Source organism: Bacillus xiamenensis (genome assembly GCF_000300535.1).
Classification (GTDB): domain Bacteria; phylum Bacillota; class Bacilli; order Bacillales; family Bacillaceae; genus Bacillus; species Bacillus xiamenensis.
Genome location: NZ_AMSH01000013.1, coordinates 1 through 57,671 on the forward strand (window position 1 = coordinate 1; position 57,671 = coordinate 57,671).

General features: G+C 41.9%; 53 protein-coding genes and 5 pseudogenes (1 of these 58 running past the window's edge). 34 read left to right on the forward strand and 24 right to left on the reverse strand.

Annotated features, from left to right (window positions below):
* Nucleotides 1–163 precede the first annotated feature (163 nt).
* Nucleotides 164–327, forward strand: a pseudogene (locus BA1_RS19765) (IS3 family transposase); the annotation flags it as partial.
* A gap of 107 nt (nucleotides 328–434) precedes the next feature.
* Here BA1_RS19765 and BA1_RS06680 read toward each other — a convergent pair.
* The 4 genes and pseudogenes from BA1_RS06680 to BA1_RS06690 form a co-directional block, all read right to left on the reverse strand.
* Nucleotides 435–887, reverse strand: a complete 453-nt coding sequence (locus BA1_RS06680) for an SMI1/KNR4 family protein (RefSeq protein ID WP_008357011.1) — start codon at nucleotides 885–887, stop codon at nucleotides 435–437.
* 14 nt (nucleotides 888–901) lie between these two features.
* Nucleotides 902–1,153, reverse strand: a pseudogene (locus tag BA1_RS18370) (HNH/ENDO VII family nuclease); the annotation flags it as partial.
* Nucleotides 1,154–1,186: 33 nt separating this feature from the next.
* A complete protein-coding gene (locus BA1_RS18375) occupies nucleotides 1,187–2,359 on the reverse strand; it encodes a hypothetical protein (RefSeq protein ID WP_008357020.1) in 1,173 nt (390 codons plus the stop codon).
* Nucleotides 2,360–2,738: 379 nt separating this feature from the next.
* Nucleotides 2,739–3,104, reverse strand: a pseudogene (locus BA1_RS06690) (transposase); the annotation flags it as partial.
* Nucleotides 3,105–3,454: 350 nt separating this feature from the next.
* Between BA1_RS06690 and BA1_RS06695 the strand changes: the two are divergent.
* The 3 genes from BA1_RS06695 (at nucleotide 3,455) to BA1_RS06705 (ending at nucleotide 6,485) form a co-directional block, all read left to right on the forward strand.
* Nucleotides 3,455–4,003, forward strand: a complete 549-nt coding sequence (locus BA1_RS06695; protein WP_008357024.1) for a GNAT family N-acetyltransferase — start codon at nucleotides 3,455–3,457, stop codon at nucleotides 4,001–4,003.
* Nucleotides 4,004–4,372: 369 nt separating this feature from the next.
* The gene (locus tag BA1_RS06700; protein WP_008357026.1) at nucleotides 4,373–5,065 is read left to right on the forward strand and encodes a response regulator transcription factor; all 693 of its coding nucleotides are present in this window, start codon (nucleotides 4,373–4,375) and stop codon (nucleotides 5,063–5,065) included.
* Nucleotides 5,055–6,485: a sensor histidine kinase gene (locus tag BA1_RS06705; protein WP_008357028.1), complete on the forward strand. Its 1,431-nt coding sequence runs from the start codon at nucleotides 5,055–5,057 to the stop codon at nucleotides 6,483–6,485. The genes BA1_RS06700 and BA1_RS06705 overlap by 11 nt, the downstream gene beginning before the upstream one ends.
* A gap of 261 nt (nucleotides 6,486–6,746) precedes the next feature.
* On the opposite strand, the gene BA1_RS06710 is transcribed toward BA1_RS06705, so the two are convergent.
* From BA1_RS06710 to BA1_RS06725, 4 genes are all read right to left on the reverse strand, one after another.
* Nucleotides 6,747–7,592: a GAF domain-containing protein gene (locus tag BA1_RS06710; protein WP_008357029.1), complete on the reverse strand. Its 846-nt coding sequence runs from the start codon at nucleotides 7,590–7,592 to the stop codon at nucleotides 6,747–6,749.
* Between the two features lie 162 nt (nucleotides 7,593–7,754).
* Nucleotides 7,755–9,131, reverse strand: coding sequence for an aspartate kinase (locus BA1_RS06715; RefSeq protein WP_008357030.1), 1,377 nt, complete (start codon nucleotides 9,129–9,131; stop codon nucleotides 7,755–7,757).
* A gap of 174 nt (nucleotides 9,132–9,305) precedes the next feature.
* Complete coding sequence (locus BA1_RS06720) at nucleotides 9,306–10,739, reverse strand: MDR family MFS transporter (protein WP_008357031.1); 1,434 nt, start codon at nucleotides 10,737–10,739, stop codon at nucleotides 9,306–9,308.
* A gap of 16 nt (nucleotides 10,740–10,755) precedes the next feature.
* Nucleotides 10,756–11,622, reverse strand: coding sequence for a TetR/AcrR family transcriptional regulator (locus BA1_RS06725; protein ID WP_008357032.1), 867 nt, complete (start codon nucleotides 11,620–11,622; stop codon nucleotides 10,756–10,758).
* A gap of 247 nt (nucleotides 11,623–11,869) precedes the next feature.
* Between BA1_RS06725 and BA1_RS06730 the strand changes: the two genes are divergently transcribed.
* The gene (locus BA1_RS06730; protein ID WP_008357033.1) at nucleotides 11,870–12,181 is read left to right on the forward strand and encodes an ArsR/SmtB family transcription factor; all 312 of its coding nucleotides are present in this window, start codon (nucleotides 11,870–11,872) and stop codon (nucleotides 12,179–12,181) included.
* A 79-nt stretch (nucleotides 12,182–12,260) separates the two neighbouring features.
* On the opposite strand, the gene BA1_RS06735 is transcribed toward BA1_RS06730, so the two are convergent.
* Nucleotides 12,261–12,812 (reverse strand): DUF4865 family protein, encoded by a 552-nt coding sequence (locus BA1_RS06735; RefSeq protein WP_008357042.1) that lies wholly within the window; start codon nucleotides 12,810–12,812, stop codon nucleotides 12,261–12,263.
* Between the two features lie 99 nt (nucleotides 12,813–12,911).
* On the opposite strand from BA1_RS06735, the gene BA1_RS06740 reads away from it, so the two are divergent.
* The gene (locus tag BA1_RS06740) at nucleotides 12,912–13,643 is read left to right on the forward strand and encodes a LysR family transcriptional regulator (protein WP_034738606.1); all 732 of its coding nucleotides are present in this window, start codon (nucleotides 12,912–12,914) and stop codon (nucleotides 13,641–13,643) included.
* A 65-nt stretch (nucleotides 13,644–13,708) separates the two neighbouring features.
* Here BA1_RS06740 and gabR read toward each other — a convergent pair whose 3' ends face one another.
* The gene (gene gabR, locus BA1_RS06745) at nucleotides 13,709–15,133 is read right to left on the reverse strand and encodes a MocR-like transcriptional regulator GabR (protein WP_008357046.1); all 1,425 of its coding nucleotides are present in this window, start codon (nucleotides 15,131–15,133) and stop codon (nucleotides 13,709–13,711) included.
* Between the two features lie 108 nt (nucleotides 15,134–15,241).
* On the opposite strand from gabR, the gene gabT reads away from it, so the two are divergent.
* The 3 genes from gabT to BA1_RS06760 are packed head-to-tail and all read left to right on the forward strand — an operon-like array spanning nucleotide 15,242 to nucleotide 19,337.
* The gene (gene gabT, locus BA1_RS06750) at nucleotides 15,242–16,558 is read left to right on the forward strand and encodes a 4-aminobutyrate--2-oxoglutarate transaminase (protein ID WP_008357047.1); all 1,317 of its coding nucleotides are present in this window, start codon (nucleotides 15,242–15,244) and stop codon (nucleotides 16,556–16,558) included.
* Between the two features lie 21 nt (nucleotides 16,559–16,579).
* The gene (locus BA1_RS06755) at nucleotides 16,580–17,968 is read left to right on the forward strand and encodes an APC family permease (protein ID WP_008357049.1); all 1,389 of its coding nucleotides are present in this window, start codon (nucleotides 16,580–16,582) and stop codon (nucleotides 17,966–17,968) included.
* Nucleotides 17,943–19,337, forward strand: a complete 1,395-nt coding sequence (locus BA1_RS06760; RefSeq protein WP_008357051.1) for an NAD-dependent succinate-semialdehyde dehydrogenase — start codon at nucleotides 17,943–17,945, stop codon at nucleotides 19,335–19,337. Before BA1_RS06755 ends, BA1_RS06760 begins: the two co-directional genes overlap by 26 nt.
* Nucleotides 19,338–19,384: 47 nt before the next feature.
* On the opposite strand, the gene BA1_RS06765 is transcribed toward BA1_RS06760, so the two are convergent.
* The 3 genes from BA1_RS06765 to BA1_RS06775 all read right to left on the reverse strand — a co-directional run bounded on the left by BA1_RS06765 (nucleotide 19,385) and on the right by BA1_RS06775 (nucleotide 22,381).
* The gene (locus BA1_RS06765) at nucleotides 19,385–19,981 is read right to left on the reverse strand and encodes an NAD(P)H-dependent oxidoreductase (protein ID WP_008357053.1); all 597 of its coding nucleotides are present in this window, start codon (nucleotides 19,979–19,981) and stop codon (nucleotides 19,385–19,387) included.
* A 132-nt stretch (nucleotides 19,982–20,113) separates the two neighbouring features.
* Entirely contained in the window at nucleotides 20,114–20,728 is a 615-nt protein-coding gene (locus BA1_RS06770) for a YcnI family copper-binding membrane protein (protein ID WP_008357054.1), read from the reverse strand.
* Between the two features lie 18 nt (nucleotides 20,729–20,746).
* Nucleotides 20,747–22,381 (reverse strand): copper resistance CopC/CopD family protein, encoded by a 1,635-nt coding sequence (locus BA1_RS06775; protein WP_008357055.1) that lies wholly within the window; start codon nucleotides 22,379–22,381, stop codon nucleotides 20,747–20,749.
* Nucleotides 22,382–22,886: 505 nt separating this feature from the next.
* Here BA1_RS06775 and BA1_RS06780 point away from each other — a divergent pair.
* From BA1_RS06780 to BA1_RS19425, 5 genes are all read left to right on the forward strand, one after another.
* On the forward strand, nucleotides 22,887–24,329 hold the full coding sequence (locus BA1_RS06780; RefSeq protein ID WP_008357057.1) for a PTS mannitol transporter subunit IIBC: 1,443 nt from the start codon (nucleotides 22,887–22,889) through the stop codon (nucleotides 24,327–24,329).
* Between the two features lie 96 nt (nucleotides 24,330–24,425).
* Nucleotides 24,426–24,860: a PTS mannitol transporter subunit IIA gene (locus BA1_RS06785; protein ID WP_008357059.1), complete on the forward strand. Its 435-nt coding sequence runs from the start codon at nucleotides 24,426–24,428 to the stop codon at nucleotides 24,858–24,860.
* Nucleotide 24,861: 1 nt separating this feature from the next.
* The gene (locus BA1_RS06790) at nucleotides 24,862–25,983 is read left to right on the forward strand and encodes a mannitol-1-phosphate 5-dehydrogenase (RefSeq protein WP_008357062.1); all 1,122 of its coding nucleotides are present in this window, start codon (nucleotides 24,862–24,864) and stop codon (nucleotides 25,981–25,983) included.
* Between the two features lie 97 nt (nucleotides 25,984–26,080).
* Entirely contained in the window at nucleotides 26,081–26,368 is a 288-nt protein-coding gene (locus tag BA1_RS19420) for a cache domain-containing protein (RefSeq protein ID WP_034738609.1), read from the forward strand.
* Nucleotides 26,344–26,787 (forward strand): methyl-accepting chemotaxis protein, encoded by a 444-nt coding sequence (locus BA1_RS19425; RefSeq protein WP_237739194.1) that lies wholly within the window; start codon nucleotides 26,344–26,346, stop codon nucleotides 26,785–26,787. The genes BA1_RS19420 and BA1_RS19425 overlap by 25 nt, the downstream gene beginning before the upstream one ends.
* A gap of 62 nt (nucleotides 26,788–26,849) precedes the next feature.
* Here BA1_RS19425 and BA1_RS06805 read toward each other — a convergent pair whose 3' ends face one another.
* The 6 genes from BA1_RS06805 to BA1_RS06830 all read right to left on the reverse strand — a co-directional run bounded on the left by BA1_RS06805 (nucleotide 26,850) and on the right by BA1_RS06830 (nucleotide 30,344).
* Nucleotides 26,850–27,749 carry an RnfABCDGE type electron transport complex subunit D gene (locus BA1_RS06805; RefSeq protein ID WP_008357064.1) on the reverse strand — a complete coding sequence of 300 codons (900 nt, stop codon included), beginning with the start codon at nucleotides 27,747–27,749 and terminating at the stop codon, nucleotides 26,850–26,852.
* Nucleotides 27,740–28,681 carry an FAD:protein FMN transferase gene (locus BA1_RS06810; protein ID WP_008357066.1) on the reverse strand — a complete coding sequence of 314 codons (942 nt, stop codon included), beginning with the start codon at nucleotides 28,679–28,681 and terminating at the stop codon, nucleotides 27,740–27,742. Before BA1_RS06810 ends, BA1_RS06805 begins: the two co-directional genes overlap by 10 nt.
* A gap of 15 nt (nucleotides 28,682–28,696) precedes the next feature.
* Entirely contained in the window at nucleotides 28,697–29,173 is a 477-nt protein-coding gene (locus tag BA1_RS06815; protein WP_008357068.1) for an FMN-binding protein, read from the reverse strand.
* A gap of 203 nt (nucleotides 29,174–29,376) precedes the next feature.
* Nucleotides 29,377–29,619, reverse strand: coding sequence for a DUF2651 family protein (locus BA1_RS06820; RefSeq protein WP_008357072.1), 243 nt, complete (start codon nucleotides 29,617–29,619; stop codon nucleotides 29,377–29,379).
* A 31-nt stretch (nucleotides 29,620–29,650) separates the two neighbouring features.
* Complete coding sequence (locus tag BA1_RS06825; RefSeq protein WP_008357074.1) at nucleotides 29,651–29,941, reverse strand: DUF5316 domain-containing protein; 291 nt, start codon at nucleotides 29,939–29,941, stop codon at nucleotides 29,651–29,653.
* A gap of 25 nt (nucleotides 29,942–29,966) precedes the next feature.
* Nucleotides 29,967–30,344 carry a VOC family protein gene (locus tag BA1_RS06830; protein WP_034738615.1) on the reverse strand — a complete coding sequence of 126 codons (378 nt, stop codon included), beginning with the start codon at nucleotides 30,342–30,344 and terminating at the stop codon, nucleotides 29,967–29,969.
* Between the two features lie 185 nt (nucleotides 30,345–30,529).
* On the opposite strand from BA1_RS06830, the gene BA1_RS06835 reads away from it, so the two are divergent.
* The 8 genes from BA1_RS06835 to BA1_RS06870 all read left to right on the forward strand — a co-directional run bounded on the left by BA1_RS06835 (nucleotide 30,530) and on the right by BA1_RS06870 (nucleotide 37,247).
* Nucleotides 30,530–30,796: an excalibur calcium-binding domain-containing protein gene (locus BA1_RS06835; RefSeq protein WP_008357077.1), complete on the forward strand. Its 267-nt coding sequence runs from the start codon at nucleotides 30,530–30,532 to the stop codon at nucleotides 30,794–30,796.
* 103 nt (nucleotides 30,797–30,899) lie between these two features.
* Nucleotides 30,900–31,679: a Cof-type HAD-IIB family hydrolase gene (locus BA1_RS06840; RefSeq protein WP_406566825.1), complete on the forward strand. Its 780-nt coding sequence runs from the start codon at nucleotides 30,900–30,902 to the stop codon at nucleotides 31,677–31,679.
* A 216-nt stretch (nucleotides 31,680–31,895) separates the two neighbouring features.
* Nucleotides 31,896–32,654 (forward strand): LamB/YcsF family protein, encoded by a 759-nt coding sequence (locus tag BA1_RS06845; protein ID WP_008357081.1) that lies wholly within the window; start codon nucleotides 31,896–31,898, stop codon nucleotides 32,652–32,654.
* A gap of 24 nt (nucleotides 32,655–32,678) precedes the next feature.
* A complete protein-coding gene (locus BA1_RS06850; protein ID WP_008357083.1) occupies nucleotides 32,679–33,896 on the forward strand; it encodes an NRAMP family divalent metal transporter in 1,218 nt (405 codons plus the stop codon).
* Between the two features lie 4 nt (nucleotides 33,897–33,900).
* Nucleotides 33,901–34,692, forward strand: a complete 792-nt coding sequence (locus tag BA1_RS06855) for a putative hydro-lyase (RefSeq protein WP_008357085.1) — start codon at nucleotides 33,901–33,903, stop codon at nucleotides 34,690–34,692.
* Nucleotides 34,693–34,711: 19 nt separating this feature from the next.
* Nucleotides 34,712–35,458 (forward strand): 5-oxoprolinase subunit PxpB, encoded by a 747-nt coding sequence (pxpB, locus tag BA1_RS06860; protein ID WP_008357087.1) that lies wholly within the window; start codon nucleotides 34,712–34,714, stop codon nucleotides 35,456–35,458.
* Nucleotides 35,455–36,471, forward strand: coding sequence for a 5-oxoprolinase subunit C family protein (locus tag BA1_RS06865; protein WP_008357089.1), 1,017 nt, complete (start codon nucleotides 35,455–35,457; stop codon nucleotides 36,469–36,471). Before pxpB ends, BA1_RS06865 begins: the two co-directional genes overlap by 4 nt.
* A gap of 14 nt (nucleotides 36,472–36,485) precedes the next feature.
* Complete coding sequence (locus BA1_RS06870) at nucleotides 36,486–37,247, forward strand: IclR family transcriptional regulator (RefSeq protein WP_008357091.1); 762 nt, start codon at nucleotides 36,486–36,488, stop codon at nucleotides 37,245–37,247.
* Between the two features lie 45 nt (nucleotides 37,248–37,292).
* On the opposite strand, the gene BA1_RS06875 is transcribed toward BA1_RS06870, so the two are convergent.
* Nucleotides 37,293–37,928, reverse strand: a complete 636-nt coding sequence (locus BA1_RS06875; RefSeq protein WP_008357093.1) for an FMN-dependent NADH-azoreductase — start codon at nucleotides 37,926–37,928, stop codon at nucleotides 37,293–37,295.
* 413 nt (nucleotides 37,929–38,341) lie between these two features.
* Here BA1_RS06875 and BA1_RS06880 point away from each other — a divergent pair, with 413 nt between their 5' ends.
* From BA1_RS06880 to BA1_RS06890, 3 genes are all read left to right on the forward strand, one after another.
* On the forward strand, nucleotides 38,342–38,974 hold the full coding sequence (locus BA1_RS06880; protein WP_008357095.1) for a GDSL-type esterase/lipase family protein: 633 nt from the start codon (nucleotides 38,342–38,344) through the stop codon (nucleotides 38,972–38,974).
* An 86-nt stretch (nucleotides 38,975–39,060) separates the two neighbouring features.
* The gene (locus tag BA1_RS06885; RefSeq protein WP_008357097.1) at nucleotides 39,061–40,143 is read left to right on the forward strand and encodes a C45 family autoproteolytic acyltransferase/hydrolase; all 1,083 of its coding nucleotides are present in this window, start codon (nucleotides 39,061–39,063) and stop codon (nucleotides 40,141–40,143) included.
* A gap of 130 nt (nucleotides 40,144–40,273) precedes the next feature.
* Nucleotides 40,274–42,361: a BglG family transcription antiterminator gene (locus BA1_RS06890; RefSeq protein WP_008357098.1), complete on the forward strand. Its 2,088-nt coding sequence runs from the start codon at nucleotides 40,274–40,276 to the stop codon at nucleotides 42,359–42,361.
* Between the two features lie 16 nt (nucleotides 42,362–42,377).
* On the opposite strand, the gene BA1_RS06895 is transcribed toward BA1_RS06890, so the two are convergent.
* Nucleotides 42,378–42,989 (reverse strand): class I SAM-dependent methyltransferase, encoded by a 612-nt coding sequence (locus BA1_RS06895; protein WP_034738626.1) that lies wholly within the window; start codon nucleotides 42,987–42,989, stop codon nucleotides 42,378–42,380.
* Nucleotides 42,990–43,149: 160 nt separating this feature from the next.
* Here BA1_RS06895 and BA1_RS06900 point away from each other — a divergent pair, with 160 nt between their 5' ends.
* Together BA1_RS06900 and BA1_RS06905 are read left to right on the forward strand one after the other, a co-directional pair.
* Nucleotides 43,150–44,019 (forward strand): SDR family oxidoreductase, encoded by an 870-nt coding sequence (locus BA1_RS06900; RefSeq protein ID WP_008357104.1) that lies wholly within the window; start codon nucleotides 43,150–43,152, stop codon nucleotides 44,017–44,019.
* 293 nt (nucleotides 44,020–44,312) lie between these two features.
* Nucleotides 44,313–44,724 (forward strand): annotated as a pseudogene (locus BA1_RS06905) (pyridoxamine 5'-phosphate oxidase family protein).
* A gap of 618 nt (nucleotides 44,725–45,342) precedes the next feature.
* On the opposite strand, the gene BA1_RS06910 reads toward BA1_RS06905, so the two are convergent.
* Nucleotides 45,343–45,525, reverse strand: coding sequence for a FeoB-associated Cys-rich membrane protein (locus tag BA1_RS06910; protein ID WP_008357110.1), 183 nt, complete (start codon nucleotides 45,523–45,525; stop codon nucleotides 45,343–45,345).
* A gap of 13 nt (nucleotides 45,526–45,538) precedes the next feature.
* Nucleotides 45,539–45,757 (reverse strand): hypothetical protein, encoded by a 219-nt coding sequence (locus tag BA1_RS06915; RefSeq protein WP_008357112.1) that lies wholly within the window; start codon nucleotides 45,755–45,757, stop codon nucleotides 45,539–45,541.
* Between the two features lie 162 nt (nucleotides 45,758–45,919).
* Between BA1_RS06915 and BA1_RS06920 the strand changes: the two genes are divergently transcribed.
* The gene (locus tag BA1_RS06920; RefSeq protein ID WP_237739195.1) at nucleotides 45,920–48,169 is read left to right on the forward strand and encodes a hypothetical protein; all 2,250 of its coding nucleotides are present in this window, start codon (nucleotides 45,920–45,922) and stop codon (nucleotides 48,167–48,169) included.
* A gap of 75 nt (nucleotides 48,170–48,244) precedes the next feature.
* Here BA1_RS06920 and BA1_RS06925 read toward each other — a convergent pair whose 3' ends face one another.
* Nucleotides 48,245–48,541: a DUF3817 domain-containing protein gene (locus BA1_RS06925; protein WP_008357116.1), complete on the reverse strand. Its 297-nt coding sequence runs from the start codon at nucleotides 48,539–48,541 to the stop codon at nucleotides 48,245–48,247.
* Nucleotides 48,542–49,392: 851 nt separating this feature from the next.
* Here BA1_RS06925 and topB point away from each other — a divergent pair.
* The 6 genes and pseudogenes from topB to BA1_RS06955 form a co-directional block, all read left to right on the forward strand.
* A complete protein-coding gene (topB, locus tag BA1_RS06930) occupies nucleotides 49,393–51,579 on the forward strand; it encodes a DNA topoisomerase III (protein WP_008357118.1) in 2,187 nt (728 codons plus the stop codon).
* Between the two features lie 186 nt (nucleotides 51,580–51,765).
* Entirely contained in the window at nucleotides 51,766–52,848 is a 1,083-nt protein-coding gene (locus tag BA1_RS06935) for a glycosyl hydrolase family 8 (RefSeq protein ID WP_008357119.1), read from the forward strand.
* A pseudogene (locus tag BA1_RS06940) lies at nucleotides 52,829–53,680 on the forward strand (GGDEF domain-containing protein). Before BA1_RS06935 ends, BA1_RS06940 begins: the two are co-directional and overlap by 20 nt.
* Nucleotides 53,670–55,385 (forward strand): DUF2334 domain-containing protein, encoded by a 1,716-nt coding sequence (locus BA1_RS06945; RefSeq protein ID WP_008357122.1) that lies wholly within the window; start codon nucleotides 53,670–53,672, stop codon nucleotides 55,383–55,385. The pseudogene BA1_RS06940 and the gene BA1_RS06945 overlap by 11 nt, the downstream one beginning before the upstream one ends.
* 37 nt (nucleotides 55,386–55,422) lie before the next feature.
* Nucleotides 55,423–56,646, forward strand: a complete 1,224-nt coding sequence (locus tag BA1_RS06950) for a glycosyltransferase family 2 protein (protein ID WP_420196190.1) — start codon at nucleotides 55,423–55,425, stop codon at nucleotides 56,644–56,646.
* Nucleotides 56,647–56,650: 4 nt separating this feature from the next.
* Nucleotides 56,651–57,671, forward strand: partial view of a cellulose biosynthesis cyclic di-GMP-binding regulatory protein BcsB gene (locus tag BA1_RS06955; RefSeq protein WP_008357138.1) — the start only. It continues 1,070 nt past the right edge of the window; only the first 1,021 of its 2,091 coding nucleotides appear in the window; it begins with the start codon at nucleotides 56,651–56,653; its stop codon lies beyond the right edge, outside the window.

Here is a 57,671-nt window from a genome sequence, read left to right on the forward strand (position 1 = left end):
TTTGTCTCACTTTATGGGGTCAGTCCCGTTTGATATGGTCCCCTCTAAGTAGACAGTGTGAAAAATCCAAGAACATATCTTGGCTGTATCACTATACTTGGAGGGGATTTTTTATGGCGAGAAAAGGACAACAATTTCAACACGATTCCAAAGAATGTAAGGTTTGAAGGGCAGTCATTCCCAAAGGGGAAACTGCCTGGATAATGCCTGTATTGAATCATTTTTCTCCCATCTCAAAACAGAGACACTTACTTTTCTTCGTCTCAAACGGAAGAAGAGCTTCATAAAAGCATAGAAGATTACATTCAATTCTATAATCACGATTGATTCAAGAAAAAATTAAACCAGTGTGCTCCGGTAGAATACCGTCACACACTGGCAGCTTAGGCTTTTTATATTTGTCTACTTGACAGGGGTAAGACCAGATTTAATGATTATTCAGCAAATGAGTCAATGCCTTCTATGATTTCGCAAAGAAGATATTCAAAGAAGTGGTCTTTGGCATAAATCGTATTTTTTTCATAGGGGGACCAATTAAGAACTGGGCACTCGCCATCTTTCATTTGGTTTGTGTCAAGCACCATCATATAAGGACCGTGATTGACTATAACCACATAGCCATTAGGAAGTCCTTGCTCTTGAAAAGTGCGAGTGGTTTCAATAACAGTTGATTCTTCAATTTCGCCCGGCGATCCACCTTCAATCCATATACCTAAAATACCGCCAGTTCCAAATTGTTTGATATACCATTTGTAACTCTCAGGGAGCTTTACATTTAATTCTCTTTCTATATAAGAGACTTCCTCATCAGTCAAACTGCCATAAATTACACTATCTTCATCTTGATATTTTTTAAAGTAATTTAGAATCATATCTTCAACCAACATTGTGTTTCCTCTTTCTATAATTTATTTAAAATCTCTTGGGCTCTAGATTTCCAATAATTCTTTTTGAAATTATTGTATTGTTTTTCTAAAATGGGGTTATTTCGAAAACTTTGGCCAGTCTTAATGATGCCATGGAGTTCCTTTTTAAATTTAGTATGTTTATTTTGAGAAAGTTCAATCATTGCCCCAGGTTCTTTTTGAATAGAGTGATGTAATTCAATCATACTTCCATCTTTATCATAAGGTGAGTAGCCACCTTTTGCAAGTTCAAGGTTTGTTTTTCCGCGTCCTTTTTTAGGCTAATAATTCCAGTCAATATTATTCATTCTATAGACTCTTCTATCAATTTTTTTCACTTTTTTAGCGACTGTTACAGTCCCTTTAACTTCATAAGCTGTATATCTATTTCCTGTTTTTTCTAACCAAGTTAAATTTTCTTTTTTTGATGTGAATTTTGGTTTTTTGGAACTTTGTAGCAATTTTCTCTGTGCAGAATTTACTACTTTACCTGTACGACCCATCGGCCCCATGATAATTGCAGCAGAATTAAGAGCTATGTCTGTATTAGTTAGGGAAGTTCCGTTTAGTGTTTTACCAGATAAGATCTCACTTAGGGCCAATATATCACCAGTTCCCGGAGCGACGTAGGCTACATTTGTGATAAAGTTTTCCATTAAACCACTATACATTTTACCTGCATTAGCTACCCCACTTGTAGAAGCGGATAAATGAATTTCAGAAGTGTAAATATTAGCTTTGACATTTTGGAGTTGAATTAATTTAGGGTTAATATCGAGTTTTGGATTCTTTAATCTATTGATATGTTTCTGCATTTGCTTAATATCTTTTTCAGCAGCTTTATTAGCAATATTCAATTGATTTGTAGCCGAATCGAGACCATTATGAATGCTTGTCATAGAACTTATAATTTGTTTGTTAGCTTGAGCTATAAGTCTGTTATTCGCTGTCATATCTTTATTCAATTGTTTAGTCATGCGATTTGCTGAATTTACACTTTTCATAACTTCTATATAATTTTGATCAGTTTCTTTCTTAATTTCAGCCATACGTTTTCCAAAGTTATCAATTAATCTATTATACCCTTCAACTGTTTTCACAGTACCTTTAATTAACTTAATAATATCTTTGTATATAGATAATAATTTTTTATAAGCAACTTCCCCTTCTTTTTTTATTTGTGCGATTTTTTTCTTTGAATTTTTTTCTTGTTCTTCATAAGCTTTTTTAAACCATTTTTTAAAAAGTGGGTTTTCAATTATTTCCATACTATCTTCAAGTTTCTTAATATCTTTAGAATCTACTTTATATAGTTTTGCTATCTTAATAACTAATTCTGTATCTGATGATGCGTTTGCTTTATTTTGATAAGGTTCAAATAAAGTAGAGAATGATAATACTAGTATTAGTAAAATAGGTACTAAAGTTCTTAACAAATTTTTATTTCTTTTCAAATAAAACACTCCTTAATAAGTTGTAGACTTATATTAATATAAAAAATGGTTAAAAACACCAAAAAATATAAATTTAAGGTTATTTTAAGAATGGCAGTTTCTTATACCATTTTTATAATGATAAATAAATTTATAAAAATTCATGAAATCAATTGGTTTTAATTAAAATTCAAGGGTTAAAATGTAAAATTAAGTTGCGTAAAGAGACAGTGGAGGCCTGACGACCGCATGAAGTTTTACTGACGAAGGATTTATTGGCTAAGAAGTGAAAAATGGATTATGAGAAAATAAAAAAATCACTATCTATTTATTGATAAGTTAGAAGTGTGATTAAAGGGCAACTGAGGCGAACAGCTGAAGAGAATTGTGGACTTGGATATTGAAAAATCGTTGTATCTTTAAAACGGGTACGACGATTCCAGCTAATGGTCGAGTGATGGGGAACGAGGGCATTGAGGTTTAAACCTAAAGACCATCTATACGCCATGTTATAGGAAATTTCTTTTTCAAGTTGTCTTTCAGAGCGGATACCATACAGGTATCCGATAAACATCATTTTGAACAAAATAAGTGGGTCAAGAGAAGGACGACCTTTATTCTCACTATAATACGGTTTTACTTTATCTGCGATAAATGAAAAATCAATGTACTGATCAATTTTACGAAGCAGGTGATCCTCTTCGACCAGTTGATCTAGCAATACAAATTCGGCTTCGTGCTGAGAAGAATTTCTAGTGTGGAACATGAGAAAAACACCTTCCTTTAGTATGCTTTTCTCTATTATAAAATGAGGGGATGGAAACTTTAAGGAAAAAATTAAAGCTGTCGAGATTTTCTCGACAGCCTGAGCTCATCTTTGGAGATGAGCTTTTTAAATGTCTTTATTCTTCATAAGAGTGAATACACTCTATGACGTCAAAGAAGATCTTCTCTTCGTCAGGTGAACAATTGATCTTGATCTACAACAATCACATATAAAAACGACCCTATTCTATTTTATCTTTTAGGTGTATTTTTAAAGGTATCAAATCGGAAATCGACGAATTTAGTAGTACGTTTAAAAGAATTAAATCATTGAAATGAAGGGAGAATGAAATGTTAACTATTCGTCGTATCTATCAAAAAAATTATCCTAAAGGAAAACAAGTATATTATCAATATACATCTGAAAAATACTATGAAATTCATATGGAAACCAGTCACAATGGTTGGAACATTTCCCTTACAGAAGAAGTATTTGAAGCTCCAGTTAAAAAAAATCTAAAAGAGGAGATTTTTGATCCATATAAAGAGGGTTCAGAGGTTTACGTGTCAGAGATGAACGGTGAAGAAACTGGAATTATAGTCATTCAATACATGAAATGGAATAATACATTACTCATTCATGATTTATATGTGGATAAACAATTTAAAAGAAAAGGTATTGGCAGCACTCTCATTAAAATGGCACAAAAACGAGCTCGTGAATTGAGAGTTAGAATGATTGTATTAGAAACCCAATCATCCAATTTTTCAGCTATCCAGTTTTATTTGAAAAATGGCTTTCAACTGATTGGATTAAATGTCAACTCTTATTCAAATGAAGATATAAAGAAAAAGGAAATTCGCATCGAAATGGGGTGCCTTATAGAAAATCACAAATAGCTTCTTTAGGGCACACCGCCCTCGATATGCATGTCCAGTTCCAAACTGTTTTATATATACCATTTATAACGATCAGGAAGCGTGTCATTTCATTCTTTTACTACATGGGAGACTTCTTCATCTCAAAGAACGTAAATGACACTGTCCTCATCTTAGACTATCCTCTACAATTCCTTCATTTTTCCATTCTACTATATTAAAAAAGAACAATGTGATTCCCCAAAATTTCAACTCCTTCAAAAAGTATGAAAAAAATATGACCAAAGCATGATAAGTTCATGAAATCGTATCAATCCGATTGAGATTTAAGAAGGAACATGTAAAATAAGGTTACATAAAGAAAAACAAAAGCAACAGCGGAGGCTGATGATGAAAATATTAATGATTGAAGATAACCAGAGTGTTTGTACAATGACAGATATGTTTTTTCAACGAGAAGGATTTCAAGTGGAATTCGTCCACGATGGACTAGAAGGATTGAATCGGTTTAAGCAAGAGGAGGATTGGGATCTGCTCATCCTAGATGTCATGCTCCCTTCTATGGATGGTCTTACCATTTGTCAAAAGGTGCGCAAGATCAGTGATGTTCCCATTATCATGCTGACAGCAAAGGAAACCGAATCTGATCAGGTACTTGGCTTTGATCTTGGAGCAGATGATTATGTGACGAAACCTTTTAGTCCTCTGACCTTAATGGCAAGAATCAAAGCGGTGAAAAGGCGCTTTGCTCATACATCCGTTCAAGAAGAAGCAAAAGAGGATGAACGACTGGTGACCGCACATTTTCAGTTGGATAAGAAAACGAGAGAAGTTTTTCTCGAAGGGAAGCGGATTGAGAATTTGACACCAAAAGAATACGATCTGCTGTGCTTTTTTATTCAGCATCCTCGGCAAGTGTTTTCACGGGAACAATTGCTGGAACAAATTTGGGGATATCAATTTTATGGAGATGAACGAACAGTTGACGTTCATATTAAACGGCTTCGCCAAAAAATTGGGGACGGGCCTAAGCCCTTTTTGTATACAGTATGGGGTGTAGGGTATAAGTTCGATGAAGATTAAATATTTTTACCAGCTGCTGATTAGTCACCTTGGGTTATTGCTCATTGCCATCATTATTATCAGCACCCTTTTGTCTCATTTTGTGAAGGATATTGCCTATCAAAACAGGGTAGATGAAATGAGCTCGTATGGGAATGAAATCTTGGAGAATTATAAACAGCTTCCTAAAACCGAGATGAACTTCCGTCTTCGTCCATTTGAAGATATTCTCTCGACAAGACAAATTCGCTTTTTCGTGTTTGATGAGAATGGGGATGTTTTGTCTCAGCAGCAAGGGATGCCGCCGCATGAAGCTTTGCTGACAAAAGATTTATGGGCCAAGCTTTCCAAAGGAGAGCAAATCATTGTAAAGCGGAGTGATTCACGCCGTCTTGATCAAGAAGCTTCCCTTGTGGCACTTCCTGTCATGGAGGACGGAAAGCTGAAGGGCGGGGTCGTTCTCATTGCCCCAATCCAAGGAGCGGAAGAACTGATTGCTCAGATGAATCGTTATCTGTATATCATCGTGTTTGTGGCACTGACGATTACCTTTATTCTCAGTCTGTTTCTGTCTAAATTTCACGTGAACCGGATCAAAAAATTGAGAGAGGCAACGGAGAAGATTGCGCAAGGCGATTACAACATCAACCTTGAAAACAAACACTTCGATGAAATCGGTACACTTAGTGAGGATTTCAATATGATGGCCAAACGCCTTCAACAATCAAGAGAGGAAATTGACCGGCTCGAAAAACGGAGACGACAATTTATCGCGGATGTGTCGCACGAATTAAAAACACCGCTGACCACCATTCGAGGATTGGTCGAATGGCTGAACACAGCGGATGGTGTGCCCGCAGAAGAGAAAGAGAAATGCTATGCATTAATTACAGACGAGACAAAACGAATGCTGCGCCTCGTCAATGAAAATATGGATTATGAGAAAATTAGATCGAATCAAATTACCCTTCAAAAATTTCACTATCCACTCATTGATACGTTTGAAGTGATCAAAGAGCAGCTCAACCGAATCGCAGAAGAGAAAAACAATCAGCTGATTGTAAACGTTGATCCTGAGCAAAAGGTATATGCAGATTATGACCGGCTCATTCAAATTTTAGTGAATATCACAAAGAACGCCATTCAATTTACAGAGGGCGGCCTTATTTTCTTAAGAGGGAAGCAAGGCGATGGGGAAACGATCATTGAAGTGGAAGACACGGGCATTGGCATTGCGCCAGAAGAAGTCAAACACATATGGGAACGTTTTTATAAAGCGGATATTTCGAGAACGAATACGCCTTATGGAGAATACGGACTTGGCCTGTCCATCGTGAAGCAGCTTGTGGACTTGCATGACGGACATATTGATTTAAAAAGTGAGAAACATAAGGGAACGACATTTATCATCCGTTTGCCGCTTCCACAGGAAAAGGGCTAATCTCGGGTTTAACCAGACAAACCCTCGTATTCGGTGCTGACGAATGTCAAATTCGCTCCGCTCCAGTGCTCGTTTCAAGGGTTTTCTATCACGCTGAAAAGAAGAAAAAGGGATAATCCGAGTTTAGAACTTTTTGGTGTATCATAATTTTTTTTGTTTTTGAATTCGCTCCGCTCCAGTGCTCGTTTCAAGGGTTTTCTATCACGCTGAAAAGAAGAAAAAGGGCTAATCCGAGTTTAGCCCTTTTTGGTGTATCATCATTCATTCTGTTTTTGAAAACGTCAAGCCGATGTGGGCAAGCGCCTGCGGTAAATCTTTGCGAATGGTGATGTCTTTAAATGAAATATTCGACTGAATCGCACTAAGCGCAAGGTCTTGCTTAATGCCGGTTAAAACAGCTGAAATGCCTAAAAGTCTTAACGTTTGTGCGTAGCTGACCAAATATTGAATGCTTTGTTCATTTAGCCGTTTTGTTCCCGATACATCAATGACCAAATGAGAGAGCGACAGCCTGTAGCTTTCCTGTAAAATGGTCTCTAAAATATGCTGAGCACGTGTTTCCTCGATATCTCCAAGAAGAGGAAGCACGGCGACACCGTCAACAACTGGAACAATCGGTACAGACAATTGCTGAATCTGCCGATTGGCTCGATCAAGTTCCAGGACATAACTCAATAGAGAGGCCATCGTTTCAAACATATGAACATGCTCCTCTGTAAACTGCTTCGGTCTTAAATCAAGTCCACAGATTGTTCCATAGTTCGTCCCATCTGTAAAATCAATCGGTACCCCAATAAATGAGCCGCTTTGGAGCCGATTGGTTACCTCTAAGTATTTAGAGCGCTTATCCAATCGAATATCAGGGATGACGAGTGTATCCTGATGATCGACCGCCAGCTTGCAAAATGTCTTCTCGTAAGGCAGTGTTTCTCCCTCTTCAAGAAGCTGCTCGTCATGATTCAGCACCTTCACCATTTGATTGGTGGTTTGATCATTTTTAGCAATAAACAGTGTATTCACATCAATGAATTGGCTCATCATGTTTAAAATACTTGTAGAAGCATCATGAAAATTGCGAAACTGTTTTAATAGTTGTTGACGAGGCATGGATTAGGACTCCTTGTAGCTCCGATCAAAGGCCGGAACAATAGTTGATTTGTTTCTATCATACAAAATCAAACGAGAAATAGATATACTTTAATGCGCAAATCAGTTCGAATCGCGCGAGAACAAAAAGACTGCCGATCCGGAGATCTGACAGTCTGCTAATTAAATGGAGACAGGCACAGTCGACATAGAGAAAAATTCCTCATACAAGGCTTGAACGGCTTCTTTTTCTTGAGCCGCTTTGACGCCAAACATCATGCTCACCTCTGAAGAGCCTTGATTGATCATTTCAATATTCACTTTCGCTTTTGACAGTGCTTGAGCCGCTCTTGCTGTTGTACCAACATTATGACGCATCGCTTCTCCTACGACCATAATCAGGGAGAGATTGCGTTCTAAAACGACTTCATCGGCTTCAAGCACGAGCTTCAAGCGGTCTAAAAGCTCTTGTTCAATATGCTGCTCCTCAAGCTGATCCTGTCTTAAGATAATGGTCATATCATCAATGCCTGAAGGAACGTGTTCATAAGTAAGTCCATATTCCTCTAACGTTTGCAGCACCTTACGTCCAAAACCGACTTCTCGGTTCATTAAATACTTGCTGATATAAATGCTGCAAAATCCCTTGTCTGAGGCGATTCCCACAACAGGGCCATTCGTATGATCCCGTTGATTCACAATTTTCGTGCCTTTTGCAGATGGGTTATTGGTGTTTTTAATCTGAACAGGAATGCCTGCCCGAAAGGCTGGAATGAGTGCTTCATCATGAAATACAGAAAAACCCGCATAGGACAGTTCACGCATTTCACGATACGTCAGCTCTGTAATTTCCTTTGGCTCATGAACGATCGTTGGATTGACAGCGTAGACGGCATCCACATCCGTAAAGTTTTCATACACATCTGCCTTCAGTCCGTTTGCCAAGATGGAACCAGTAATGTCTGATCCACTGCGGGAAAAAGTGACGATATCACCCGCTAGACTAAAACCGAAAAATCCAGGAAACACAATGATGCCAGAGCGTTCTCTTAATTTGTACAAATGATCATACGATTCTGGAAGGACTTGCGCTTGACCAGGTTCATCGCTTACAAATAGACCGGCTTCTTTCGGATTCACATAGTGTGCTTCGACACCTTGATGCTGAAAATACGCTGCAATCAGCTTTGCGTTATTATCTTCACCGCTTGCTTTAATCGCATCAAGATAACGTTCAGGATGAGCCGAATCAGCCTGTAATAAGGCGTCTACATCGCGGCGGATGGTATCAATAATATCATGACCTAACCCCAGCTCATCCGCAATCGACGCATACCGCTCGATGACGGCTTCCTGTAAATCATGTGCTTCACCCAAACGTAAATATTGTTCACCACAGCTAATTAATAGATCGGTGACCTTCGTATCCGTTGAATGCCGTTTTCCTGGTGCGGAAACAACGACTGCTTTTCGAGCTGGATCTGCTGTGACAATGTCAAATACCTTTTGCAGCTGCTTGCCAGAAGCAAGAGAACTGCCACCAAATTTAACGACCTTCAATGCATACATCTCCTATAGTAAAAATTTTCTCACAAATTGAATAGTTTCTATTATCAACTCTTTTCTTTAAATTATCAAGGTTTTTCTTCTCTGTAAAAACAAATGTATTTTTGGAGAGGACGATTTAAGTGTATATATGAAAAAAAAGCCGGCGATATGCCGAGCTCTTTGTCTTTATGAAGAAGAGGAGGAAGAAGATAGCTCCTGCTTCATCATTTTGTTTTCACGTTTTTCTTTTAAGAAGAACGAGAGGACAAGTCCAATGACCGCAATAGCACCAGACACGATAAATGATGTATTCATGCCATGCACGGCTGACTTCATTGGATCGGATAATGCTGCATTTGCAGCAGAGCTGCTCATAATGGAGACAAGCACAGCCGTCCCGATAGAGCCGCCCATTTGTCTCATCGTATTATTCATCGCTGTCCCGTGCGGAATCAGGTGCGGTGGTAAAGAGTTAATCCCGGCTGTTGTCAGCGGCATCATGATCATGCCAACCCCAATTAAGCGAAGCGTGTAGGCCACGGTAATGAGGGCAATTGATGAATCAAGGCTCAGCATCATAAATGGCAGGGAAGTGACAGCTAATATCGTAAACCCACCTAGAGCCAGCCCTTTACCGCCGACTTTATCAAAAATTCGTCCGATAATCGGTGATAGGAATCCCATAAAGAGAGCCCCTGGCAATAAGATCAGCCCTGTATCAAGGGCAGATAACCCTCTGACATTCTGCGTATAGAGCGGCAGAATCGTCTCTGTTCCAATCAGTAAAGCAAAGACAAGCATACCGAGGAAAGTCGTTAAGCTGAAGATCGCAAACTTAAAGACGCCAAACTCAAGCATCGGTCTTTTCAAATTCGACTGACGCAGGATAAAGAAGAACAAGCTCACAGCGCCGACAATGAGTGAAATCAGAACGGTCGCACTCGTCCAGCCATACGTTCCGACACTAGAAAATCCGTACAGCAGCCCGCCAAATCCGAAGGAAGACAGGATGACCGATAAGACATCGATACGAGTGTCTCTTTGCTGTGTGACATTTTTCATTAAGAAGAAAGCAAGAATGAGATCAAGGATACCGATTGGAAGAACAATATAGAATAAGAACTTCCAGCTAAAGGAATCGATAATCCAGCCGCCCAGTGTTGGTCCAAGCGCCGGTGCGAATGAAATCACAAGTCCGACCATACCCATGGCCTGCCCGCGTTTTTCTTTTGGGAAAATGGTTAAAAAGATCGTTTGCATGAGCGGCAATAAAATCCCTGCACCGGCTGCCTGCACAATACGTGCTGCAAGAAGCACCGGGAAGTTCGTGGCGAACGAAGCAAGGATTGTACCTGCTGTAAAAATGCTAAGCGCCGTTAAAACTAAAGAACGGCTTGAAAATTTCTCAATTAAGAAAGCCGTAATGGGGATGAGAATCCCGTTTGTCAGCATAAAGGCTGTTGTGAGCCATTGACCTTTGCTGACATCAATATTGAATTCCTGCATGATATGCGGGATCGCTGGAATGAGCAGTGTTTGGTTAAGTATGGCGACGAATGCCCCAACGAGGAAAATCCCAACAATCACAGGTCGATTATACGATGTTGTTGATTGGTTCATGTTATCCCTTCTTTATCTATAAAATAATGCTTTTCAGCTGTGACACGCTATGTGATAAAACGCTGTTTTTGCCTAAATAATCAAGCAATGAGCGGATTAAAAAGTTTCTCGGTTGGTCCTTTGACAGCTCTTGACTTAGCAGCTCAAACGCAGAGAGGAGATCGTCCTTTTCTTCTCCGTTTGATAGTGTATGAAGCTCTTGTTTCATCTTTGTTAAGTACGAGATGATAAGCTTTTCTTCATCATATTCTTCCTGTGTGGAAAGCAAATAAGAGTCCATCAGCTGATCTGTTAATACAGGCTCAATGGAGCAAGGCTTTATTGATACACGGTCCATTACACCGATGATCATTTCGGCGGCATTTTCTAATTGGATGTTCTTGTGCTCAATCGCCAACATCAAGATGAATTCTCTCATTAATCCGTTGAGGACAATCACAAGATCCCACACATAAGGCGCAACAGATTCACCATATGTGCTTAAAATGATGTCTCTGTGCCGCTGCATGATAATGGAGCGTGTCTCACGTAAATGCTTAATGACGATGGGCGAATGTTGTGAAAAAGCTTCAAAGGACAGCATATTCAAAAATTTATGATTCTCTTTAAACTCTTCAAGCTCAAGCTTAATCTTTTTTGTGAATTTTTCCTTTTTGGACAGCGTCGTTTCGGAATGAATGATCTGAGAAATCTCTCTCATTTTGCGCTGATTGTATTTAATCAGTTCCAATAGAAGAGCTTCCTTTGAATCAAACAGTTTATAAATAGACGCTTTTGATATTTTACAGGCATCAGCAATTGACTGCATGGAGACACTCATATAGCCTTTTTGAGAAAATAATTTCTTCGATACCCGCAAAATCTCTTCTTGCTTTTCGTTCATCTTCATAAGTCCTTTCCGAATCGGCAAAACCATATGGTCACAATGGAAACCGAGTGGTCACTTTTGCTATGATAACAAAACCAATGGCACATGACAAGAAAATGAACTTAAAAAAATACATGTCTCAATGACATGTATCCGATTGTTGACAAAGGGCTAAAATGAACTTTATTTTAGCCCTTTGTCTTCTTTGTCATAGGCGAGTAACGAGATTGTATGTTAGAACAAAATACGATACATTTATCGTATGAATAATCCAAATCATCCAACCCAAGAAAACATGAGACTCATTTCTGTACTGCAAGCATTGGCTGACCCTGTTCGGCTGGAAATTGTCCGCTGCTTAGCAGAAGCGGGTGAAAGGACTTGCGGTGCGTATAAAATGAACATTGCAAAATCCACGCTTTCCCATCACTTCAAAGTGCTAAGAGAGGCAGGCATCGTGAAAGTGAGAATTGACGGGAAGCACCGTTACTATTCTCTCAGAAAGGACAACATTGATACCGCTTTTCCAGGCCTCTTGTCATCCGTTTTAGCTGTAGGCCAAGAGCGGTGGTAAGAGAGTCTTGCATCAGCAAATGAAAAATCCCAAGGTAACAACGCCTTGGGGATTTTTGATCCGCCTCGTTCAAAACGAGTTATGCCAATGAATGATCTATAGACAAATGGACAATTTCATATGTGTGGACCTTCTTGTCTATATTCTCTGGTAATGAGTCCAAAAAAGAATATTTTACGAGCTTCCATTTATCAGGGTTATATACGATGACTTCTCCCTTAGTGTCGTTAAAATGAGAAAAGAGATGAGAGATATCTAGGGTTTCAAGGCAATCGGTAGGATGAATCGTCACATATTCTTCAAGAACGTATTTGCTACAATTAAAATCATGCGTGAAATGGACGGAATACGTGATACCAATATGGATTTGTTTCCAGCCAAAAGAACGTAAAATATGATCAAAAGACCCTTTAAACACAAAATCAGTCATGCCCTCAGCTTGTTTCCAAATATACAATGGGCAATAGCCATTGTGTAAACTCCTATGTTTGTCTTTTTCAGTGATCAAATAAGCCTTAAATAATAAATCCTTATATCCATCTGTTTTCCATCCATTGTCCATCACTCTTCTTCTAATGATATTCATATCATAATCTGCAGGCAGATCAATATGATATTGCATGGCATGCATCGAAACACTCCCTTTCAATAGCCATCATAAGCGACTTCAAATCTTCTGAATAATACATATTTGTGTTATTGTTATCACAAAAAGTGATAGGTGATCATGATGAATATAAATGATTTGATTATTTTTATAGAGGTGTATCAAAAAGAATCGATTAATCAAGCGGCTAAAGCTTTAGGGTATGCTCAATCCAATATATCTCAAAGAATCAAATCGCTTGAAACGTTATATGACTCAACATTTTTTATCAGGCATCATGATGGAATCAGTTCAACAGGACAGGGGGATTTATTTTATCAATACGCTCAAAAAGTCATAAAAGAAACGAAGGCCATTCAACAAAAATTGACTTCAAAGAAAAAGAACATTTTATGCTCTGAAATTCTATTTAACGTCTTATACGAGCAACATGTTCTAGAGGATATTCAATTCACTGATTTTATCATTGCCTCATCGAGTACGATCAACAAAAAGCTAACAGAGGATATTTATGATCAAATCATTTCTTTTAATCAAATTGAAAAAGTGGAATATCAATTAAAAGAGGTCAAGAGCATAGCATTGAACTTATATGGAAAATCAAAAGATATATACGATGATCATATTTCATTGGTCGTAAATCGTGATCAGCTTTGCCCATTAAGACATGAGGCCACGCGTATGCTAGGTGATCGTACTCTATTTGAGTTAGATTCGTTTGAAGGAATGATCAAAATCGTTGAACAGGGAGATGGTATTGCGTTACTGCCAACCAACTTAAAAAGCCTTCAAACGCTCGTGAAATTGCTGGAGAAAAATATTCACATTAACTATTACGTTTATGAAAGAATATGATCGTAACACTCCTTTATCGGTATACCCCATCAAAGGAGTGTCAGGATTCATCTACATAGGCTGTTTTATGTCCCATAAATCGACTCATACAGGCGTTTCACCGCAGGTTCAATATCCTCTGGCCGCATATGAGAGAAGCCGAGGACAAGCGGGACAAAGCCTTCTTGATGACCGGGTACATGCTCATCGAGAGTAAAACGGTCCATCCCGTACATTTGCAGCTTTCTTTCTTTGGCACGCTGTAAAATCTCATGCTGCGTTCGATCTGAGCGGAACTCTGCGATAAAATGTAGCCCTGCATTTTCCCCAATAATTTGTACGTTGTCACCAAAGACAGTGTCGAGCTCTCCGATGAGCTGCTTTCTTTTTTCTTCATATAATCCATTCATTCTCTTAATATGACGCTGATACGCTCCATCTTTTATAAAATGAAGAAGGGTGTATTGTGTAAAAAGGTTGGCCGTTTGAATGAAAAAGTGCTGCTCTTCCTTATAGCGTCTCAATAAATGCTGCGGCAGCACCATGTAGCTTAGCCGCAAACCGGGCAGCAATGATTTCGAAAAAGTCCCCATATAAATGACTTTGTCATATCGATCAAGACTTTGTAGCGCGGGTATGCTGTCTGTGCCATACTTAAATTCACTATCATAATCATCCTCAATGATATAACGGTCTTGCTGATCAGCCGCCCAGTTTAACAGCTGAATCCGCCTGGAAATCGGCATGATCACCCCTGTTGGGAACTGATGTGAAGGGGTAATGATTAAGACATTCGGCTGTTTTTGGTGAATATCGCTCATCCGCACACCTTTTTGATCAATGCCAATCGTTTCAATTCGGTGGTGATTGTTTTTGAGCATTTGATACAGTCTGCGGTAGCCGGGGTTTTCTAATCCATATATTTGATCGGCCGGAAGAATGCTTGATAACGAATGAATCAGTGATTGTGTACCTGCACTTAAAATGAGCTGTTCAGGATAGCATTTGACCCCTCGCGCAAGTCCAATCAGCCGGGCAATCGTTTCCCGCAGCTCATAAACGCCTTGTGGATGCGGAAGCTCACCAAACGCTTCATGGTGGAGATGAATCGCCTTTTGTTCACTTTTCAGCCAGCTTTTAAATGGAAAATTGGCTGTATCAACAGAAATATGTGAAAAAGAATACCAGTCGTCTCGCGCAATAGGTTCTTCCTTTAAATCCGCTGGAAGGGAAGAGGGTTTCAACTGACCTGATTCATGAAACGTTTCTAGTGATTCCACAAAAAAACCTTTCCGCTCAACCGAATATAAATATCCTTCGGCAAGCAGCTGCTGATATGCGCCATTCACCGAATTAACGCTGACTTTTAATGTATCGGCTAACTCTCGTTTAGAGGGTAATTGATCGTGAGGCTGAAGATTTCTATTTAAAATTTCATCTTTAATTTTTGTATAGATTTGATGATAAATATATCCGTTTTCTCCTGTTTGATCTAGTTGAATTGTCAGCATGTCGTCATTTCATCCTCTCTGGTACCATCAAAAAAATGATATTGGTACTTTCTATCATACCAAAAAATATTCAGAATAATAAAAAAGACATAAAGGGGATGGATGACAATGAGTCAAACGACAACAAATCGCTTTTCAACAGAGGAATGGCAGGGAAAAAGAGATCAATACGTCGCAAGGGGCGTAAGTAACGGCAACCGTCATCTTGCAGCAAAAGGGAAAGGCGCCGAGCTTTTCGATATCGACGGCAATCGTTTTATTGATTTTGCAGGCGCTATCGGTACGTTAAATGTAGGACACTCACATCCAAAGGTTGTGGAAGCCGTCAAGGCACAGGCAGACAGCCTGATTCACCCAGGATTTAACGTCATGATGTACGAATCCTATATCGAATTGGCAGAAAAACTATGCCACCTCACACCAGGCGACCACGACAAAAAAGCCATTTTCTTAAATTCAGGTGCAGAAGCGGTTGAAAACGCGGTGAAAATTGCCCGTAAATATACGAAAAGACAGGCTGTTGTCTCGTTTACAAGAGGCTTCCACGGCAGAACGAATATGACGATGAGCATGACAAGCAAGGTCAAGCCTTATAAATTTGGTTTCGGACCATTTGCATCAGAGGTGTATCAAGCACCGTATCCTTATTACTATCAAAAACCTGAAGGGTTAAGTGATGCAGCCTATGACGACTTCATCATTGATCAATTCAATCAATTCTTTATCGCAACGGTTGCACCAGAAACAGTCGCTTGTGTGGTGATGGAGCCAGTCCAAGGGGAGGGCGGATTCATTGTACCATCGAAGCGTTTTGTACAGCACGTCGCTTCATTCTGTCAGCAGCACGGGATCGTATTTGTCGCAGATGAGATTCAAACAGGATTTGCGAGAACAGGAAAATACTTTGCAATTGAGCACTTTGATGTTGTGCCAGACTTAATCACTGTGTCAAAATCACTTGCAGCCGGCTTACCACTGAGCGGTGTCGTTGGCAGAAAAGAATTGCTTGATGCAGCGGACCCAGGGGAGCTAGGGGGAACGTATGCTGGAAGTCCGTTAGGCTGTGTGGCAGCATTAGCCGTTCTTGATATTATTGAAACAGAACAATTGAATCAACGATCTGAACACATTGGACAAGTCATTGAGGACAAAGCGAATGAGTGGAGAACAAAGTACTCATTCATTGGGGAAGTCCGCCGGTTAGGGGCAATGGCAGCGATTGAAATGGTGGAAGATCAAACAACGCGTACACCAGATAAGAAAAGAGCCGCCGCGATTGCAGCCTATGCAAACAAGCACGGACTACTCTTATTAACGGCAGGGATTAATGGGAATATTATTCGCTTTTTAACGCCGCTTGTCATCACAGATGAACTGCTGCATGAAGGACTAGGGATTATCGAGGACGCCTTCAACGCACGCTAAACAACAAAGGGGGATGGTTGTATGCAAAAACAAGAAATGGCCAAAACGATGTCTCAGTCAGACGTACTGTTTTTGTCCATTGGTGCAATGCTTGGCTGGGGCTGGGTTGTACTTTCGGGAGATTGGATTTTAACAGCTGGATTTTTAGGAAGCGTGATCGCTTTTGTCATAGGGGGCATTCTCGTCATTTTTATTGGACTCACGTATGCCGAGCTATCGTCTGCAATTCCAGAGACAGGCGGAGGGCTCGTCTTTGTCCAGCGGGCATTTGGGATGAAATCTGCTTTTGTCTCCGCATGGGGTGTATTGTTCGGTTATGTGTCCGTGATTACGTTTGAAGCTGTCGCACTTCCGACAGTCATTGACTATGTCATTCCAACACAGCATGTTGGCTTTCTATGGAATATAGGGGGATGGGACGTCTATTTCACTTGGGTATTGATTGGATCTCTCGGTGCGTTATTTTTAACAGCACTGAACTATATTGGCGCAAAGCCAGCTACCATTTTTCAGTCGGTGTTCACAGTGGCGATTATCCTAACAGGGTTTCTCCTTTTAGGCGGCGCGACATTCAATGGAGATTTTGCAAACCTTGAGCCGATGTTTCAAGGCGGGGTTGGCGGTCTTATGGCCGTTTTAGTGATGATTCCCTTTTTATTCGTTGGATTTGATGTCATTCCGCAAGTGGCGGCAGAGATCAATGCACCGAAGAAAATCATCGGGAGAATCTTAATTATCTCCATCGTGAGTGCGGTTGTTTTTTATCTGCTCATTGTCTTTGGTGTAGCTGCTGGGATGTCCAAAGGTCAGCTTGAAGCTTCTTCATTGGCGACAGCAGATGCCATGGTACAGCTTCTCGGTCATCAGGCGTTTGGGACAGTGCTTGTGATTGGCGGGGTAGCAGGGATTGTGACAAGCTGGAATGCTTTTATCATTGGTGCAAGCCGTATTTTATACGCAATGGCGGAAAGAGGCATGATTTCCAAATGGTTTGCGTATATTCACCCAAAGTATAAAACACCGACAAATGCCATTTTATTTTTAGGGGCATTGGCCTTTTTTGCTCCGCTACTAGGCCGTCCTGCCCTTGTCTGGATTGTGAATGCAGGCGGCGTGGGCATTATTGTCGGGTACTTAATTGTGTCCATCGCCTTTATGAAACTCCGCAAAAAAGAACCTGAACTAGAGCGTCCATACCGCATTAAATATTGGCGGACGACTGGCGTCTTAGCCATTGGACTGAGTTTTCTTTTTCTTTCATTTTATTTTCCGGGGATGCCGGCTTCCTTATCATGGCCAGCTGAATGGATTTTGCTTTTAGGTTGGGCACTCATTGGGTATATACTATATGTAATGAATCCAAGAACGAAGGAGAAGGTAGCGCATGACAAACGAACTCAAAGTGTATAATCCTGCAACAGGAGAAGAAATTGCCTCAGTTGCTCAGCATACAAAAGAACAGATCGAAGACGCGATCTCTCGCTCACACAAAGCATTCAAAACATGGGCAAAAACGTCAGCCCATGAACGTGCAAACATCATTCGCAAGTGGTTTGATTTGATGATCGAACATAAAGAAAGGCTTGCCAAAATCATCACAGAAGAAAACGGGAAGCCGTATCAAGAAGCATTAGGAGAAATCGTCTATGCAGCTGGATATATAGAATGGTATGCAGAGGAAGCAAAGCGTATCTACGGCAGAACCATCCCATCTCATACGACAAACAAACGTCTTTTCGTTACAAAGCAGCCGGTTGGTCCTGTCGCTGCGATTACACCGTGGAATTTCCCTGCGGCCATGATTACGAGAAAGGCAGCTCCAGCGCTTGCGGCAGGCTGTACGTTTATTGTGAAACCTGCTGAAGACACGCCGCTTACGGCCATTGAGCTTGTGAAATTAGGCCATGAAGCTGGAATTCCAGAGGATGCTCTTCAATGGGTCGTCGGAGATGGAAAAGAAGTGGGTGAAATCTTTACAGATAGTCCATTGATTCGCAAGATCACCTTTACAGGCTCAACACCAGTCGGAAAGCATCTTATTAAAAACAGTGCCAGCACAGTCAAACACGTATCGATGGAGCTTGGCGGTCATGCCCCGCTCATCGTGGACAAGGATGCGAATCTTGAATTGGCTGTGAAACAGGCAGTTGCATCTAAGTTTCGTAATGCAGGACAGACCTGTGTCTGTGCCAACCGTTTAATCGTACACGAAGAAATTCATGAAGCATTTGCGCAAGGCTTCAGCAAAGAAGTAGAAAAGCTGAAAGTCGGAAATGGCTTTGAAGAAGGTACATCAATCGGTCCAATTATCAATAAGCGCGGCTTTGATAAAATTGTCAACCAAATTCAAGATGCGGTGGATAAAGGGGCGAAAGTCCTTGTTGGCGGCGATACGCATTTTGACGATGAGAAGTCGTATTATTTTGTTCAGCCGACGGTTCTCACGCATGTCGATCCTTCCATGAACATTATGCATGAAGAGACGTTTGGTCCAGTGGCGCCGATAACGACGTTTCAAACATTAGATGAGGCGATTCAATTAGCCAACGATACACCTTTTGGACTGGCGGCTTATTTCTTTACAGAGAATTACCGGAATGGGCTCTATATCTCAGAGAATCTTGATTACGGGATTATTGGCTGGAATGATGGGGGGCCATCGGCTGTTCAAGCACCGTTCGGCGGTATGAAAGAGAGCGGAATTGGCCGGGAAGGCGGCATCGAAGGAATCGAGCCATATTTAGAAACAAAATACGTATCCATTGGTTTAGACGAATAAAACGTGAAAAAGACTGACCGAGAAAACCTCGGCAGTCTTTTTTTATGTCAAACAGCAGGGGGGAAAAGTTGATCCACTGTTTCTTTTGTTTCCTTGAGAATTTCATGGATGTCATCTGCAGATGCTTGTTCCATGCTGCTGAATAAGAGCCGTTCCACTGGCTCAATTCCGATAAAATTGAAGACCTCTGTATCTGTCGTCATATGATGGGATGGGGCAGCGATCATATTTGAATCAAGAAAGGTCCTTGGGGCATCGTGCGTATTGATAATGACAGCTTTTTTGTCCTGAAGAAGATTGTCAATGGCTCCATGTTCATTGATTTGATAAGCGAAGCTCTCTGAAAAAACGCGTTCCACATAGCCCTTTAGCATAGCCGGAAAGCCCGTCCACCATATCGGGAAAATAAACGTCAGGACATCCGCCTGCTGAATCAGCTTCTGCTCTGTTTGAATGGCGATTGGCACATCACCGCTTTTCATGGCAGCCTTTTCTGCTAGTGTCAGCTCTGGCGGAAAACCAATGGCATACACATCACGAACTGTCACATCATGACCATTGTTTAAAAGAGTGCTCACGACAAGATCTAATAAAGTTTGATTTAAACTTTGCTGCGGATGTGCAAATATGATTAGATGGTTCATCTCATAGCCTCCTAAGTGGTCATCTGTCTCATTATGGCATGCACCTGAATCCTATTCAATCCTATATTGGAAATAATAGGTTGGGAAAATAAAAAGCGACGGCTTCAAAAAGCAATCGCTCATGTAAAACGTTTATTTTTTTCTAAAAGCAAGTCCAAGTGCAATAAGGGCAACGACTAGAGCGGCAATGGACAGACCAAGAACAAGTGGTGAGGAAGAAGTAGAGGCAGTCTCGGATGCCTGTTCTTCTTTTGGTTTTTCTTGACCATGTGCATCTGTTACGGTATTAGATGCGACAATGTTTGTGATGGAGTGAGGTTTATCAGCATCTTTATCGCCAGTCCATTCCACAACCGTTCCATCCTTATAATATTGATACGCATCCCATTTGGCTTCGCCTGCTTTTTCAGGGTTTTTTGCCACAAACACGAATTGCTGGAACTGCCCCGCAAGCACACCATCGCCTGTTGCTTCCCAAGTGACTCTTGTGACCTTGCCATCTTTCTCTTCAGTCGTTGTTTTCCAGCCGGGTACTGGCTCGTACTGTTGGAATTCTACGCCTTTAGGCATTGTGATGACAACCTTTGTTGTCGGACTGTCGCTTTCAGAAGGCACTTTTAACGTATAAGTTTCCCAAGCGTTTGTCGCAGATGTATCAGGTTTGACGGTCACGTGTGCACTCACAGGAATCGCCAGTAAAAATGAAGCAAGAAGCATTGGTAATAAAGCTTTCACATATTTTTTCATTTAAGATGAACTCCTTTTTTAGTTTCTTCTAATAAATGTGGTATTGATGTTCTCAAAAGAACCAGTTAACGCATGTATGTCTATTTTCCAAGTGCCCTTTTCATTTAATAAAAGATTTTCAGCAGAGAAATGGCCATTCTTTAATCGTTTCAGCTGAAATTCATTCGGCGTTTCATCACCGAATAGGGCCACTTTATGAATCTTGGCTGTCACTGATTGAATGTCTGTGATCGTTTGTCCATCCTTCTTCGTAAATGCCACCTCAAATGTGTTTTTTCCAGGGGCATTCGGGGTAATGCTCAAGGACACAATGTCACGATGCTCGACCTGATTGGCTCCAAAGAATGGCTCTGGCGCAGGCGGAGGAGGACTTGGAATATTCGTGAATACGGCTGTTAATAACAAAATAGCGACCCCAATCATCCATTCTGCTCGTAAAGATATGTTTCGTTTCTGCTTCTTTTCCCATCTCAGCATTAGGTAATGGACAAGTCCAAGAAGGCCCATGATGATAAATAAACCAAGCTTGATTAAGAAAGTACGTCCATACGCTGATTGGAAGAGAGCATCAAACGATTGCAAAATAAAGATCGCATTCACGAACCCTGAAAACACAATGAGTCCAACTGAGAGCAGTGCCCACGGATGAAAGGCTGTCAGGGTGCTACGTATGAGCGGCTGGTCTTCATTTGGCAGCTTCTTCATCAAAAGAAGGACAATCGCTGTTAAACCGCCGACCCAAATGGATGCAGAAACGAGATGGATGAAATCAAGTGACGTTGTCAGTATTTTATTATCTGTTGCGGCTGGATGACCGATTTGCGCTTTCAGCCAAAGGAGCACAGTGAAAATGAGCAGTGGAAACAGCCAGACCCGGAAGGAAGTGAAGTTTCCTTTTTTCATCGCCACCATCGTCCAGATCGTCAGAAGAACAAATGACGCCATGAGCATCATCCACAGACTTCCACCAGAAGTCGACGCAATGGTTTCTTTTAAAAGCGATGGTTGAAATGCCCCTAAAAAGGACACGTCTGCTGCTGATCTTGTTTGAATTGGCAGCTGGAACAAAAGTGCTCCGCCCATCATGATCAGTGAAATGGTCAGAAGCCGCTTCATTCGTTTGGCTAATATGTCTGTCATCGCCGCTTTAAACCAAAGGAGTCCAAACAAAATGGTCCCGAGGAATAAGCTGAACGATGTATACAGAAAGGCTTTGTCGATGGTCGAAGCCAAATCAATTGATTCATTCGCTTGCGCCTGATCCAATTGATCGAATCCGCCATCTGCTTTTCCAATACTAAACGGGATCATGCCAGAAACAGAGTGCCCATCGGCTGATACCGCATTCCACTGAATGGTGTAAATCCCTTTTGGTAAATTCTTTTTTAAAGCCGCTTCCATGATCTTTTGATCTTTGATGACCGTATCTCCTTGATCCACACGATCCCCTTTTGCATTTAACACCTTAATGGCATGAAATCCGCTTTCGATTCCTTCACTGAAGGTGATAGAGACGGAAGGAGGCTGCTGATCAAGCTCTTCATTCGCCGCAGGATTCGAGCTCACCACATATGCATGAGCCGATGCCTCCTTTGGTATGAAAAAAGAGAGCATGACGATCAGTACCAGAAGCCACTTACTATATGTCAACAATGTGAATAACCGCCTTTCTACCTATGAAAATATCTCATGTATCAGAAAGAAAGCGGCAGTAAACTGTGAGTCACAGAAAAAACCGCTCTTTCTAGTGTACCGCCTACTCTAAAAGGTAAACGAAACAAATAGCAAGATGGTTCACTTTTTCTGTGTCCTGTCTGCGCAGACGTTTCTTGAATGAATAGGTTTGATCAATATAAGCCTATTCGATTTAAGAAGAGGAAACAAGAAGAGACCATTTGAAATTTGTGAAATTCCAATGAATTTTGTGCCAAAACAACGGCAGATTCCCCTTTTCACTCATGATCATTTATGATCTTCCAATGATTTCACATCATTTTTCAATTTTGTCACACACTATGTGACAAAGTGACATTTAGTTTCAATTGAAGGGAAAGTGAAAGCGTTTTACGATAGGTATAAGGGCTTCACTGACACTTGTTCTTATATCTTTTGACCTATAAAGCCCTGAACTAAGGGAAAGAAGAAAGGGGTTTCACAGATGCAGGAAAAAAGCGGATTCCGCGTAAAAGTACAGCGCTTTGGAAGCTATTTAAGCGGCATGATTATGCCGAATATTGGTGCATTTATTGCTTGGGGACTGATTACAGCTCTGTTCATTCCGAGTGGTTATCTTCCAAATGAACAGTTAGCGACACTCGTTGGACCAATGATTAACTACTTACTGCCGCTATTAATCGGTTACACAGGCGGTAAACTCGTCTATGACCATCGAGGCGGGGTACTTGGTGCAACCGCTACGATTGGGGTCATTGTTGGTTCGGATATTCCAATGTTTTTAGGTGCCATGATCATGGGACCACTTGGCGGTTATCTCATTAAGAAAATCGACCAGCTGTTCAAAGACCGAATCAAATCAGGCTTTGAAATGCTTATCAATAACTTTACGGCTGGTATCCTTGGTGCCATTCTTGTTGCCATTGCATTCTACGCAATTGGCCCAGTGGTATTAGGCCTTAACAAAGCCCTTGCCGCAGGTGTAGATATCATTGTCAATGCACATTTACTTCCGCTGGCAAGTATCTTCATTGAACCAGCGAAAGTATTGTTCTTAAACAATGCGATTAACCAAGGTATTTTAGGTCCTTTAGGGGTGGAGCAAGCAGCGAAGACGGGTCAATCTATCCTGTTCTTGCTTGAAACAAACCCTGGACCGGGTTTAGGTGTTCTTCTTGCGTATATGTTCTTTGGACGAGGGAATGCGAAGCAGTCTGCACCAGGTGCGATTATCATTCAATTCTTAGGGGGAATTCATGAAATTTACTTCCCGTACATCCTAATGAAGCCAAAACTCATTTTGGCTGTCATTGCAGGTGGGGCAAGTGGTGTTCTGACTTTCACATTATTAAATGCAGGTTTAAAGGCTGTCCCATCACCAGGCAGTATTATTGCGCTTATGATTATGTCACCAAAAGGCGGTCATCTTGCCGTTTTAGCAGGTGTTGTGGTGGCAGCCATCGTATCCTTCCTTGTCGCTTCTGTCATTTTGAAAACATCAAAAGCAGTTGACGAAGACTTAACAGCAGCAACCGAAAAGATGCAAGACATGAAAGGAAAGAAAAGTGCAGCAGCAGCAGCTCTCACAGCGCAAAAGGAAGGTGCGGAAGCGAACGAGCAAGCAGCATCTCCGCATGATATCCATCCAGATGACGTGAACAAAATCATCTTTGCCTGTGATGCAGGAATGGGCTCAAGTGCGATGGGCGCTTCCATTTTAAAGAACAAAGTAAAAAAGGCAGAGCTTGATATTGATGTGACAAACACATCCATCAGCAACATCCCAGATGATGCCGATGTGGTCTTTACCCATAAAGATTTAACAGACAGAGCCAAGGCAAAACTGCCGGGAGCTGTGCATATCTCAGTTGATAATTTCTTAAACAGCCCAAAATATGATGAGCTGATTGAGAAATTGAAAAAATAACATGACGAAACGGGTTGAGTCCAATTTTTCCTAATTGAACTCCCCGTTTTGGTTGTTTTCCTGATTTTTTATTCTAAAAAAGGTGTGTGATCATTCATGAAACAAGTTCTTTCAAAAGACAATATTTTTCTAAACGAACAAGCAGGCTCTAAAGAGGAAGCCATTAAAAAAGCAGGAGAAGTCCTAGTGGCAAACGGCTATGTCACGAGCGATTATGTGGACAAAATGTTTGAAAGAGAAAAGATCTCTTCTACATTTATGGGCAACGGGATTGCGATTCCTCATGGCACAGAAGAGGCCAAAGCGGCTGTCCTGCATTCAGGGATTTCCATCATCCAAATTCCAGATGGCGTTGAATATGGAGAAGGAAATGTAGCGAAAGTCGTATTTGGCATCGCTGGGAAAAACAATGAGCATCTCGATATTCTTTCTCAAATTGCGATTGTCTGTTCAGAAGAAGAAAATGTAGAACGCATCATTCATGCAAAGGATCAGGATGAACTGATCGCCATCTTTAACGAGGTGAACTAACATGAAGGCACTTCATTTTGGAGCAGGGAATATCGGCAGAGGATTTATTGGGTCTTTGTTAAAAGCATCAGGCTTTGAGCTTGTGTTTACGGATGTAAATGAAGCGGTCATCAACGAGTTGAATGAAAGAGGAGAATACACGGTTGAACTCGCAGCACCAGGGCAGAAACAAGAAGTGGTAGGTCCTGTGTCAGCAATCCATTCCTCGCAAAACCCAGCGGCATTAACAGAGGCTGTTGCCACAGCCAATTTGATTACGACAGCCGTTGGACCAGCTGTATTGAAGATCATTGCTTCATCTATTGCTGAAGGGCTAAAACAAAAAAAGCCTGACCATCTCATCAACATTGTGGCCTGTGAGAACATGATTGGGGGCAGCTCTCATTTAAAAGAAGCTGTTTTTTCCTATTTGACATCAGATGAACAAGAAGCGATATCGCAAACAGTGGGTTTTCCAAACGCTGCTGTTGATCGAATTGTTCCGATTCAGCATCATGAGGACATTCTCAAAGTGTCAGTTGAGCCATTTTTCGAGTGGGTCATTGATGAGACTGGTTTTGTGGGAGAAGTTCCTAAAATTGACGGAGCAACCTTTGTACAAGATTTGACGCCATATATTGAGCGGAAGCTCTTCACTGTCAACACAGGACATGCCCTAGCTGCATACGTCGGTTATCAGCAGGGCGTTCAGACGATCAAAGAAGCTGTCGACACACCAGAGATTCGCCAAGTTGTCGAAGGGGCCCTTCATGAAACGGGCAGCTATTTAATTGACACATATGGCTTTCAACAGGAAGAGCATGATGCGTATATTCAAAAAATCATCAAACGATTTGAGAATGCTTTTATTTCCGACGAAGTGACTCGTGTCGCACGCTCTCCGCTTAGAAAGCTAGGTGCAGATGACCGCTTGATCGGTCCAGCGAAAAAAATCAAACAGCCTGTCTACTTAATCAAAGGCATTGCCGCAGCTTTGGCATACGATTTTGCAGAAGACGAAGAAGCTGTTCGTCTGCAGGCATTAAGGAAAGAAAAAGGCGTTGAAGGTGTGCTCCAAGAAGTATGTGGACTACAGCCTAAAGACGAACTTTATCAATCTATTCTCAAGGAAACAGTTCTATAATTAGAAAATCCCTTTCCATCATGTGAAAGGGATTTTTTATGACTTTTTCAATACTTTTCCCCGTTTGACGATATATGAAAGTAAGGGGGAATAGAACATGGGAAAGAAAGTGTTTTCTTCGAGAGGTGTCTTTTTTCAATTAACGTCGGCCATTATCGTCATCACCATTTTAACAGGCGGACTTGTTGGCACAACAGGGTATTTATTAGCGAAGAATGTATTAATTGATTCGGGAAAAGCAGATTTAAAACATATCGTCAGTGGAGCGATGGCCACACTTGAACAATTGAATGATCGTGTGGAGAAAAAAGAATTGACGCTTGAACATGCGCAGGAGAGCATGGCAAAGGCTTCTCAGTTGTGGCGAGTGAAGTGCGGAATTTAGCTGAGCAGACCAAACAGTCAGCAGTCCAAATACAGCAGATGATTCAGGGCATTAAAGAGGAAACGACGGCAACAGCCGGCATCATGTCGAGCACAATGGAGCGTTTTGCCGAGTTAGATGAGGCTGTTCACGCAACAGAACAAGAATTTAATACCATCTCTACATCGATTTCACAAACCATCGTTGAAACGAATGCAATGACAAAAGAGCTGAATGCATTGCTGGAGCAAAACGATCTGATCACAAAAGCGATGCACGGTGCCGTCAATATTTCTCAAGAAAATGCAGCCGCTATTGAAGAAATGACAGCATCTACAGACGAACAAGTCACAGCGATCTCCAATGTGGCGAAGGCAGCAGAAAGACTCAATGAGTTGAGTATGCGATTAAATCAGGATATTGCGCGTTATCGGCTTTAATGGAGCACAAAAAAAACGAACCTTCGATTGGGGGTTCGTTTTTTAGCTATGTGAGCAAGAATTTATACGGTCTTTGCACGTTTCGCCTGTCGTTTTTGTTGTGTTTGAAATGCACGCCAAGCTTTCCAAGCATTTGCACATAGCAGCCCTGTGAGTAAGTAGGATAAGCTGTTAAATAAATAGAAGTCCACACACGATACAACCGCACAGAGAATGCCAAAGATGATTTGATCTCGATTCTTTGCTGGGGATGTGGGTGGATCAGTCAGCATGAAGAATGCAAGAAACAAGACAGCGTTCAGATAGGGCGTAATAAAGGCAGATGAAGCATCCGCTAAGCCGATAAATCCAAATATAAGGTGAATGAGACCGTATGTTGCTAAAAAGGCGAAAACTTGCGGGAATTTTTGTACGCGGTTTGTGACCAAATAGCCGCCGGCTACCACAAGTAATATGGTCCACCAAGGGAGTAGAGACATGCCGCCCCACCAGCTTTGATTCGAAGAAAATAAAATGACCGAGAGCCATAGACCGAATGCGGCTGGATTCAAAATCGGTTTCTTTTGATAAGTGATGAAATGCTTAGATAAAATGGCTGCTGCGGCTGTGAAAACCGATATAGCAAATGAAGTGGCTGGACTGAGGACAAGCCCAATGATCAGCCCTGTCAGCAGAGCGCCATCAGGGAATGTTTGCTTTTTATTTTTCCAAATCAATCTTGAAATCAAAGTATCGAGAAGCATAGCTGTTCCAATGGTTGTGGCAACGGTGGTGATGCCGCTTAGAAATCCTGTATGAAGACTTCCAATCAACAGGGAAAACAGAAGCGTAACAATGGCATAGCGTTTCGGTGTTCGAATGTAAGCCTTTAGTGGACGAGATGGAGGTGATGCCGACTGTTTGATGATCTTTTGATCTGTGACAGGTGGTGCTTTTGCTATTTGTGATGGGTTTAATTCCATGATTGAACCTCCTTCATCTCCGGTGTTGTGGTGATATCGACATGTTTATTTATCATGACGGCAGGCAACTCATTTTCAGTTAAAAAAGCATAACCTTCTTTCTCGCCTAATATAAAGGCGGCTGTTGAAAGACTATCAGCAAGCATCCCAAGTGGTGCAATGACCGTACAGCTTAATAAACTTTTTTCAGACAGCTTGGTTTGAGGGTGAATTAAATGGTGCGTATGAGGGTCATCACGGCTGATTCGTTCATAGCTTCCTGATGTACAAATCGCACAATTTGTTGTTTGAATGACCATCATATTGGTCTGCTTCTGAATGGGATGACGAATGCCAATAGACCATTCCTCTTGGTATTCATTAAAACCAGATACCAATACATCCCCCCCAGCATTCATCATAAAGCCTTCCCATGCTTCAAGCTCTTTTGCTGCCAGGTCACACGCAAATCCTTTTGCAATGGAACCGAAGTCGAGAATGAGCGGCTTTTCCAAGTAGATTGTTCGATTCTCTTCGTTTAACTTGATGTCACGATAATGAACGGAGGCATCTGGCACGTGTGACGTATAGGTTTGTCCTGTCATGTACATGCGATTGAATCCTTTTTCCTCCATTACTTTTCCAATGGTGGGATCATACCTGCCATTTGTTAACTCAGCTAACTCTAGCGCATAGGCTGTCAAATCAAAGAGCATTTCACTGACAAATACCTCTTGGCGGGGCTGATTTGACAAATTCATCACTTCAGAATCGGATCTGAAACGACTAAATTTACGCTCGATTTCATAAAAAAGTGAAAAGGCACGGTCCATATCTGCTAAAACGGCTTGTCTATCTTTTTCATACGCAACCACCTGAATATCGATGACAGTTCCCATCGCTAGCATGGACTTTTGAATAGTCGTCAGTTTTTGTTGTTTTAACTGTTTCATGATGAAGTCTCCTCTCTAAGCCTTGGCCTGCTCTAATGCCTGAGCTACTGCTGTTTCAAAATCCTGTGTACTTAATGTTGCACCACTTACTGTATCTACATCAGCGCTTTGTCTGATGACCACTTGATTAGGTAATGATGAAATGGAGCTTTGCCCATATCTTGTGTTATCACTAGTAATTTCTACAGCAGTGATGGCTCCTTGCTTGATCGTAACGGATACGCTAATAGATCCAATTTCATTTGATCCAGTTCCTGAATAAGTCCCGTCTTGGAGCTCAGATTCTGAGCTGGTATCTTCTGTTTGAGTTGTAAGAGTAGCTGATGTGCTAGATGTATTGTTTGAAGAAGCGTCTTCTTGTGTATCTTCTTGTGTATTTGATTGTGTTGTCTGAACGGCTTGGGCGTGATGGGTAGCTGCATAACCAGTGATGTATAAGCTGCTGATGGCTGCGGTGCAGAGACTAATCATTTTCTTATTCATTTTTGCCATGATGTTTTCTACCTCCTATTATTGTCTACTTTATAGAAGAAGTTTGAACAAACCATGAACAAGAAAAGAACTTTTTAGATAATGTGCACCTGGATGTAAAATCGAAAGAAAGCGGTCACAAATTACAGAAAAGACTGTCGAGATTCTCTCAACAGCCTTGAAAGGTGAAGCCTATGATGGTTATAGATAAAATGGTGTTGTATTTATGAAATAGTTCTCAATTGCTTTGTCACCCATCCAGCGAGAAACGCACAGACTGTGTAGATGATGACCCAAATGAAAAAGGATTCATTTCCACCAATATAAGTGAACATCAGGGTCACACTCGCTAACAGTACAATCAAAGTAGGAATCCAAACGTTTTTCAAAAGCAACGTGCCGAAAGTACCAATCAGCCCAGAGATAATGGGAAAGCCGAATACAATGAATAATACAAAAACAGCCATATGGATATCTCCTTTTCATGACATTCATGATTTACATCAAAACATATAAGACCGCCGCAGCCATATGCGGAAGGGCAAAGATGATAAAAAGAAAAGCCGTATCAAGACGCCGCATGCGGTGCTCTTTTGTTTCAGTGTGATAGGCTGCTCGCGTTTCTTCCCCATTTGTCCATGCCCCCATTAAGAAACCAGATACAACGATTCCAATAATAGAGATTCCTCCACTGACCCACCCAATCCATTCGTGGTGCTGTAGAAGGAAGGACATACTGCAAATGACAATCATTGAGCCAACACCAGCATAAAAAGCTTTTTTTCTCATTACGCTTCACTCCTTCGATCGAGTATTAGGAGATCGCATCACATATTTCAATGAAATGTCCATCAGGGTCAGACACATAAGCGACCGTTTGCCCCCATGGTTTCTTTGCCGGTTCTTTCACGACAGGTACCCCTTTTTCTTTCATGAATGCAATCGTTTGATCCACGTCATCCACAACAAAGCCAATCTCAAACGTTTGAGACGAGCTATTCGCATCTGGAACGGGCAACCCAAGGGCATCTTTCACATCTTGGCGTGAATTAATGGATAAGGTCACTTCTCCTGTATCGAATTCAACATAGGATTCAACTCTTAATTTAATAGGGAAACCAAGTACATGATGGTAGAAATGAATACTTGCTTCAACATCATGTACATATAGAATGGTATATTTCATTTTCATGTGAAAAGCTCCTTTCTTCATATACGTGTCAAAACCGGAAAGGTTTCCCACTAATTTTACCACATAGGAAATAAGGTTTGTTTTATTCCAAAAAAATCAATATTTTTAGCTCAATCGTCTTGAAAAACAAAATGTGGTGTCATATGATAAAAATGTAAAATTAGAAAAAATAGGGGGAAATCTGTATGTTGAAAAAAATCATGGTGGCTGTCTTGTCTTTAGGTCTTTTACTTAGCTTTACACAAGTCGACACGCACACAGCGGATGCAAAGACAGTCAAGTACAAAAACTGCAAAGCGCTCAACAAGGTTTATAAAGGCGGAGTGGCGATCAGCAAAAATACGAAAAACAAAGGTGGAAAAACAAGGTACAAGCCTTATGCATCAAAAGCGCTTTACCTAAAGAATAAACACCTTGACCGCGATAAAGACGGCATTGCGTGTGAACGCTAAGAAGATATGAAAAGACCTGTGACAGGGTCTTTTTTCTATGGGATCAAACTCGTTCCTTTGTGCCATCTTCGTCTTTATATTAAAATAAAGGTAGATTCAAAAAATGATACAAAGTGGGGTACTCAATTTGTCAACACAAGCTGATAAGAAAGACATCCGATTGATTGCCATTGATATGGATGGCACGCTGTTAAACAGTGAGCACGTCATTCCTGAGGAAAATAAACAAGCCATTAAAGAAGCAGAAGCAAAAGGGGTTCATGTGGTGATTAGCACAGGGCGTACGCTGATGACATGCCGAGAGCTGGTCGAGCCGCTTCAGCTTTCTTCCTATCTTGTGACAGCCAACGGAAGTGAAATTTGGGATTCGAATTTCCAGCTGATCGAACGAGAACTGCTGCATCCCGATCACGTTCAAATGATGTGGGATTTAAAAAACAGGTACGAAACCGATTACTGGGCTTCCACTGTGGATAAGGTGTGGAGAGGTGAATTTCCAGAACGCATTCATGACCACGAATGGTTGAAATTCGGCTTTGATATTCATGACGATGACGTTCGTGAGGAAGTACTCAATACATTGAAAACAAATGAGCATCTAGAGATTACAAATTCAAGTCCAACCAATATCGAAGTCAATGCGGCAGGTATTAACAAAGCTGCGGCTCTTGCGAAAGTAGCAGAACGAATTGGCTGTACAATGGATAACGTCATGTCACTTGGCGACAGCCTAAATGATATGGCCATGATTCAAGAAGCCGGATTAGGCATTGCGATGGGGAATGCACAAGAAGTCGTGAAAGAAGCCGCTGATTGGATTACCGCTCCTCATACCGAGCACGGTGTAGCAAAAGCTATACAACATTGGGTGCTGTCTAAATAGAGGAGAAGGATGAAATGGATGCATTTCATCAAACATCTTCATAACCATTAGAAAAAAGCGAGAGGACATTCCCTCTCGCCTTTTTGTTTTCTCCTAGTTCTATGGTTATGTTTTCTGACAATTTAATGTGAAGTGTGTCCAAAGCTGATATAATCAATATAAATTCGAATATTCGGACTTTTGATTCCGTTTTTCGGAACGATAAGGAGGGTTCCTATGTATCAAGTGGATATCAATTGTGATTTGGGAGAAAGCTTTGGTCCATACACAATCGGTTCAGATGAACAAATTCTTGAATATGTCACCTCAGCCAACATTGCTTGCGGTTTTCATGCGGGAGATCCAACGGTCATGAGAAAGACGGTCAGAATGGCGCTGGATAAAGGGGTTCAAATCGGTGCGCATCCAGGCTTGCAGGATTTAGCCGGCTTTGGCAGACGTCCAATGGCCATCTCGCCAGACGAAGCCTATGATCTCGTCATCTATCAAATTGGTGCGCTATCAGCCTTTCTAAAAGCAGAAGGCGGCACGATGCAGCACGTCAAACCACACGGTGCCCTCTACAACATGGCGGCTGAAAATACTGAATTATCTGAATATATTGCGAAGGCTGTATATGATGTAAATCCGAATCTTGTGTTATTTGCGCTGTCAGGCAGTGAACTTGCGTCAGCAGGGGAAAGAATCGGCCTTCAAGTGGCACATGAAGTTTTTTCTGATCGAACATATCAACCAGATGGAACACTGACATCGCGCCGAAAGCCTCATGCACTGATTGAAGAAGATGACATGGCGGTGCAGCAGGTTATTCGTATGGTCATAGAAGGAAAGGTTCGTACAGTTCAAGGGGAAGATATTCAGCTCAAAGCAGATACGGTTTGCATTCACGGAGACGGCAGTCATGCACTTCAATTTGCAAAAACCATTACAGCGAAGCTAAAAGAAGCCAACATTCAACTTAAAGCCTTTCAATAATTCGTCAACAAAGGGGGAAACAACATGAAAAGAGAAAAAGTCAAAAACATACAGTCATCAAAGGGGAACCGTTCTATGCTGATGGGCGCAGCCTTTTTAATGGCTACGTCCGCCATCGGACCGGGATTTTTAACACAAACAACGGTTTTCACACAGCAGCTTGCAGCCAGCTTTGGATTTGTCATTTTGATCTCCATTGTGTTAGACATTTTTGCACAAACGAATGTATGGCGTATCATTGCCGTCTCGGAAAAACGAGGACAGGACATTGCGAATATGGTGCTGCCCGGCCTCGGTTATGTGCTAGCCTTTTTGATCGTCATCGGCGGGCTTGCCTTTAATATTGGAAATATCGCCGGTGCTGGGCTAGGTTTTCAGGTGATTTTCGGTGTCGATCCACGGATTGGCGCAGGGGTCAGTGCTGTTATTGCCATTCTTATTTTTGTCATCAAAGAAGCTGGAAAAGCGATGGATCGTTTTACGCAGATCGCCGGGTTTGTCATGATTGGTCTCATGCTGTATGTGGCGATTTCAACAGCGCCGCCTGTTGGAGAAGCAGCAGTGAGAACGTTCGTCCCAGAGAAAATTGATATTTTATCCATTGTGACACTTGTAGGGGGAACGGTTGGCGGCTATATCGTCTTTGCTGGCGGTCATCGCCTGCTGGATGCTGGCATCAAGGGGAAGGAATCCTTGCCGCAAGTGACGAAAAGCTCCATATTCGGTGTCCTCATCACGTCGGTTATGCGTGTAGCACTCTTTTTGGCCACATTAGGAGTGGTCGCAAAAGGCTTGCAAATTGATCCATCGAACCCGCCTGCTTCTGTTTTTCAATTAGCATCTGGGAATATCGGGTATAAAATGTTCGGGGTTATTATGTGGGCTGCCGCCATTACCTCGGTCATTGGCGCAGCATACACATCTGTCTCCTTCTTTAAAACCTTTTCACCAAAAATTGAGCAAAATCAACGCGGCATTATCATCGGATTTATTGCGCTATCGACCCTTTGTTTTATTACGATTGGACGACCTGTCAATATCTTGATTTTGGTTGGGGCGATCAATGCATTGATCTTGCCGCTTGCACTAGGAACATTGCTGATTGCAGCCTATAAAAAAGAGATTGTCGGTGATTATCGTCATCCATTCTTTTTGACAGCAGCTGGTGCATTTGTGGTCATCATCATGGCGATTATGGGCGGATATACCATCATGAATGAAATTCCGAAACTATGGAGCTGATCACATGAAAGCATATCAAACCTATAAGCCGTCACAAATAAGGGAATTGATTCGTAAGCAGAAGATCACAGAACCAACGGCTGGCTTTGCTGAGGGATTTGCGCAAGCCAACTTAATGATCGTCAAAAAAGAGCTGGCCTTCGATTTTCTTTTATTTTGTCAGCGGAATCCGGCTTCGTGCCCTTTGCTTGATGTGCTCGACCCAGGTGATCCAGTGCCAAGGCGTTCAGCACCTGATGCGGATATTCGAACGGATTTCCCTAAATATCGTGTTTACAAAAAAGGGGTTCTTCAAGAAGAGGTAACAGATATTTCTTCCTATTGGGAGGATGATATGGTGGGCTTTCTCATCGGATGCAGCTTTACGTTTGAGCATGCACTGATGCTGAATGACATTCCTGTCCGCCATATTGAAGACGGTCATAATGTACCAATGTATCAAACGAACATTCCATGTGAAAGGGCAGGTGTATTCCATGGTCCGATGGTTGTCAGTATGAGGCCGATCCCAGCGCATCAAGTCACAAGAAGTGTTCAGGTGACGTCTAGATTCCCATCGGTACATGGCGGTCCTATCCATATAGGTGATCCAGCTGTGATTGGCATTGAACATGTAGATCAACCAGACTTTGGAGAACCATCTGTGATCAAAGAAGGAGAAGTCCCGGTGTTTTGGGCATGCGGTGTGACGCCGCAAGCCATTGTCATGCACACAAATCCAGACATTGCGATCACCCATGCACCCGGTCATATGTTTATCACAGATGTAAGAGATCAAAAGCTCGGTGTCCTGTAGAAAGAGAGGTGTCATAAAAGTGGCATTTTCAACGATAAAAGATTCGATCACTTTTCACCCGCTAGGAGATGCAGCGATTGTCATCCAAGCAGGGGCCGACATACGTGAAGACATACATGAGCGTGTGAAGCAGCTGTTCTCATGTATTGAACAGCATCCATTCGACGGATATGTTGAAGCTGTTCAGGCCTTTACAAACGTGACCGTATTTTATGAGCCGTATACGGTGTATCAATCTGCTCAGCTTCAACAACGTGATATGTCTCCGTATGAATGGGTCCAAGCCTATATTGAAAAACTGCTTGAAGACAAATGGCAGGAAGGGATTCAGTCAAATCGCCGCACCGTCGATATTCCTGTATGCTATGGAGGAGAGCTGGGTCCTGATTTAGAAGAGGTTGCCTGTATCAACGATTTAACGCCTGAAGAAGTCGTGCGAATTCACACAGCCGGGACGTATCTTGTCTATATGATTGGATTTGCCCCGGGGTTTCCGTTTTTAGGCGGGCTTTCTGAAAAAATTGCAGCCCCGCGCAGAGAAACACCAAGAATGTCGATTCCAAAAGGGTCTGTGGGCATTGCGGGGAAGCAGACAGGCGTTTACCCAATTTCCACACCAGGAGGCTGGCAGCTCATTGGACAAACCCCGCTGCCATTGTTTCGGCCAGATGATGAGAGTCCAAGTCTATTGAAGGCAGGGGATGAGGTTAGATTTGTCCAAATGTCTGAAAAGGAATTTTTCAGCATGAAGGAGGCAGAACGTTGAGTATTCATGTCGTCAAGCCAGGAATGTTCACCACCATTCAAGATAAAGGGAGAAAAGGCTACCAGAAGTATGGCGTGTTAACGAGCGGCGGCATGGACCCGCTCTCACTGCGAATCGCCAACATCCTCACTGGGAATCAAGAAAACGAAGCCGTACTGGAAATAACTTTGATGGGACCGGGTCCTGTGTTTACAAGTCAGAAGGATCAGCTGGTTACAGTGACTGGTGCTGACGTGGAGATTGATATTGATGGGGAACAAGCCCCTCTATGGAAACCGCTCTTCATTCGGGCAGGAAGTACGATCACCTTTGGACCTTGTAAGAGGGGATGCCGTTCCTACCTCGCCGCAGCAGGTGGATTTGACGTGGAGCCAGTCATGCAGAGCAAAAGCACCTATGTGAGAGCGAGGATAGGCGGGCTAGAAGGTCGTCCGCTAGAAAAAGGCGACGTTTTGCCTGTTGGAGAGCCATCACCTCTAGCCAGTAGCCTATTTCAAATGCTAAAAAGCAAAGTGACACGCGGGGCATACAGCGCGCCAGATTGGACAGTCAACCATGCTCATTTTTTGCCGCTGCGGAAATCCCCAGTGATTCGGGTGCTTGCCGGCAGACATCTATGTGATTTTCAGAAAGAATCGCAGCAGGCTTTTTTTGAGCGGCCTTATCAGGTCACGCCCCAATCAGACCGCATGGGATGCAGATTGAAGGGGGAACCCATTCGCTTAAAACAAAAGCTGGAATTAATTTCAGAAGCTGTTGCCTTCGGCTCTATTCAAATCCCTCCTGACGGCCAGCCGATTATTTTGCTGGCAGATCGACAAACAACAGGCGGATATCCGCGTATTGGTGAGGTGGCAACAGTCGATTTGCCGCTCATTGCACAGGCGATGCCTGGGGCGAATCTGACTTTTCAACAAATCGACCGTCAGGAAGCAGAGCAGGCCTTATTTAGTCAAGAGGCAGACATTAAAGAACTAACCACACGATTAAAGCTGGAAACATTTTCATTTTAGAAAAGGTGGGGAACATGCAAAACACAAATAAAACCGTTGTGAAATCAATGGAGATTTTGCGGCTTTTTATCACACACGAACAATTAACGTTAAATGACATGATTGAGCTGTCCAAGATGCCGAAAACATCTGTACACCGCATGGCAAGCTCATTAGCCGATATGGGGCTATTAGAAAAGCAGGCTTCAGGTGTTTACCGATTGGGATTGATGTTTCTTGAATACGGCCAGCTTGTAGCCGATCGCCTTGATATTCGGAAAATTGCAAGGCCCTTTATGGAAAGCTTGCGTGATGAGGTAGGGGAAGCCGTACAGCTCATTATTCGTGAAGGAGATGAAGCCATTTACGTTGAAAAAATCGAAGGAACGCAGCCTGTTCGGCTTTATACCGCAGTCGGCAGGCGATCTCCATTATATGCGGGAGCCTGTGCAAGAAGCATCCTTTCCTTTTTACCAGAGAAAGAGAGACTGGCTTATATTGACTCCATTGAGCTTGGCAAAATCGGAATTGGGACCATTACGGATAAAGATGTCCTGCGAAGTATGCTAGAGGAATCGAATAAGCGAGGCTATACGTTAAGCTATTCAGAACTTGAAAACTATACAGCAGCTATCGGAGCGCCGATTTTCAATCATCACGGGGAAGTGGCAGCAGGGATTAGCATTGCAGGATTTGAAGCGGGTTATCAAAAGGAACGGCTTCCTTACTTAATTGAGCAGGTCAAAAAAGCCGCCAGCGGCATTTCGAAAGAATTAGGTTTTTCAACTGAACAATAAAAATCCAATGACCGTTAAGATCATTGGATTTTTTTATATGATGGATTAGAATGTTTTTCCTAAAGCTTTTGCACGTTCGATTGCATCTGCTTTAATTTGCTCTGCTTTATCAGGCTCAGCATTGTGACCTTCAACAATAAGACCTTCGAAAGAAGGAATTCCGAAGAAGCTTGCAATTGTACCAAGGTAACGGTGACCTGCTTCAAGCTCAGCAGCAGGACCTTCAGAGTAGTATCCGCCACGTGCTTGGATGTGTAGTGCTTTTTTGTCTGTTAGTAATCCAACAGGACCTTGCTCAGTGTATTTGAATGTTTTACCAGCTACAGCAACAGAGTCGATGTATGCTTTCAAAACTGGTGGGAATGAGAAGTTCCAAAGTGGTGAAACAAATACATATTTGTCAGCAGAAACGAATTGATCGCTTAATTCGTTTAGGCGAGCAACTTTCGCTTGCTCTTCAGCTGAAAGTGTATCGAAGCCAGCACCAGATTGAAGCTTGCCCCATCCAGAGAATACATCTGCATCAATGTGAGGGATATGTTCTTTGTACAAATCAATATGTACAACCTCGTCACTTGGATTTGCTTCCTTATAAGATTCGATAAATGCTTTAGCAGTCGCCATACTGTAAGAAACTGTTTCATCATGCGGATGTGCAGTGATGTATAAAACTTTTGCCATGATTCATTCAATCCTTTCTGTTTCGGGTATTTTTTAGCGTATCCCAAGAATACGCTGAATATGTGGCATCTTTATTCATATTGGAATGCTATGAAAAAGATGTAACAAGCACAGTTACATAAAAACTGATATTTTCATTGTAATCACAATATAGTTTGAAGTCAAGGTATAAAGTCTTGAAATCAAGATAAAAAGTTTGTAAATTTTTCTGAAAGGCGTTGGAACACCCGTTTAAGCAAAAAAGCCTACTCCCATTGAACAAAAAATGGGTCAATATCGCAAGTAAAGTGTTTGTAAATGCACTCATCCTATGCCTTTGAAAAAAAGATGGATACCCATAAGCCATCTGCTACAAGCATCTGTTCTGATTTTTCGTATATATAAGAGAAGGCATGAGAGAGTGAGGGATAAGAGTGGGACGATCCTATGTTGCGATTGGAGATTCCTTAACGGTTGGGGTGGGGGCTCGTTTATTTGGCGGAGGTTTTGCTGAGCGGTATGCGGTGATGCTTGAAAAAAAGCTGCATACGCCGGTTAAGCTGTCCGTTTTTGCGAAATCAGGGTTAACAACGGAAGACATCCTGCAGCTTTTCAAGCAGTCTGATGTAAGACGTGCTATTGCAAAAGCTGACATCATCACGATTACAGGCTGCGGGAATGATCTTGTTCAAGCTGTTTTGCAGTATGAAGAAGGTGGAGATGAAAAGACACTGCTGCAAGCGTCTATGCATTGCCAGACGAATTTTAGCAAGATGATTCAAGAAATCGCTCAGATCAAAAAAGGGCAGCATCAGTCATACTGCGTGTATCTCATGAATTTATATAATCCTTTTCCTGACATTCCGATAGCGGAGCGGTGGCTTCAGCAATACAATCAACACCTTCGGTTGCTCGCATCAAGTCCGCATGTAGAAGTAGTAGATGTTTACCGCGCGTTTGAAGGCCATGAAAGAGATTACTTATCGTTGGATCAATTTCATCCGAACCATAAAGGGTATCAAGCCATGGCAGAAGCCTTGATTCAACAATCCGCTAAACAGCTGTGATCCATAGGATTGCAGTTTTTTTCATCCTTTAAAATAAATGCCTGTTTCGATATGATAAGAGAAACGAAGATAAAAGAGGTGGATGCATGCAGGAGATGAGCGCGTATTTTCATGAAATGAAAGGAACAGCTTATGAGGTAGGAAAGCAGCAGGCTGTCTGGCTTCAGGAGCATCCTTATCTCAAGAAACAATACCTTCAAACCGAACCTGTGGCAAAAGAGGCTGTGAATGAAACGAAGCAGCTGCTGCGCCCATATCTTCCTCAGTTAGAGGAAGAGCTCGCTGGATTTTGTGAGGAACTGCAAATCAATGAAAGTCATTTGACCTTTTTCTTTTCATCACATCTTCAGCCTGGATGTTCGCATTGTGTGAGGCAGGGAAACAAGACGGACAATCAACAAACAGTGATGCTGCGCAACTATGATTTTTCCCCGCTGTTTGATGATATGCGCCTTGTGTCTACACATGTGAAAGGTTTGGCGGTTCATACAGGATCATCATTAATCTTATTTGGCAGATCTGATGGAATGAATGAGCATGGTCTGTCTGTGACCTTTTCTGCATGCGGACCGCCTATTGGCAATGAACCAGGTTTAAAGCCACCAGCCGTTGCTGGCTTGCAAGTATATCACGTGATTCGAGCTGTTCTGGATTCCTGTGAAACGGTTGAGGAAGCCGCCAGCTTGATACAGGAAATGCCTGTCGCCTCAAATGTTCACCTCATGCTCGCCGATCGGCAAGGAGACGCGGCTGTGATCGAAATGATTGATGGGCAAAAGATGGTGAGAAAACCGGAGCATGGATATATTGCAGCAACGAATCATCCGGTAGCTGATCAAACGGCAAAAGGGTTAACCAAACATCACTCTGTTGTCAGATACAATCTGTTGATTCAGGCTTTGGAAGAAAAGCGATCAAGCGAGTCTCTTGCTAAATTGTTCCAAACGGAATATCCCGCTGGTCTGACTGTGCACAATTATGAAGAGCTGTTTGGGACGATGCGAACCGTCCTGTTCCGTCCGGAAGAAGGCACAATCGATTATTGCTTTGGCTCTTCCGTATACAATCCGACTTATTCTTTAAAAGCCGGGGGTTCACTGCCTTTTCAAGAACAAAAGGTTCAATTTCATCAAAAGGAGTATGGACCGTCATTTTGGAAAAACGTATGATGTGGAGAAGGTCTTTCATTTTGTCACAGACCGTTTGCCAAATTTAGAACAACTTCAGATTGCATCGTTTAGTGAAAGCGTTTTATATTAAATTGTGACAATAGACCTAGTAAGCAGAAGGAGGCATTTCATGTACATAACGGCACGAGAACAAAAAGTCATCAAATATATGATTCAGCAAAATCGTTATGTCACCATTCGTGAGATCGCCGATTCTGTTCAGGTGAGTACAAGAACCATTCATAGAGAACTTAAATCCATTAAACCGATTTTAAAAAGTTACAACCTATCACTTGATAAACAACCGGGGAAGGGCCTAAAGGCAGTCGGTGAACAGGAAGACAAGCAGCGGCTTCTGGCTCACATTTCAAATGAAGATCAAATTGAATATAGTTCTGATGAACGGAAGCTCTTAATCCTGTGTGCACTGCTTGAAGCAAAGGAACCGGTGAAATTATATACACTTGCAGCCGACTTGCAGGTCACAAATGCGACCATCAGCTACGATTTAGATGAACTGACGGACTGGATTGCTCCTTATGGTTTACTGCTCATTCGAAAGCGCGGGTACGGCATTGAATTAAAAGGACCGGAGGAAGCAAAACGAAAAATTGTCGGCAATCTCATTGTCGACCGGCTCGACATTCAATTATTTTTAGAAACGATTGAAATGAATATTAAACATCGAACGAAAGCGACTGAAAAAGTGTTTGGAGTGGTCAGCAGGGGACAGCTGCTCAAGGTAGAGAGGCTACTCTTTCATTTGAAAAACCGACTGTCGCTCTCATTGTCTGATAGTGCTTATATTGCGCTCGTCGTTCACTTAACCTATGCCATCGAACGCATTCAAATCGGTGAAACCATTCGGATGGAAGAGGAAGAATTGCTTGAATTAAAGCGGACGAAGGAATTTGAATCCTCACTGCGAATCGCAAGAGCACTAGAACGCATGTTTAATGTCGAGATTCCTGAAGCAGAGGTCGGATATATGACCATCCATCTGCGTAGTGCAAACCGAAGCTTTAAGGCAGAATATCGCATTGATGAGATTGAACTGGATATTGCGCTGAGAACGAAAAAACTCATCGATTTTATTTCTCATAAAACAGGCTACCATTTAAATGAAAATGATTCATTGTATGAGGGACTCGTGTCTCATCTTGAACCTGCCATGAACCGATTAAAGGAGAAGATGCGGATTTATAATCCGCTCAAACAACAAATTAAAAAAGACTACTTTTTGCTGTTCATGGCGATTGAAGAAGGGGTTGAGCGCTTCTTTCCCGAGATTGAATTTCCAGAAGATGAAATTGCCTTTATCGTGCTTCACTTTGGCTCGGTTCTTGAAATTAAAAAAGAAGAAACGAAGATTCATGCATTGGTCGTTTGCTCAAGCGGAATCGGTTCGTCCAAAATGCTCGCATCACGATTGAAAAAAGAATTGCCAGAGATCGCTAAATTCGATCTATCTTCCTTGATGGAACTAAAGGAAATCGACGCGGCGAGCTATGACATGATTGTATCAACGGTTCCGATCCCATATGAGCATATTGATTACATTATGGTCAGTCCGCTCTTAAACGAGGATGACGCCATGCGTGTCAAGTCTCATATTAAACGCAAGATTCCGTATATCATTGAGAAAAAAAGAGCGCAGGAATCTGTGAAAGAATCGGTGGAGGAACCAGTGGATATGATGGGGCTGGCAGAGCAGATAACGAATTATATGTCTGTCATTCGCAGCATCTTGTCCCATTTTACAATTGAAAAAAAGAACACGATGAATCAGCATGAGGAAACCATCCGAGAGCTGATGCGTCAGCTTGAAAGCCAAGGATATGTAGACCGTGCGGACGACGTGGCGGCCGGCTTACTTGAACGTGAACAGCAAGGAGGTCTAGGCATTCCGGGGACCGAGTTCGCTCTTTTTCACTTAAAGCATGAGTTCATCAAGAAGCCGATCTTTCATATCTATGATCTTGATGAGGCATACGAGATCAAAAGCATGGATGGCAAAGAGCAGCTCATGTCAAGAATGCTCATGATGCTCGTGCCGCTAGAGCTTGGCAAAGAAGGGTCTGAAATGTTTAGTCTGATCAGTTCATCCATCATCGAAAGCGAAGAAAGCACAGCGCTTTATGGACACGGAACAAAGGAAGACATTGAGCAGAAATTAAATCAGCTGTTCTACCAATTTGTCAAAGAGGCAAAATGGTAGGAAAAAGGCCGAGAGCTTATTCGCTTCTCGGCTTTTTTGCTGTGACACAGACAGCGAGGGTAGGACGAATTTCCTCGTACTCAATAGAAAATTGGCCAAATCCAGCAAACTGCAAGTGATGCAGAATCTCTTCACCCATTTCTGTTGTCCGGCTGGCGCCCGCTCCCTTTTCTCTTGGCTGCATCACAATCACGATTTTTCCGCCAGGTTTCAAGGTGTGATAAAGATTGAGTAATCCAGTCTTTGGGTCATCCCAAATCGTGTAATTGTTGACAGAAAGCACTTTGTCGTACTGCTCTGCTGGCAAACGTGAGTTTTCAATTTTCCCGACATACAGCCGGACCTGTTCGTCTTTTAATCGTTTCTTAATGCGGGTCTTCGCCTGCTCCTGCATGGTGGAAGAGGCATCCAGTCCATCAATGTGAAGATCATCATAATGCCTTAGCATATGTTTGATACTGTAACCCGGGCCATAGCCAATTTCTAACAGGTGTTCCCCATCAGCAAGCTCTAAGTGACGGATCGCCCACTGATTCAATGCTTTATTTTCATTTGCCATAATGAAGCCTGCAATGCTTCCAAGCCAGCCTTTTGGTCTGCTAAAGGTTTTTGAGAGAGTTGACAGCATATGAAAACGCTCCTTTTTGATGATCATGTAACCGAATTTTCCCATTTCGAAACATGACAACCTGTTTTTCAAAAACGCATCTGTACGGCATCGTGATGTTTGAAGAACAAGTGAAGTGGTAATGAAAGGATACATCCGCAAATCAAGGAGGAGCTTACACATGGATTTACGTGAATACTTAACAAACGGCATTCCGCGCCAAACACAGGATCAGCAGCCAGGCAGTGAAAGAGAAATGAATCCTGCGCCGATCTTTGAGGATGAGTCGTATCAAGGGTCTGGCAAGCTAAAAGGAAAAGTCGCACTGATTACAGGTGGAGACAGCGGAATTGGACGTGCCGTTTCTGTCGCATATGCCAAAGAAGGAGCACATGTCGCCATTGTGTACTTAAATGAACATGAGGATGCAGAGGACACGAAAAAGCGCATCGAGCAGGAAGGTGTCAAATGCTTAACGATTGCAGGAGATGTCGGGGACGAAGCCTTTTGCGAGGAAGCGGTAGAGAAAACGGTTGAAGCGTTTGGTCAATTAGATATTTTAGTGAATAATGCGGCTGAACAGCATCCGCAAGAACGGATTCAAAATATTTCTAGTGAACAGCTTCACCAAACGTTTAGAACAAACTTCTATTCTTATTTCTATTTGACGAAAAAGGCGCTCGATTACTTAAAACCGGGAAGTTCGATCATTAATACAACATCTATCAACCCTTATCGAGGCAACGCAGTGCTGATTGATTATACAGCGACGAAAGGGGCCATCAACGGCTTTACTCGTTCTATGGCACAGTCGCTTGTGAAAGATGGGATTCGGGTGAACGGCGTGGCACCTGGTCCAATTTGGACACCGCTCATTCCATCTACATTTGATGAAGACAGTGTGGAAAGCTTTGGGGCCGAAACCCCAATGGGAAGACCTGGTCAGCCTGTAGAGCATGTCGGCTGCTATGTGCTGCTTGCTTCTGATGAATCGTCTTATATGACAGGACAGACCCTTCACGTCAATGGTGGTTCCTTTATGAATACATGATCAATAGCACCGCCGCCCAGCTTTTGTTGGGCGGTGTTTTTAGTATTTCCTGCGATTTTTCTGCACAGATGTGACAGACCAGATGATAATCCCCACAACAGCTGCCGCAATGACAAGTGAAACCAAATGAAACATCGTTTCATGATGCATGCTCAACTTCCCCTTTCATTGATCCTGTTTTCTTTATCATCAGCTAGAAGATCTCTTTTTATGAAAAACACATTTCTTTGTTTAATGAATGGATTGTCGTGGAAACCTAACAGTACGGATGATATTTGAAGGAGTGAAGATATATGTCACAAGAAGAGTTAAAGCAAAAGGTACTGAACTTATTAGATGAGCAAAAGGTCGGAACGCTGGCGACGGTTGAACAGGATCAGCCGCATACACTTTTTTCATGACGGGCTGACGCTATATACACCAACGAGCAAAGAAACACATAAAGCAGATGAGATTAAAAAAAACCCGAATGTTCATATTCTCATTGGATATACAGGCGAAGGATTTGGTGATACGTATGCTGAAATTGCAGGCACCGCTACATTAACAGATGACCGAGAATTGATTGACCGCCTTTGGTCAGAGGAAATGGAGAAATGGTTTAAAGGAAAAGATGATCCAAACTTAGTGATTCTGAAAATTGACCCAACCTCCATCCGTTATATGAATGAGGGAAGTCGTACACCAGCAGAATTATCACTTTAACACTTGCGTAAGCAGGGGGAATGTGTTATAGTTTGATATTAAGTGTTGAAATAAGCAAATAAATAAAGAAAGTAAACTTTCTTTTTTCTATGACATAATGAGAAGCAATAGAGCTTCTACTTGATAAGAACGAGACGCTGTCAAAGCGAACAAACTTATTCTTTTCCTTCTGCTCCCGCCCCCCTATATAAGCGGAAGAATGGAAAAAAGACGTTTTGATTTACAATTCACACTGGCACGGCTTCGGAGCCGTAAGGACGAATGAGAGGTAGGGCTTTCGTTGTCTTGTTATCCAGAACTTCCATGGCGTTTACTTTCAAACGTAGGTTCACTCGGAACACATATGACACACTGATATGATCGAATCTTAATTCATACACTCCGTGACGGAGATTAAACATTGATTATTTATTTGCATGAAAAGAGTAAGGAACAGGCTGCCATCTATTTGGCAGCCTTTTTAAGTTTTAAACAATAAAATACCTAAACCGATCATACCGAAAAAAGGCAGGGACAAGGCGGACACAATCCGCATAGCGTCCCCTTCAAAAGGATTCGACATTAAAAATAGAATGATAAACACACAGATAACAGCAGTGAATAGAGCATATTTCATGATCACTCACTGCTTCCTTTCTTCTGATACCGCCAAATCCGCCGAATGAAAAAGAACATCACCGCAAACAAAATAGAAAAGATGAACATGTCCAGCAGTGTCACACCTCTATCTGGATGCACAACCCCAAACCAAACAAATTGCAAAATAAAAGAGACCGCAAAATAAAAGATGGATTCTTTCATGTTTTTCTCCTTTTTACTTGTTTTTTTGACCTTTTAACCACATCATCCAAATGAAGAAAGAACCAATCATACATGAGACCAAGGTGACGGGCGGCAATGTGTGCCAACGAGTCAGCCCCTTTACAAAAAACAGATAAAAAAAGAAAATGGTAATGGATACGAGCAGCCATTGTTTGAACCATCGTGGAACACGGAGCCAAGCAGCTAAAATGAAAGACGAAAGCTTATCCAATCAGAGAACTCCTTTTTTTGAATCTGATTGGATTTTATCGCAAACCATCAAATCTGTAAAATATGGATTTTGCGGTATGTAAAGGGTATTCTTCCAGCGTTTGAAACATTCTCGCTGAACTGACGTATAAGATAAGGGAACTTCATGAAAGGAAGCGGTCACGTGAAAAGAATACCAGTAATTTTCTTGAGATATATGGTCTTCTTTCTTCCAGCCATCATTCTCAGTGTCATGGTGTGGAATCATTATCAAGAGGATTTGGCGGATGGGAAAATCAAAGAGAATGACGTCAAACGAATCTTCACATTTGATGAAGGAAAACGAGTGGTGAGTGCTGTATCAAAAGACCAGCAGCTTCATTACGCAATGTATGACACTCGTTCAGCAAAAAGAATCAAGGAATGGACCATATCAAGCGACCCATTTAACGAAATATGGCCATCCATTCAAGGAAACAACCTCTTACTTGCCTTCAAAAATAAAGATGAGCAGCTGATGATCGAGAAGCTGTCACCAAATGGCGAGAGAAAAGAGCTCGTTCAAAAGAGAGTACAGGTGCCATCATTTTTAAGTTCAAATACATATCAATGGAATGGAAGGCTCGTATTTACAGGAGAAACGGAAGGGGCAGAAGCGGTTATCGGTGAGCTGAAAAATGGTCAGTTTTACTTACACAAGCTCAATCAGCTAAAGCTGCCAGCAAGACCTGTTTCCGTTGATGCAGTCATGAATTCCTTTAAAGGGCAAACCCCTATTCCTATATTTGAAGTCACCTTGAAAAATGACAAGAAGGCGTATGTCAGCGGGATTTCTAATCAAAAACATCAGCTTGGGGTCTATGTATCCAAAGGGGATGAACCGTTTAGTCTCATTGATGATACAGTGGAACAGCAGCTGAAAAAAACGATTGGCTCATCCGAGGACTTTGTTGTCGCCGTAGAATCGGCATATCCAAAAAGAGCAAGGAAAGTAACAGCAGATGGAGGGATTGGAGAAGTCGTTCCAACACCAAAACCGATTTATCAAACGTACGTGTACCAGCTCAATGAGGAAGAAGTTCTCATTGCGGGCTCTACAGCAAAGGACGAGGCAAAAGGCAAACTGACGGGGTATATGTATAACCATCGTACGAATAAGGTGACGTCTGCCAGCAAGCTTTTGCAGTCGTTTTCATATGAATCTTTACAAAGAGAAGAGCTTTCTTTCAATAAAAATGTGAAGAGCGATTGGCTCTATTATTCATTTGACAAGCAATTAACGGGTGCATTTGAGACGAAAAGCAAAGAGCTAAAGGAATTTCCTTTGCAAAAGGTCATCTCAATTGAAAACGCCAGTCCAGCCCACCAAACGTCTGTTGATACCTTTACGCAATATGTAATGAAGGGCGGACCGCTCATTCTTAACTGGGCGATATGGATCTTGATCCCGCTATTATTATTTGTGCTAGCGATCTTCCTGCCGCCAATTTTGAGACGGGTGAGAAAGAACAAGATTAAGGACAGTGTCACATTAGAAGCCAATATTGTGTCTGTTAAAGAAACGGGCACTTACATCAATGAACAGCCTGTTGTCAGCATGCGGCTTCAATTTGAATATGAAGGACAGCGCATAGAAAAGACGGTTAAAACGGTTGTATCCTACACCCAGATACCGCAGCCAGACCAGCGTATTGTCGTTCACTATGATCCGAAGAAGAAAAGGGCAATGCTCTTAAAAGAAGTTGACTTCTCGCAGCCAATTCAGCCAAAGTTCATCAAAGGCGCTGTTTTAAGAAAAATAGAATCTTATGGAACCGTAGGACGAGGCACCGTCTTATCACTCACATTTGAATTGGATCAGAAAACGTATATCATTCCAATGATTCAAGCCGCTGGTTTTGAATTTACAACAGGAGAAAAAGCCGATCTCGTCGACATCAACGGCCAGCTCAAAATGGCAGCCTATGGTCATGAAGTGCGGAATCGATCGGGTAAAGATGTGACGTTAACAGGAACGATCCAGCGTGTGAAGCAATATCCAATTGCCATCCATGAACAAAAGCCTATTCAGCTTGATGTGATGGTTTCAAACGGAGATGAGTCCATCACAAAAACGGTCAGCCAGTTCATCCCTGATCATATGCAGATCACATCAGGAACTCAAATAACGATCCAAACAAAGAAAGAAGAGTTAGAGAGAGAAATGGATCTCTTGCAAGAGAAACAAGGAAGTGCAAAAGTAACCAATGTCTCCTTTGCTGGCGTGATCGGCAACCTGCCGTTAGCAATCATTCAAGTGGAGAGAAATGGCGTGCTGTACGAGGTGAAGCAGCCAATTGATCCAATCACCAGCGTATTACCTGGAGATGAACTATGGGTGGCGTATGACGACATGACACGTCAAGCAGCCATTGTGAAATATGCATCAATATAAAAAAGCGTTCCTTTATCAGGACGCTTCAGCGTGAAGACTAAGGGCTAAAACGAATATCGTTTTAGCCCTTTTTGATTAAGCTTTTGTATCAAATTGACGAAGCACCTTATCGTAAGCGAAGTTACCGAAAGGAATAAAAGCCGCAAAAAAGCCAGCAATAGACCATTTCAAATGCCAGCGAACTTTAAAAGTCACATATGCCAAAACAAGCATATAGATCACAAACAATGCGCCATGAAGAGAGCCTACAATCGTGACTGCCATCGGAATATCCGCAAAATATTTTAGAGGCATGGCAATTAAAAGAAGGGTTAAAAGAGACATACCCTCAATAAAACCCGCCTGTCTCAGACGGCTAATACTTGTATGCATATACAAATCCTCCTGTATAAAAGCTAGTTTCTCATCTTCTAATATAAACGAAAGACCGCCTGGACATGCTGAAATCTACGAAAAATTCAAAATATGTTCAATGAATGCTTAAAAAATGGGAGAGTTGCTGTTGTGATGGATTTTAAAGAATAATTGATATCAATGAAACGAGCTATGGCATAAATACTATATTTTTGTTCTTTTTTCTTCACCTTCTATATTCTGAACATTAAAAAATAAAAATGGAATATTATTGTTTATATGATAAAATTTACATAAATTCAGAAAGGAGGTTGTTTGTTTGGAATGGCAAAGATGCCCTAGATGTAATAGTAATCGTGTGGGAAAGAGAGTAAGAAGTGCAGGTTGTGTTTCGGTAGTTCTCATGTTAGGTATTTCTTTTTATATCTCTTATCTGATAACAAGAATAGTGTTTATCCCTTTTATAAAAGAGACACTTGGAATTGTTTTGTTTGTCATCATATTTATTTACTTGTCTGGGTTCAGAGAAAGAATAGTTAGTTACTTGTACTGCAAAGATTGTGAGCTAAGCTTTAAGCCTCGAAAAACTTCAGCCCCCAAAACGCCTTTTTGAATACAGAGGTGTTTTTTGTATGGTTGGAAAACATATTATGGATTGAAAATTTGGAGGGTCGGTGCTTAAGTGGCACTACAAGCTCTTATTTCGTGTGACTTTCTGAATGCGTTTCAGTATAGAGATGTTTCTATTTCAAGTGTTGTCTTTACACTAGTGTTTCAGCTCCATTTCTCATTTATGTTCAGCCATTAGAACCGCATCTCCACGTCTGCTATAATAAAAGGATGGATAGAAGAAAGAGATGTGAAATCTAGTGTCAAAAACAGTTGTATTAGCAGAGAAACCTTCAGTAGGACGTGACCTTGCACGTGTACTGAAGTGTCATAAAAAAGGAAATGGTTTCTTAGAAGGAGATCAATACATTGTCACGTGGGCGCTTGGTCATTTGGTTACACTTGCTGATCCAGAAGGCTATGGAAAGGAATTTCAATCTTGGCGTCTAGAGGATTTACCAATTATTCCAGAGCCGCTCAAGCTTGTCGTGATGAAAAAGACAGGTAAACAGTTCCAAGCGGTCAAAGCGCAGCTTGCGAGAAAAGATGTCAAAGACATTGTCATCGCAACAGATGCTGGACGTGAAGGGGAGCTTGTCGCAAGGTGGATTCTTGAAAAAGCGCATGTGAAAAAGCCACTGAAACGACTATGGATCTCATCTGTCACAGACAAAGCCATCCAAGAAGGATTCAAACGATTAAAAGACGGCAGAGAATATGACAACCTGTATCGCTCTGCGGTGGCTCGTGCAGAGGCAGACTGGATTGTAGGGATCAACGCAACAAGAGCGCTGACAACCAAGTTTAATGCACAGTTATCCTGCGGACGTGTGCAAACACCAACGATTGCCATGATCGCAAGGCGAGAGGAAGACATTCAGCAGTTCCAGCCGAAGCCGTTTTATGGAATGACTGCACAAGTAGATGGACTTACCTTGACGTGGCAGGATGCCAAAACAAAGCAAAACCGCACATTCCAAGAGAATGTCATAAAAGAGCGTTTGGCAGGCTGTAAAGGAAAACCAGCAGTGATCGATGCATTGAAAAAAACAGCGAAAAAAGCTTTTGCTCCAGGGCTGTACGACCTGACTGAATTGCAGCGTGATGCGCATAAACGCTACGGTTTTTCAGCGAAAGAAACACTGTCTACGCTTCAGCGTCTGTATGAGCAGCATAAGCTTGTGACATATCCGCGTACAGATTCAAGATTTATTTCAGCGGATATCGTTCCTACATTAAAAGATCGACTAAAAGGGATGAATGTCAGACCGTATGCACAGCATGTGAACCGTATTTTACAATCAGGTGTGAAAGCGCACAAAGGCTTCGTCAACGATGCAAAAGTATCAGATCACCATGCGATCATTCCAACCGAGGAAGAGCTGTATCCTGGTGCATTAAGTGATAAAGAGCGTAAATTATATGATCTTATTGCCAAACGATTCCTTGCTGTACTTATGAATCCTTTTGAATACGAGGAAACAACGGTGATTGCCAAGATAGGCGATGAAACATTCACGGCAAAAGGAAAAACCGTGCAATCAGCCGGCTGGAAAGCTGTTTATGATGAATCCTATGAAGACGAGGAATCAGCCGAAGCAGATCAGCATCTGCCGGCACTGTCAGAAGGTCAATCTTTTGAAGTCAGAACGCTGAAAGAAACAAAAGGAGAAACGAAACCTCCTGCTCGTTTTAATGAAGCAACCCTGTTATCTGCGATGGAGAACCCGGCTGCCTTTATGCAGAATCAGGAAAAGGACTTAGTGAAAACCCTTGGTGAAACGGGCGGATTGGGTACAGTGGCAACAAGAGCCGATATCATTGAGAAACTGTTTAATAGCTTCTTAATCGAGAAAAAAGGCAAAGACATCTTCATGACATCGAAAGGGAAGCAGTTGCTCTCTTTAGTACCTGAAGACTTAAAGTCACCTGCATTAACAGCGGAATGGGAACAAAAGCTTTCTAAAATTGCGAAAGGCCAATTGAAAGCTTCTCAATTCATGAGTGAAATGAAGTCATATGCAAAACAAGCCGTATCTGAAATCAAACAGACGAACCAAACCTTTAAGCATGACAATATGACAGGCACTCATTGTCCTGATTGCGGAAAACTTATGTTGAAAGTGAACGGGAAAAACGGCACCATGCTTGTTTGTCAGGATAGAGAATGCGGACACCGCAAAAATGTGGCGAAGAAAACAAATGCACGCTGCCCGAACTGTCATAAAAAGCTCGAGCTGCGAGGAGAAGGCGATGGCAAAATCTTTGCTTGTGTGTGCGGCCATAGAGAAAAACTGTCTGTTTTCGAAAAACGCAAATCACAATCCAATCAAAAACGAGCCAGTAAGCACGATGTGTCTAAATATATGAAGAAGCAAAAGAAAGTGGAAGAACCAATCAATAACGCACTAGCAGAACAATTGAAGAAATTAAAATTAGATCAATAGTTGTGTAAAACCCCATGCGAAACCGCGTGGGGTTTTGAGTGTTTAGCATAAAATTTTTCTGCAAATAGGAATATGTATGCAAAAAGACTCGTAATTTGCTATAAAATATGTATTTAAATTAAAACAAAAACGCTCTATAATAAATCATTAGATGCTTAGAGAATGGGGAGTTGAAAGGGGGCAAGAATGGATATATCCATACATCGTAAGGCTATCATTATATTCATTGTCATTCTACTAGGTGGATGTACCTGGAAGCTGCAGCGAGAGCCAGCTCATCCAGAATCTGCACAACCAGTATTGCCAGGGGAATATTTTATCACGCACCATTTAATGACAAATCAAGGCATGATTCGCACCTCTTTTTCAAAGCAGCACATCTATTTATCTGAATCACTTGGACTTTGGATGGATTATCTTGTTCGAAAAAAAGACCAACCCTCTTTTGATCAGCAGCTAGACGTCCTGCACACTCAATTCTTACTGGATCATGATCTCCTTAGCTGGAAAATCGAATCCAATCAAACAAGTAAAGTCAATGCTTTAGTCGATGACTTACGTGTAGTGGCAGCACTTCAAAAGGCAGATCAATTGTGGCAGAATTCAGCGTATCAAACCACAGCAAAAGACATCGCACAAGCGTTAAAAGACAAAAACATGTTCAAAGGCATATTGACCGATTATTATGATGCATCGGCAAAGCAAACTTCACACACAATCACACTCTCATATATTGACCCAAAAGCCATCAAAGAATTGGTATCCCTCCAAATATTCACGAACCAAATGCTGAACAGCCAATTGGCCATTCTTCAAAACGCACCGAGACAAAAAGGATTCTTTCCGACATCCTATGACATAGAGAAAAAAGCCTACTCATTTAATCAAGAAATCAACTTGATAGACCAACTTTATACGGCGTTCTATGCCGAATACGCACAGGTTGATACCTCTGCGATCATGAAATGGTTGAAAACGAATTTCCAAGAAGAAGGAAAACTGTACGGACGATATGAGCTGAGCACATTGCAGCCAGCTGTGACGTATGAATCGCCTTCAGTCTATGCACTGGTCATCTTATATGCGCTCAAACAGAACGAGCAAGATTTTGCAAAAGATGTCTATCACCGAATGAAAGGATTACAAATTCAAGATCCTCTCAAGCCTTATTACGGAGGATACATGAACGAAGAAGACACACACTCATTTGATAATTTATTGCCTCTAATTGCAGAAAGGGAGCTTCTAAATGAATCGGTTATTCAGTGACACCTATCGCACGTATTATACTCTGCTCCTCACGTTTGCAGGACTCATCTTATTTATGGGCTACTTAAATGTACATGATGCGGAGAGCTTCATGATCATCGCACTGACATTCGTCGTGTTAGGAAGCGGCATTTTATTTGGTATTTTACCAGCATTGGTTTTTACCTTGCTTATTTTGTTCTTTATAGGAAGCGGGATGTTCTTTACAGAGCTTGGTCACACGAACCCACTCTTTTCTAATCAAACATTGCAAGATGTCGTGATATGGGGTGTGGCACTCCTCTTTTTCGCCATGTCGGCAGGAACCTTACATGAGCGTATCAAAACGATGCGGCACACCATCGGACAATAAAAACAGGCCATCAAACAATTTGTGGCGATTGATTCGACAACAGGATTTGACAATGCCGAGCGGATGAGGCTGGAATTATCCGAGGAAATGAAACGGGCAGAACGATACAAACAGCCATTTGTCTTTGTCCTTCTTCATATGCACTACGCAGCGGAATTCAAATCCTTATATGGAGAAAAAGAAATGCAACATCTTTTTCAACAATTAAGTATGAAGATCCGCGAGAGTGTGAGAGAAACAGATAAGAAATTTCGATTAACCGAAGAACGAATAGGCCTGCTGCTCACCCACACACCTGAAGAAAACGTCTCTGTCGTCCTTGAAAAGCTAAAAGATAAACTGCAAACGCATGTCTTACTAAATGGGCGTGAAGTGACCTTAACATTTCATGTCTGTCATTTAACAAGCAGCTCGGACTATCGTACACCAGAGCAATTTTTAGAAGAACTAGAAAACGAGATGATGATGAATGAACTTTAAATGTTTGATGAAAGGCTGTTTGTTAATCGCTCTTTTTTCTTTGCTTTCGGTCAAAGACATTGCCTCAGCCGATGCTCTTAAGAAACAACCTAGCACCCTCATCATCTATTCAACACAATCAGGTGAGGCAACGCCAGCTGTTCAGATGCTTGATGTACTTGTGGGGCATTTTTCCGAACGAACGATGGTCATACCCGATGAACAATTGTCGCAAAAGAAGATGAATGAATTTCAACACGTCATCTATATGGGGGAAGTCAAGAGAACCCTGCCAAAACAAACCATTCGTATCATGAACGAATCAAAACATCTCATGGCAATTGGATACAATGCGGAACAGCTACGCCCATTCTCCAAGCTTACTTTTCACAAACAAGATCATACCAGTCAAATCAAAGGTGTTGATGATCAGACATATCGTCACTTTGACAGAGGAATCACAGCTCTGACGGTTCAAGGAGCAGCTCTGCAAAGTGAATTTTATTTGAAGAAAAATCAAGCAGATTTGCCATTTGTGATTCAAACAAAAGAAGGTGCGGCATATATCGGCATCTTAGATATCCTTCAGCATAACAAGCTTCTTGCAGAGGTGCTTGAAAGTCTCCTTCAGGCTTCTGATCAAATGACGACGAAGTACTTACAGCTGGGGAGCATCAGTCCAGTCACTGATGAGAAAAAGCTGCTGGAACTTGGACAATACGTGTCCGAACGGCATATTCCTTTTCTCATCTCGGTGACTCCTGTATGGATTGATCCGGCTACAGGTGATGAAGTGACACTGAATGATCGCCCTCAGCTTGTGCAGGTGTTAAAACAATTGCAAAGCAGTGGAGCCAGCGTGATTCTTCATGGGTTTAGCCGTACGTATCGAACAGAGGAATCCGGTCAGGGCTTTGAGTTTTGGGATGCAAAGTACGATCAGCCTATTACTTCAAATGTGCCGCAGAAAGCCGAGAAGAAGCTGAGTAAAAGCCATTTTCCGAATGAGAAAGACTACAAGACTTATATCAAATCCAATCAGCAACAAGACATCATTTATACAACCGAGAAACTCACAAAGGGGATTGAGCTTCTAACGCAGCAAGGACTATATCCGCTTGCATTTGAAGTGCCGAATGATGCCATATCGCAACAAGGCTATGAAGTGATTTCCCGGCATGTGTCAAGTCTATTTGGACAGGTGCAGCTTTCCGACCATACATGGAAAACAAAAGGTGCACCGCCATTTTTGACGACACCATCCATGCTCCATGGCATGACCTTATATCCTGAACAGCTTGTAGAGACAGCAACTGACCAAGAAGATTCAAGCGTACTGACTGAGCAGACGATTCAATCCATGCAGCATCTCCAATCCGCCGCCATTGGGTTGTCCTATGAGGTGGAGGCGGGGATAGATGGACTGCAGGATTTGGTCACACAGATGGATGCAATCCCTTCTAGTCAATGGCTGGATTTAAAGAAAACAAAACAGACGGTTCAAACCGCCCATGTACAGATCAACACATCAGGGAATGGACATATTCAAGTAGAGCAATCCAATATAGCTGAAACAAAAACAGTCAAACGAAGCGGCATGGAAAATATGCTGCGAATACTCACAATGGTGGTGCTGCTCTTTATTGTGGCATTTGCTTTTTACACATTGTATTTAAGGCTGACAATGAAAAAACGTATTTTTAAGGAGAGAAAATCAGGTGGCTGATATCTTATTTTATTTATCATTAATACTGATTTGGGTCATGCTCCTATACCATATGTTCCTAATGCAGGGAGGCTTTCAGCATTATCTCACTTACGAAAAAGTGCTACCTGCATGGATAAAACAAGGGAAAGAGCTGCCGGTCGTCAGCATTCTCATTCCAGCTCATAATGAAGAGGTGGTCATTCGGCAAACGCTAAAAGCTATGGTCCAGCTATCCTATCCAAAACATCTCCTTGAAATCATTGTGATTAATGACAATTCCTCTGATCGCACAGGAGAGATTGTGCAAACATTCAGTGAGCAATATGAGCATATCCATATGATTGAAACAAAGCCGCCATTTGCTGGAAAGGGGAAATCTACTGCCCTAAATGAAGGATTGAAGGCTTCGACTGGAGAGGTGATTTGCGTATACGATGCAGATAACATGCCAGAAAAAAAAGCCGTCTATCATTTAGTTCTTGGATTATTGAATGATCCAAAAGCGGCCGCGATTGTCGGGAAATTCAGGGTGATCAATGCAGCCAAAAACCTTCTCACCAAATTCATTAATATAGAGACCATCTGCTTCCAGTGGATGGCGCAAGGCGGAAGGTGGAAGTGGTTTGGCATTACGACAATACCAGGCACAAACTTCGCGATCCGCCGGCACATCTTAGAAGAGCTTGGCGGCTGGGATGTGCATGCTCTGGCTGAGGACACCGAATTAACGATCCGTGTATATAACCTTGGATATGTCATTCGATTCTTCCCTGCTGCGATCACGTGGGAACAAGAGCCAGAGACATGGAAGGTCTGGTGGCGGCAGCGAACACGCTGGGCTAGAGGCAATCAATATGTAGTGCTTAAATTTTTAAAGCAATGGATGAAGCTTAAACGAAAACGAATGATTTTCGATTTGTTTTACTTTTTCTTTACGTATTTCTTGTTTTTCTTTGGCGTATTGCTCTCCAATGGCATATTTATCGTAAATATATTTGTCGATCTTCACCTATCTATTGGGACTGTGGCACTAATTCTATGGGGATTGGCCTTCTTCCTCTTTCTAACAGAAGTAATGATGACATTGAGTATTGAGAAAACAGAGCTGACCAAACAAAACATTCTCATTGTGGTTCTCATGTACTTCACCTATTCTCAAGTATGGATTGCGCTTGTCGTGTACTCCTTATATGCAGAAGCAAAGAGCCGATTATTGAAACAAGAAGTGAAATGGTACAAAACCGAGCGTTACAATCAACAACAAAAGAAAAGCGGGTGACAAATTGAAATCGGTAAAATGGATGATTTTTATATGGGCATTATCCCTTGCGATTCAGCCTTTTTTCATGGCAGGTCAAGCGGTAGCGCAATCAAATCGAGTACAAGTGCAAGATGATTGGATTCGCTCCTCAACAGAAAATAAAACAGAAACGCAGCACCTATCAGAAGATGTAGTGACCCTATACGGACAAGAAGACCACACTGAATTTTCCTATCAAATAGATAAGGAAAAAGTCGAATCAAGCACATTGACGTTAAATATAGAGGCCTCACCATTACTCATCTCACCATCCTCATTGATTGTCATGGTTGATGGAGAGATTGAAAAAACGATCCCTGTATCAGGGAAAATCCAAAAGAAGTCGATTCAAATCAAATTGAACAACGCACAATTGAAAAAAGGATCTCATCGAATTCAGCTCGCTTTTTATGGTGTCTTAAAAGAAGGTCTTTGTATCAACCAAGAGACACCTGCCAATTGGCTAAAAGTATATCCTGAAAGTGAGCTTATATTCAAAGGAATTCAAACGAAAGACCTCACATTAGACAGCTTCCCATTCCCTTTCATTCAAACAGGTGATCAGCAAGAACAAACTGATATTGTGCTTCCTAATTCACCGGATGCAGCCGAATTAGAAGCAGCCATCAAACTATACCGTACGTTGAAAAACAAAAATAGCCAAAGAGACATCAAACTCATCCAGGAAAAGGACATCAAGCAAGTGGCTCACCCAACGATTGCTGTAGGAGCAAAAGGAAGCTGGGATGGACGGATGAAATCAATTGAACAAGCTGCGGGAATAAAAACAGAAAGCAATCATCTCACGTTAGCGGTGAGAACCCTGACAGCAAAGAAGAAAGAACAGCCTATCTTATTTATAACAGCTGAAAAGCCTGCGACAATTGCTGAAAAAATCAATGTTCTAACTCAGCCAGAATTGACAGGTCAACTCACTGGCACAGACTTGCTTCTTCAAAAGGTGACAGCTAAAACGTCTAAGCCATCTCACCATATTCGTTTAA

What these genes read in the sequence shown, in the direction of transcription:
- BA1_RS06680 (WP_008357011.1), bottom strand. Translation starts at nt 887, where the DNA reads ATGTTGGTTGAAGATATGATTCTAAATTACTTTAAAAAATATCAAGAT.
- BA1_RS06695 (WP_008357024.1), top strand. Translation starts at nt 3,455, where the DNA reads ATGTTAACTATTCGTCGTATCTATCAAAAAAATTATCCTAAAGGAAAA.
- BA1_RS06700 (WP_008357026.1), top strand. Translation starts at nt 4,373, where the DNA reads ATGAAAATATTAATGATTGAAGATAACCAGAGTGTTTGTACAATGACA.
- BA1_RS06705 (WP_008357028.1), top strand. Translation starts at nt 5,055, where the DNA reads ATGAAGATTAAATATTTTTACCAGCTGCTGATTAGTCACCTTGGGTTA.
- BA1_RS06710 (WP_008357029.1), bottom strand. Translation starts at nt 7,592, where the DNA reads ATGCCTCGTCAACAACTATTAAAACAGTTTCGCAATTTTCATGATGCT.
- BA1_RS06720 (WP_008357031.1), bottom strand. Translation starts at nt 10,739, where the DNA reads ATGAACCAATCAACAACATCGTATAATCGACCTGTGATTGTTGGGATT.
- BA1_RS06725 (WP_008357032.1), bottom strand. Translation starts at nt 11,622, where the DNA reads ATGAACGAAAAGCAAGAAGAGATTTTGCGGGTATCGAAGAAATTATTT.
- BA1_RS06730 (WP_008357033.1), top strand. Translation starts at nt 11,870, where the DNA reads ATGAATAATCCAAATCATCCAACCCAAGAAAACATGAGACTCATTTCT.
- BA1_RS06735 (WP_008357042.1), bottom strand. Translation starts at nt 12,812, where the DNA reads ATGCATGCCATGCAATATCATATTGATCTGCCTGCAGATTATGATATG.
- BA1_RS06740 (WP_034738606.1), top strand. Translation starts at nt 12,912, where the DNA reads ATGAATATAAATGATTTGATTATTTTTATAGAGGTGTATCAAAAAGAA.
- gabR (WP_008357046.1), bottom strand. Translation starts at nt 15,133, where the DNA reads ATGCTGACAATTCAACTAGATCAAACAGGAGAAAACGGATATATTTAT.
- gabT (WP_008357047.1), top strand. Translation starts at nt 15,242, where the DNA reads ATGAGTCAAACGACAACAAATCGCTTTTCAACAGAGGAATGGCAGGGA.
- BA1_RS06755 (WP_008357049.1), top strand. Translation starts at nt 16,580, where the DNA reads ATGCAAAAACAAGAAATGGCCAAAACGATGTCTCAGTCAGACGTACTG.
- BA1_RS06760 (WP_008357051.1), top strand. Translation starts at nt 17,943, where the DNA reads ATGACAAACGAACTCAAAGTGTATAATCCTGCAACAGGAGAAGAAATT.
- BA1_RS06765 (WP_008357053.1), bottom strand. Translation starts at nt 19,981, where the DNA reads ATGAACCATCTAATCATATTTGCACATCCGCAGCAAAGTTTAAATCAA.
- BA1_RS06770 (WP_008357054.1), bottom strand. Translation starts at nt 20,728, where the DNA reads ATGAAAAAATATGTGAAAGCTTTATTACCAATGCTTCTTGCTTCATTT.
- BA1_RS06780 (WP_008357057.1), top strand. Translation starts at nt 22,887, where the DNA reads ATGCAGGAAAAAAGCGGATTCCGCGTAAAAGTACAGCGCTTTGGAAGC.
- BA1_RS06785 (WP_008357059.1), top strand. Translation starts at nt 24,426, where the DNA reads ATGAAACAAGTTCTTTCAAAAGACAATATTTTTCTAAACGAACAAGCA.
- BA1_RS06790 (WP_008357062.1), top strand. Translation starts at nt 24,862, where the DNA reads ATGAAGGCACTTCATTTTGGAGCAGGGAATATCGGCAGAGGATTTATT.
- BA1_RS19420 (WP_034738609.1), top strand. Translation starts at nt 26,081, where the DNA reads ATGGGAAAGAAAGTGTTTTCTTCGAGAGGTGTCTTTTTTCAATTAACG.
- BA1_RS06805 (WP_008357064.1), bottom strand. Translation starts at nt 27,749, where the DNA reads ATGGAATTAAACCCATCACAAATAGCAAAAGCACCACCTGTCACAGAT.
- BA1_RS06810 (WP_008357066.1), bottom strand. Translation starts at nt 28,681, where the DNA reads ATGAAACAGTTAAAACAACAAAAACTGACGACTATTCAAAAGTCCATG.
- BA1_RS06815 (WP_008357068.1), bottom strand. Translation starts at nt 29,173, where the DNA reads ATGGCAAAAATGAATAAGAAAATGATTAGTCTCTGCACCGCAGCCATC.
- BA1_RS06820 (WP_008357072.1), bottom strand. Translation starts at nt 29,619, where the DNA reads ATGGCTGTTTTTGTATTATTCATTGTATTCGGCTTTCCCATTATCTCT.
- BA1_RS06825 (WP_008357074.1), bottom strand. Translation starts at nt 29,941, where the DNA reads ATGAGAAAAAAAGCTTTTTATGCTGGTGTTGGCTCAATGATTGTCATT.
- BA1_RS06830 (WP_034738615.1), bottom strand. Translation starts at nt 30,344, where the DNA reads ATGAAAATGAAATATACCATTCTATATGTACATGATGTTGAAGCAAGT.
- BA1_RS06835 (WP_008357077.1), top strand. Translation starts at nt 30,530, where the DNA reads ATGTTGAAAAAAATCATGGTGGCTGTCTTGTCTTTAGGTCTTTTACTT.
- BA1_RS06840 (WP_406566825.1), top strand. Translation starts at nt 30,900, where the DNA reads ATGATACAAAGTGGGGTACTCAATTTGTCAACACAAGCTGATAAGAAA.
- BA1_RS06845 (WP_008357081.1), top strand. Translation starts at nt 31,896, where the DNA reads ATGTATCAAGTGGATATCAATTGTGATTTGGGAGAAAGCTTTGGTCCA.
- BA1_RS06850 (WP_008357083.1), top strand. Translation starts at nt 32,679, where the DNA reads ATGAAAAGAGAAAAAGTCAAAAACATACAGTCATCAAAGGGGAACCGT.
- BA1_RS06855 (WP_008357085.1), top strand. Translation starts at nt 33,901, where the DNA reads ATGAAAGCATATCAAACCTATAAGCCGTCACAAATAAGGGAATTGATT.
- BA1_RS06870 (WP_008357091.1), top strand. Translation starts at nt 36,486, where the DNA reads ATGCAAAACACAAATAAAACCGTTGTGAAATCAATGGAGATTTTGCGG.
- BA1_RS06875 (WP_008357093.1), bottom strand. Translation starts at nt 37,928, where the DNA reads ATGGCAAAAGTTTTATACATCACTGCACATCCGCATGATGAAACAGTT.
- BA1_RS06885 (WP_008357097.1), top strand. Translation starts at nt 39,061, where the DNA reads ATGCAGGAGATGAGCGCGTATTTTCATGAAATGAAAGGAACAGCTTAT.
- BA1_RS06890 (WP_008357098.1), top strand. Translation starts at nt 40,274, where the DNA reads ATGTACATAACGGCACGAGAACAAAAAGTCATCAAATATATGATTCAG.
- BA1_RS06895 (WP_034738626.1), bottom strand. Translation starts at nt 42,989, where the DNA reads ATGCTGTCAACTCTCTCAAAAACCTTTAGCAGACCAAAAGGCTGGCTT.
- BA1_RS06900 (WP_008357104.1), top strand. Translation starts at nt 43,150, where the DNA reads ATGGATTTACGTGAATACTTAACAAACGGCATTCCGCGCCAAACACAG.
- BA1_RS06910 (WP_008357110.1), bottom strand. Translation starts at nt 45,525, where the DNA reads ATGAAAGAATCCATCTTTTATTTTGCGGTCTCTTTTATTTTGCAATTT.
- BA1_RS06925 (WP_008357116.1), bottom strand. Translation starts at nt 48,541, where the DNA reads ATGCATACAAGTATTAGCCGTCTGAGACAGGCGGGTTTTATTGAGGGT.
- BA1_RS06935 (WP_008357119.1), top strand. Translation starts at nt 51,766, where the DNA reads ATGGATATATCCATACATCGTAAGGCTATCATTATATTCATTGTCATT.
- BA1_RS06945 (WP_008357122.1), top strand. Translation starts at nt 53,670, where the DNA reads ATGAACTTTAAATGTTTGATGAAAGGCTGTTTGTTAATCGCTCTTTTT.
- BA1_RS06950 (WP_420196190.1), top strand. Translation starts at nt 55,423, where the DNA reads ATGCTCCTATACCATATGTTCCTAATGCAGGGAGGCTTTCAGCATTAT.